The sequence below is a fragment of the Martelella limonii genome (genome assembly GCF_013344475.1).
GTDB lineage: Bacteria > Pseudomonadota > Alphaproteobacteria > Rhizobiales > Rhizobiaceae > Martelella > Martelella limonii.
Genome location: NZ_JABUOU010000012.1, coordinates 1 through 57,070 on the forward strand (window position 1 = coordinate 1; position 57,070 = coordinate 57,070).

Sequence of the window (57,070 nt, forward strand, 5' to 3'; positions counted from 1 at the left end):
CCATCGATGTCGCCTATCGCTTCTTTGCGACCGACAAGCGCAAGTTCATCGTTGCCGATACCCCCGGCCACGAGGAATATACCCGCAACATGGCAACCGGCGCCTCGACCGCCGATCTCGCCATCGTTCTGGTCGACAGCCGTCAGGGCATTCTCACCCAGACGCGCCGCCACAGCTTCATCGCCTCGCTGCTCGGCATCCGCCACATCGTGGTCGCGATCAACAAGATCGACCTGATGGACTATTCCGAAGCGGTCTATGATGAGATCGTTGCCGACTATATGGCGTTTGCGAAGGATCTCGGCTTCGAAACCATCGTGCCGATTCCGATTTCGGCGCGTTACGGCGACAATGTCACTGCGCCGTCTGCCAACATGCCCTGGTACAAGGGTCCCCATCTGCTCGAACATCTGGAAACGGTTCCGGTCGAGACCGATCTCGCCGAAAAGCCGTTCCGCATGCCGGTGCAGCTGGTCACGCGCCCCAATCTCGATTTCCGCGGCTTTGCCGGCGAGATCGCATCCGGCCGGATTGCCGTGGGCGACCGGGTGACGGTGGCAAAGTCCGGCCAGACGTCCGCCATCCGCCAGATTGCGACGATGGATGGCGATCTTGAACGCGCCGAGGCCGGACAGGCCGTGACGCTGGTGCTTGAAGACGAGATCGAGGTCTCGCGCGGCAATATCCTGGTAGCGCCCGATGCAAGGCCCGATGTCGCCGACCAGTTTCAGGCAAAGGTCATCTGGTTCGATGCTGACCCGATGCTGCCCGGCCGCTCCTATATCCTGCGCACCGAGGCAGACCAGACGCCCGCCACCATCACCGCGCTCAAATACCAGGTCGACGTCAACAGCTTCGCCCATGAGGCCGCCAAGTCGCTGGACATGAACGCCGTCGGGGTCTGCAATCTATCGACCCAGCAGCCGATCGTCTTCGACGCCTACACTGCCAACCGGATCACCGGCAATTTCGTGATCATCGACCGGATCTCGAACCGGACGGTCGGCGCCGGCATGATCGATTTCGCGCTCAGACGGGCGCAGAATGTCCACTGGCAGGCCATCGACATCAACAGGCAGGCCCGCGCGGATCTGAAGGCGCAAAAGCCTGCCGTGCTCTGGTTCACCGGCCTTTCAGGTTCCGGAAAATCGACGGTGGCGAATGCGCTGGAAAAGATGCTGCACGCCAGGGGCAAGCACACCTACATGCTCGACGGCGACAACATTCGCCACGGCCTCAACCGCGATCTCGGCTTTACCGCCGAGGACCGCGTGGAAAACATCCGCCGGGTTGCCGAAGTGGCGCGGCTGATGGCCGATGCCGGGCTGATCGTGCTGGTCTCGTTCATCTCGCCGTTCCGCTCCGAACGCCGGCTTGCCCGCGAGATGATGGAGGACGGCGAGTTCATCGAAGTCTTCGTCGATACGCCGATCGAGATCTGCGCCGAACGCGACCCGAAGGGGCTGTACAAGAAGGCGATGGCCGGCGAGATCGCGAATTTCACCGGCATCTCATCGCCCTATGAGCGCCCCGAAGACCCCGAAATCCACCTCGAAACCGTCGGCCAGGAGCCCTTCGAGCTGGCAGGCCGGATCGAGGAATTCCTGACGGCGCGCCAAGGGGAGTCCTGAAACCCCGTCCGCAGACCCTTCGCCGCCAGACGCGCTTTGCCCGGACCCGGCTTTTGTTCTATCAGGGTGCGAAGCAAAGCAGGACCGGCAAGAATGAAGGATGAAGCACGCGCGCTACCCGTAACCGCCGTTCTGGCGCCGCTTGCCGCGGCGCTGGATGAAAGCGGGGTGGCCGTTCTTTCGGCACCACCCGGCGCCGGCAAGACCACGCTGGTGCCGCTTCACCTGCTCGAGAACGGACCCGAGGGTCGGATCATCCTTCTCGAGCCGCGTCGCCTGGCAGCGCGCGCCAGCGCCTTCCGCATGGCAGCCCTTCTCGGCGAGGAACCGGGCGGCACCGTCGGCTACCGGATGCGGCTCGACACCAGGGTTTCGACACGGACCCGGATCGAGGTGGTGACGGAGGGCGTGTTCGCCCGCATGGCGCTGGAAGACCCGGAACTTTCCGGTATTTCGACCGTGATCTTCGATGAGTTTCACGAACGCTCGCTCGACGCCGATTTCGGGCTTGCGCTGGCGCTCGACATCCGCTCCGGCCTGCGCGAGGATCTCCGGATCCTGGTGATGTCGGCAACGCTCGATGTGGCGCGCATTTCCGCCCTTCTCGGCGATGCCCCGGTGATCGAAAGCACAGGCAGGGCCTATCCGGTCGATATCCGCTATCGCGCGCGGCCGCCGCAAACGCGCATCGAGGACAGCGTCGCCGATGCCGTGCTTGACATGCTCCATGCAGAGACAGGCTCGATCCTCGCCTTTCTGCCAGGCCAGGCCGAAATCCGCCGCACCGCCGAGCGGCTGCAGGCCCGCGTCGGCGAAGATACAGATGTGGCGCCGCTTTACGGCAATCTCACCCGCGCCGAACAGGATGCCGCGATCCGCCCTGCCCCCGCCGGACGCCGCAAGGTCGTGCTCGCCACCTCGATTGCCGAAACCTCGATCACGATCGACGGCGTCACCATCGTCATCGACAGCGGCCTGCAACGCCAGCCGGCCTTCGAACCTGCAACCGGTATCACACGGCTTGAAACGGTAAAGGTCTCGCGCGCGGCGGCCGATCAGCGGGCCGGCCGCGCCGGGCGCACGGCGCCGGGCATCGCGCTGAGGCTCTGGCATGAGGGCCAGACCGCAGCGCTCTCCCCCTTCAGCCCGCCGGAAATCCTGAAGACCGATCTCTCCGGCCTCGTGCTCGATCTGGCGCATTGGGGCGTTGGCGATCCGACAGCGCTTGCCTTCGCCGAACAGCCGCCGAAGCCCGCCTTCCAGGAAGCCAAAAGGCTTCTGACAACGCTCGGCGCGCTGGATGATGACGGCCGGCTGACCGCAACCGGCGAGCGGATCCGCACGCTCTCCCTGCCCCCACGCCTTGCCGCCATGGTGATTCATGCAGCAAGTGAGGGTCATGGGCGCGATGCGGCCCGGCTTGCCGTACTGATGAGCGAACAGGGCCTTGGCGGAAACGGCATCGATCTTTCGGAACGGCTGAGGCGGTTTGCGGCCGAGCGTTCCACGCGCGCCGAAGCGGCCCGCGGACTTGCCGATCGGATCGCGAAATCGGCAGGTCATGGAAATGCTGAACGCCCCTTCGATGCCGGCGAAGCGCTGATGCACGCCTTTGCGGACCGGATTGCCATGGCGCGAGGCGGACGCGGGCGTTACCTGATGGCAAACGGCCGTGGCGCGGAACTCGCCGAAGACGATCCGCTGGCAGGCCAGGCGTTTCTGGTGATCGCAGACCTCACCGGCTCGGCAGCCAGGGGACGCATCCTCGCAGCCGCGCCGCTTGCGCAAGGCGCCGTCGAAGCCCATCCCGATGTCGAGACCGCGGAGGAATGCGTGTTCGTGCGCGAGAGCCTTTCGGTGCGCACACGCCATGTGCGCCGTCTCGGCGCGCTGGTGCTGGAGGAACGGGCTGGCAAGCGCCCCTCCGGCGCCGCTGCCGCCGAAGCGCTCGCAGACGGTCTGCGCACGCACGGTCTTGCCCTGCTGGATTTCCCGAAAGAGGCGGCGCATCTGCGCGAACGGATCGGCTTCCTGCACCGCAAGCTCGGTGATCCCTGGCCGGATGTCAGCGATGCCGGGCTGATCGGGAGCCTCGATCTCTGGTTCACGCCATTTCAGGATGGCCAGACATCGCTTGCCTCGATCAGGCCCGCAAGCCTTGCCGACGGGCTGAAATCGCTGATCCCCTACCCGCTTGCCAATGAGCTGGAAAAGCTCGCGCCCACGCATTTTACAGCGCCCACCGGAGACCGGCTGCCGATCCGCTACGATGGCGACGAGCCGGTTCTTTCGATCCGGGTGCAGATGCTCTACGGGCAAAAGGCCCATCCTGTGATTGCCGGCGGCGTGCCGCTGCTGCTGGAGCTGACCTCGCCTGCCGGACGCCCGATCCAGACCACCCGCGATCTCGTGGGCTTCTGGGCAGGCTCCTGGAAGGATGTGCGCGCGGATATGCGCGGGCGCTATCCCAAGCATCTCTGGCCGGAAGACCCGGCCAGCGCCGAACCGACGCGCCGGGCAAAACCGCGCGGCACCTGAGAGGAGACCGGCCATGACCGCACCACCCGCAGAAATGGTGGCAAAGGACCGCCGCTCCAGCCTGCGCCTGCAGACCCTGGTGTGGCTCAGATGGCTGGCGGTTGCCGGCCAGACGACAACCGTCACCTTCGTCGCCTTCGGCATCGATTTCTCGCTGCCTGTCATACCGGTGTTCGCGCTGATCGCCGCACTTGCAATCGGCAATCTTCTGCTGGTGCTGCGCTTTCCGGCGACCCAGCGCGTGGAGCCGCGCTTTGCATTTGCGCTGCTCGGTTTCGACGTCATGCAGCTGACCGCCCTGCTCTTCCTCACCGGCGGCCTTGCCAATCCGTTCGTGCCGCTGATTACGGTGCCCGTGATCATCTCGTTCACCGCGCTGCCGCTGCGCTATGCCGTGGCGCTGCTGGTGCTTGCGATTGGCGGGGTCACGATCCTGGCGATCGCGCCCTTTCCGCTGCCATGGTATGCGGGGCTGACGCTTGAAATCGAGCCGGTGCTCAAATTCGGCATCTGGATCGCGATCGTCTCGATGCTGAGTTTCGCTGCAGCCTATGCCCGCCGCATCTCGCTCGAGGCCCAGCAGATTTCCGATGCGCTGGCGGCAACCGAACTGGTGCTGCAGCGCGAGCAGCATCTTTCCCAGCTCGATGGTCTCGCCGCTGCCGCCGCCCATGAGCTCGGCACCCCGCTCGGCACGATTGCGGTCGTCGCCAAGGAAATGGCGCGCGATCTCGGTGACGATCCGATCCATGGAGAGGACGTTCAGCTTCTCGTCAGCCAGAGCCAGCGCTGCCGCGACATTCTCTCGCGCATCGCATCACTGTCGAAGGAGGACGAAAGCCATATGCGGCGAATGCCACTGTCCTCGCTGGTGGAAGAGGCGGCAGCGCCCCACCGGCCATTCGTTGCGGACATGCAGATCGAGGTCGAGGGAGAGGGCCCGGAGCCCGTGGGCCAGCGCAATCCGGCAATCCTCTACGGGCTCGGCAATATCATCGAGAACGCGGCGGAGCATGCAGACCGCACCGTGACCGTGACGGCCCGCCACGACGCCACGCGCGTGACCATCACCGTCAGCGATGACGGCGGCGGCTATGCGCCCGACATCCTGTCGCGCATCGGCGATCCCTTCGTGTCAGACCGTCAGGGAGAGCGGCAGGGCGACAAGCGCGGCGGCGGGCTCGGCCTTGGCCTGTTCATTGCCAAGACGCTGCTGGAGCGTTCGGGCGCAACGCTTGCCTTCGAAAATGCCGAGGGCGCGCGGATCACCATCACCTGGCCGCGCTGGCGGATGGAAACCGAGTGATCAGAACCGGGCGGCAATCCAGGCGGCAAGCCGGGTTGCGACCTCGGTCTTGTCCATGGCGGGCCAGCTTTCCGCGCCCTCCTTCGTCACCAGCGTGACGCGGTTGCGCGCCCCGCCCATCACGCCCTCTTCCGAAACGTCATTGGCGACGATCAGATCGGCGCCCTTGCGGGCAAGCTTGTCGCTGGCATAGGCGGCAACATCATTGGTCTCGGCGGCAAAGCCGACCACCAGCGCCGGGCGCAGAGCGGCGTGATGGCCGACGGTCTTGAGAATGTCGGGGTTTTCGACGAGCTTCAGCGGCGGCGGCGGTTCGCCGGGCTTCTTCTTCATCTTTTGCGCAGCTTCATCTTCCGCCCGCCAGTCGGAAACGGCTGCGACCATCACCGCGATATCGGCGGGAAGGGCTTTCTCCACGGCGTCCAGCATCTGGCGCGCGCTTTCCACATGGACGGGCTTGACGCCCGCGGGATCGGGGATGCTGACCGGGCCCGTGACCAGCGTGACATCTGCGCCAAGCGCCGCGAGCGCTACCGCGATCGCATGCCCCTGGCGGCCGGAGGAGCGATTGGCGATATAGCGCACCGGATCGATCGCCTCGACGGTCGGGCCCGAGGTCACGATCGCGCGCTTTCCGGAAAGCGGCTTTGAAGCCGTTTCCAAAGGGGCGAGCGCTCTCTCGGCGGCAGCAACAATGTCGAGCGGTTCGGCCATCCGACCCTTGCCCGCCTCGCCGCGCTCTGCCATTTCCCCGGTGCCAGGGCCAACGGTCATCACGCCGTCAGCCTCAAGGGTCGCCAGATTTCGGACCGTCGGCGCCGCCGACCACATTTTCGGGTTCATTGCAGGCGCAATCAGAACCGGACAATCGCGGGCAAGCAGCACCGCGCCCGCCAGATCATCGGCGATGCCGGCCGCCATCTTCGCCATCAGGCTTGCCGTTGCAGGCGCAACCAGGATGAGATCATGCTCGCGGGCTAGCCGGATATGGCCGACATCCTGCTCGTCCTCGCGCGAAAACAGCTCGGTAAACACATGCCCGCCGGCAAGCGCGCCGACGGCGAGCGGGGTGATGAATTCGCACGCCGCAGTCGTCATCACCGGGGTGACCGCCGCGCCGCGCTCCTTCAGCCTCCGGATCAGGTCGAGGCTCTTATAGGCCGCGATGCCCCCGGAAATGATCAGAAGGATGCGTTTGTCCTGAAGCGACATGAGCGTGTTTTCCCTACCATTTTGCCGCTATCATTAGCATGGATGGCCCGCTGGAGAACCCTCTCATGGCGTGCAGGACACTGGCCGAAGAAAAATTCATTTCATCTGGCGGGGGACGATGCGGGGTCTGTTCACGAAGGGTTGCGCGCCGCTTGTGGAGGCGATCGCTCGCGCGCGCCATGTCTTCTCTGGCGAGAGCACGGAAATCTATCATGCGTGGAACGGCGCGAAGGCCGGTTATCACCGGATCGAGATCCAGTTCGGGCTTGCAATCTGAAGCCGGCGCGGCCTGTTTTGACAAGCCGCGCCGGATCTCAAGTCACTTTGAAAAATCGAGCGCGCGGTCGCCGTTCTCATCCTTGATCCGCGTCGGCAGGCCGATCTGGTTCAGGATGTGCAGGAACGGCTTCGGCGGCAGTTCCTCGACATTCGCCATGGTCTTCACGTCCCATTCGCCGGAAGCGACCAGAATGGCGGCTGCGACGGGGGGAACGCCCGCGGTGAAGGAAATGCCCTGCGAGCCGACCTCGTTATAGGCTTCCTTGTGGTCGGAGACGTTGTAGATGAACACTTCGGCCGGCTTGCCGTCCTTGGTGCCCTTCACGAAATCGCCGATGCAGGTCTTGCCGGTATAGCCGGGCGCAAGCGAGGAGGGGTCGGGCAGCACGGCCTTGACGACCTTCAGCGGCACGACTTCCTGACCGTCGGCGAGCTTTACCTTCTGTTCGGACAACAGGCCGAGGCTTTTGAGAACCGTGAACACGTTGATGTAGTGATCGCCAAAACCCATCCAGAAGCGGACATTGGGGGAGCCCATGTTCTTCGACAGCGAATGCAGTTCGTCATGGCCCGACATATAGGCCTTCTGCTTGCCGACGACCGGCAGATCGAACTCGTGGCCGATCTCGAACATCTTGTTCGTGGTCCACTCATTGTTCTGCCAGGCATAGACGACGCCGGTGAACTCGCGGAAATTGATTTCCGGATCGAAATTCGTGGCGAAGTACTTGCCGTGATTGCCGGCGTTGATGTCGACGATGTCGATGTCGGTGATGTCGTCGACATAATCATCCTTGGCAAGGCGGGCATAGGCGTTGACGACGCCCGGATCGAAACCGGCGCCGAGAATGGCGGTGACGCCCTTTTCGGCGCAGCGATCCTTGCGCTTCCACTCGTAGTTTGCATACCACGGCGGGGTTTCGCAGATTTTGTCGGGCTCTTCGTGGATTGCCGTGTCGATATAGGCGGCGCCCGTTTCAAGGCAGGCTTCCAGCACCGACATGTTGAGGAAGGCCGTGCCGACATTGATGACGATCTCGACGCCGGTCTTCTTGATCAGCGCAACCGTTGCCGGAATGTCGAGCGCGTCGAGCTGGTGGGCTTCGAGAACACCTTCCTGCTTCATCGCCTTCTTGTCGTGAACGCTTTCAATGATTGCGTCGCATTTCGACTTGGTGCGCGAGGCGATGTGGATATCGCCCAGCACGTCATTGTTCTGCGCGCATTTGTGCGCCACCACCTGGGCGACGCCGCCGGCGCCGATAATCAGGACATTCTTCTTCATCAGGACAACGTCTCCGGTTTCATCCGTTCTGGTCGATCAACCAGCACATACACTTCACATCACGACAGGCTCGCGACATAATCCTCATAACCGAACTGGCGCACGGGGCGGATGGTTCCGTCAAGTTCGCGATGCGCGATCGCGGGCATCTTCACGCCATTGAACCAGTTCTTCTTGACCATGGTATAACCGGCGGCGTTTTCGATCGACAGCCGGTCGCCGACCTTCACTGCCTGCTCGAAGGAAAACTCGCCGAAAATATCGCCTGCAAGGCAGGATTTGCCACAGATCATGACCTTATGCGGGCCGGTGTCGGGCAGGATCTTTGCGCGCTCGCGGTAGATCAGCAGGTCCAGCATATGGGCCTCGATCGATGAATCGACGATCGCCAGATCCTTGCCGTTATGGAGCGTGTCGAGCACCGTCACCTCAAGCGTCGCAGCGCCGGTAATAGCGGCCTCGCCGGGTTCCAGATAGACCTGGACGCCGTATTTTTCCGAGAACGCCTTCAGCCGGGCCGCAAGCGTTTCCAGCGGATAGTTCTCGCCGGTGAAATGGATGCCGCCGCCAAGGCTCACCCAGTCAAGCCGCGACAGGAGATGGCCGAACCGCTCCTCGATCACCGAAAGCATGGCATCGAAGCGATCGAAATCCTCGTTTTCGCAGTTGTTGTGGAACATGAAGCCGGAGACCTTGTCGAGGACCGGCTCGATCAGGTCTGGATCGTGTTCGCCAAGACGCGAGAACGGGCGGGCGGGATCGGCAAGGTCAAAGCCGGAGCTCGACACCTGCGGATTGACGCGCAGGCCCCGGATCTTGTCAGCGGACTGCTTTTCAAAACGGGACAGCTGGCCGATCGAATTGAAGATGATCTTGTCGCAATTGGCGAGGACCTCGTCGATCTCGTCTTCTGCGTAGGCCACGGAATAGGCATGGGTCTCGCCGGGAAACTTCTCGTAGCCAAGCTTGACCTCGTAAAGCGAGGACGAAGTGGTGCCGTCCATATACTGGCTCATCAGATCGAAAACCGACCATGTGGCGAAGCATTTGAGCGCCAGCAGCGCCCTGGCGCCGGAGGCCTCCCGCAGCCAGGCGATCTTTTCCATGTTCGCCGTGAGGCGTTTCTTGTCGATGAGGTAATAGGGCGTCTGCATCGGCGTGTCCTTTCGGGCGGCGTCAAGGAAGCGCCCGAGCGGCACGGGCTGTCGGGGCTCTACATATTCAAGCCTGCGGCAAAATCAACCTTGAGGCGGCTATTTCATGCGCTCCTGCCGCGCTTTGGGCAGCCCGTCAGTCCTTCAGGAGATAGCGCGCGGCATCCTCATCGGTGATCAGCGCATTGATCTTGCCGCCGCGCACAGCCGCGCGGATCGCCCTGTGCTTGCGCGCGCCACGGGCAAGGCCGAACACAGTGGCGCCGTCATTGACGGGCAGGGGAATGCTGGCGACCCGCTCCCTGATCGGATGGTTGAGCAGTTCGCCATTGTCATCGAAGATCCAGCCGCAGATTTCGCCAGCCGCGCCAGCCTGTTCCAGCTCAGCCATTTCCCCGGCGGTCAGGAACCCGTCGACCAGCAGCGGGCCGCGGCTTCCGAGTTCGCCGATGCCGACAAAGATCGCATCGGCCTTGGCGCCGAGTTCGAGCGTCGGGCGGACCATGGGCTGGGCGTGAAACAGCTGGCGTTCTTGCGGGGTGGAGACGAGCACGGGAAGCGGCATCGGAAAATGACGGGCATTGATGGCATCGGCCATCAGGAAGATGACGTTGTAATAGGCGGCAGACCCATCCGGACTGATATTGCCGGTCAGCGAGACGATGCGGTGCTGGGGACAATCCATCGGCGGAAGCTGTTCCACGACGGCTCTCAGCGTGCGCCCCGTGCCCATGGCGATCACTGCGGGCTCGCTGCGCTTAAGCCAGCGCTCAAGCTCGGCCGCTCCTTCTTCGGCAATGCCGGCGACCGTATTCTCGGAGCCCGGATCGCTTGGCACGACAGTCGCCTGTTTCAGGCCGAACCGATCCTGAAGGGCGGCCGACAACGCCAGACATTCGGCGATCGGATGATCGAGCCGGACCTTGATCAACCGCTCGGACATCGCAAGCGAGACCAGGCGCTGGGCGCTCTGGCGCGAAATGCCCATGGCGGCCGCGATCTCGTCCTGCGTGCGGCCGGCAACGTAATAGAGCCAGCCTGCGCGCGCTGCATCGTCAAGACGGGAAGATGTACCGGTTTTTCTCGCCATGCGGCCTTCCTGTTGCTGCCATGTCCTGTTGTTGAGCACGCGTCAACCGGGGCGAGCTTAGAGCCTCAGAGCCTTGAAGGGAACCGGCTGAAGCCGGCGGCACGCATCATTCCACGCAAAGCCTGCCATCGCTTGAGGCAGAAATCGCCGCCGGCGCTTGTCGGGGAGGGGAGAAAGGCGATAGAACCGGCCTTGGCGGAGACACCGCAGACCGGGGCCGACGAGGGCCGGCCCTTCCGAAATGACGGGAAGTGAGGATTTCATGAGCAAGCGTATCGTTTTCACCGGCGGCAGCGGCAAGGCCGGCCGCGACGTCATTCCCTATCTGCTGGACAAGGGCCATTCGATCCTCAATCTAGACCTGAAGCCTTTCGATCACCCGGGCGTCAACACGCTGCTGACAGACCTGACCGACAGCGGTTCGGTGTTCAACGCGCTGTCGATGCATTTCGGCTTCGACGGCTATGAAAGCGGGGACCTGCCCAAGGCGCCAGATGCCGTCGTCCATTTTGCCGCCGTGCCGCGCGTGCTGCTGGAGCCCGACAATGTGACGTTCCAGACCAATGTCGTCTCGACCTACAATGTCATCGAGGCGGCGATGAAGCTTGGCGTGAAGAAGGTGATCATCGCCTCCAGCGAGACCACCTATGGCGTCTGCTTTGCCGAAGGCGACAAGGATTTTCATTCGTTTCCGCTCGAAGAGGATTACGACGTCGATCCGATGGACAGCTACGGGCTTTCCAAGGTCTGCAACGAGAAGACCGCGCGTGCCTTCGCCATGCGCTTCGGCGCCGATATCTATGCGCTGCGGATCGGCAATGTGATCTCGCCGGAAGACTACAAGAATTTCCCCGCCTTCCTGGAAAACCCGCAATCGCGCAAGCGCAATGCCTGGAGCTATATCGATGCCCGCGACCTCGGCCAGATCGTCGATCTGTGCCTTGAAAAGGACGGGCTCGGTTTCGAGGTGTTCAACGCCACCAACGACACGATCACCGCCAATGAGCCGACCACATCGTTTCTGGCGAAGAACGCGCCCAATTCACCGATCACGCGCGAGATGGATGAATATGAGGCGCCGCTTTCCAACCGCAAGATCCGCGAGGTTCTGGGGTTCAAGGAACAGCACGACTGGCGCAAATATGTGAGCTGAGGCGGCCGACACAGGTTCCTCATGAGGTCGTGTCTTCGGCGTGCTCGCACGCCTCGGCAAGAGGTGTCATGCTCGGGCTCGACCCGAGCATCCACACTGGGCAAGCAATTGATTTATATTGGCATTTTCCCAGACAGTACAAAATTGCCTGGATTCTCGGGCCAAGCCCGAGGATGACGCCTGTGGGGTGGCGCGTTCAGCGAAGCGGCTGAGGCGACCAGTTTCACCGTGACAGATGCCGGGACTGCCCGTTCACGCAGCTTGATGCGCCTGCCTGCGGCCGTCCGCCCCAATCTGCTATTTCGGCCAGACCGAATGCCACAGGGCCTTTTCGCCGATACCGTCGAGCATTCTGGCATGGGCGTCCTGCTCATGGGCATGGATGCGCGGCGCAAGCGGCCGGGGCCGGACGAGGGGAGGGAGCTTACGGACATTGCCGTCGGCATCATATTCCTCCGCGCTGCCCGCATTGACGAGCCGGAAGGCCGCCTGCCGGCCACCCGACATCTCGATATAGACTTCCGCCAGCAGTTCCGCATCGAGCAACGCGCCATGCTTGGTCCGGTGGGCGTTGTCGATCGAGTAGCGCTTGCAGAGCGCGTCGAGGCTGTTGGGACCCATCGGATGCTTGCGGCGCGCGAGAGCCAGCGTATCGACGACAAGATTGTCCGAGATCGGCCCCTTGCCGAGCCTTCCGAGCTCGACATTGATAAAGCCCATATCGAAGGACGCGTTGTGGGCAATCCAGCGCGCGCCTTCGAAAAAGGCCAGCATCTCATCGGCAATGTCGGCGAATTTCGGCTTGTCCTTCAGGAATTCATCAGTGATTCCATGTACTTGCAAGGCTTCTGGATGAACCGTCTTGCCATCGGCATTGATGTAGACGTGGAACGTCCGGCCAGTTGGAAAATGGTCGAGCAGTTCGACGGCGCCGATCTCGATCACCCGGTCGTCATGCTTGTCCATGCCGGTGGTTTCGGTATCGAAGATGATATCGCGCTGAGCCTTCATCAGATGCTGTCCCTTGGTGGGCGGGCGCCCCGTTCTTTCAAATCGGCAATGATCGCGGTAACCGCCGCACGCGCCGCGTCGATGCCATGGCCGGTGTCGACAGTATAGTCGGCGCGGGCGCGTTTTTCGCCATCGGGAAGCTGCTGTTTCAGGATGGTTTCCAGTTTTTCCACTGTCATCTCGGGCCGTGCCAGGACACGGGCGCGCTGGATTTCAGGATCGCAGGTGACAACCACCACATAATCGACCTGACGCTCGCCGCCGGTTTCGAACAGCAGGGGAACATCGAGCAGGGCGATCGGAGCGCCGTCTTCGCGGGCGCTTTCGAGAAAGGCCGCGCGTTCCTCACCGACCATGGGATGAACGATGGCTTCGAGCGTCCTGAAATTCTCTCGGTTCCCGGCAAGCGCTGCGCTGAGCCTTTTCCGATCGATGACGCCTTCGCGCGCGACGCCCGGAAATGCGGCCTCGACCGCATCCACCGCTTTTCCCTGATAGAGCTGATGGACGGCTTCATCTGCATTGAAGACCGGAATGCCGGCCTCCTTGAAAAAGCCTGCCGTCGTCGATTTGCCCATGCCGATCGAGCCGGTGAGGCCGACGATGATCATTCGGTTTCACCCAGATCGGCGAGAAGTTCCGCCCTCAGGCCATCATCGACCTCCGGCTTTCTGCCGAACCATTTCTCAAAGCCCGGAACGGCCTGATGGAGCAGCATGCCAAGCCCGTCTGCCGTTCTGAAGCCCTGGCTCTTCGCCTGTTTCAGGATCGGCGTATGAAGCGGCACATAGACGATATCGGCGACGATCGCGTTTTCGTGGAGCGGCGAGAAGTCGAAATCGGGAACCGCGCCGCCCTTCATGCCGAGCGAGGTGGTGTTCACGAACAGACCCGCGCCTTCCATGACCGCTTCGAGATTGTCCATATCATGGGCATGAACCCGGTCGCCAAGCTGGAAGGCAAGTTCCGATGCCCGCGCCAGGGTGCGGTTGACGATGTGGACATGGGAAAAGCCGCGGTTTTTCAGGGCGAGCACCACGGCCCGCGCGCCGCCGCCGGCCCCAAGCACGACCGCGCGTTCTGAATAATCCCAGCCCGGATACTGATCATCGAGATTGCCGGCAAAGCCGAAGCCATCCGTATTGGTGGCGTGGATGCGGCCATCCTCGACCCAGAGCGTGTTGGCCACGCCGAGCGTGGTGGCAAGTTCATCGCGCTCGTCGGCGAGTTCGAAGGCTGCGGCCTTGTAGGGCATGGTGACATTGCAGCCGACATAACCCGCTTCACCGGAGCGCAGCCCCTCCATGAATGTCTCGATTTCGCCGGGAGCGACATCCTGGCGGACATAGTCGCCGGCGATGCCGTATTTCTTCAGCCAGTAACCGTGAACCAGGGGTGAGCGCGACTGATCCACAGGATGGCCGATAACGCAGGCTGTCGGTCTTGCCGTTTCACGTGAATCACTCATCAATCGCTCCCAGTTTGCGCAAGGCCTCAAGCAGTGACAGCATCGGCAGGCCCAGTATCGTGAAAAAATCGCCCTCAATCCGCGAGAACAGTTGCACGCCGGGTCCTTCAAGCTGGTAAACGCCGGAGGAGAAAAGCGTGTCATCGGGTATCAGCGCGAGATAGCGCTCGATCGCCTGATCGTCCAGCGGACGCATATGGAGCGTCGCCGTCTCTGCCGCCTCGTGAACCACGACGCCGTTGCAGGCGATCGCAAAGGCGCTGATCAGCGTGTGGCTGCGGCCCGACAGACGCTGAAGATGCGCACGCGCTTCCGTCCGGCTTTCCGGTTTCGAATAGGGTTTTCCGGCAAATTCCATGACCTGATCGCCCCCGATGACGAAGGCATCCGGTGCGCGCCGCGAGACATCGAGCGCCTTTTCGCGCGACAGCAGGGCAGCAAGAAAGGCCGGTGTTGCCCCGATCCTGAGATAGGGCGCTTCGGCTGCGCGCTCATCCACCGCGGGCTTGATCGCCTTGAAGGTGATACCTGCGTTCTTCAACAGCGCCTGCCGCGACGGGCTGGTGGAGGCAAGCACGATGGCGGGGCGTTTCCGGTCGTCATTCATTGTCTGTTTTCCGCATCGCGTTGATATTTGAGGGCAAGGATCGCCGCCGCCGTCTCTTCAATCGAGCGGCGGGTGACATCGATGATCGGCCAATCATTGCGGGCGGCGAGGCTGCGGGCATATTTCAGCTCCTCGGCAATCATCGCCCGGTCGGTATATTCGCTCTTGCCGTGATCGGCGCCAGCGCCGAACTCGCGATATTCGCGCACCTGGGAAATCCGCCCGGTCGACGCGATCAGGCAGACGATCAGCGGCTTTTTGGCGCGACAAAGGCTGTCGGGCAGGGCAACGCCCGGCACGATCGGGATGTTTGCGGCCTTCACCCCGCGATTGGCGAGGTAGACGGAGGTCGGCGTCTTCGAGGTGCGGCTGATGCCCAGGATGACGATATCGGCCTCGTCATAGGTTTCGGGCATCTGGCCGTCATCATGCTCCATCGCGAAATTGAGCGCCTCGATGCGGGCGAAATAATCCTCGTTGAGACTGTGCTGCGCGCCGACGCGCCGCTGCAGCGTGGTGCCGAGATAGGTCTGGAACACGGTCGACACCGGCTCCAGCACATTGACGCTCGGAACACCCATATCGCGGCACATCTCGTGGATGAAGGCCGAGAGCTCCTCATTGACGACGGTGTAGAGCACGATGCCGGGCGCTTCGTCGATCGCGCGCAGAACGGGCAGCAACTGCTTGCGGCTGCGGATCAGCGGATAAACATGCTCGATCGGTTCGTGACCGCCGAACTGGGCCGAAACGGCCCGACCTGCCGAGATCAGTGTTTCGCCCGTCGAATCAGAGATGAGATGCAGGTGAAAGAAGTTTTTGCGGTTTTCCACGATGTCCTTTGCCTGCTGTTCATAACACGGGACAAACCGTCAGGATTTCGCGGGCCCGGTTTTCGCCTGTGGGTAATCACAAGCTTTATCCACATGCGCTCAAATGTCGAAAGCGGAAAATCCCGACTGTTGAAAACGGGGACAAGTTCACCGCCCTTCCTGTTTGTCCGAGGGTTTTACACAGGCTTTCCCTCTCGCGCCAGTCGCCGCAGGCATTGAATCCATTGGTGAATGCGCGACTTTCCCCGATTCTTCAGAAAAAGATGAAAAAGGGGGAATAAGAAAATGCTGAAACCGGGGAAAAGACTCATGACCACGGCAAAAGCTTTAATCCTTGATCGTCACAGACTCTAAGAAATAAAAGAAACAAGAACATAAACAGATTCATTAATAGGCGAGGCTGGGGATATGGGTAAAAGAGCACTGGAACGGGTGCTGAACGGCGAAACCGTGAACCCGCCGCCGATCTGGCTGATGCGCCAGGCAGGACGCTATCTTCCCGAATATCGGGCAGTGCGCGAAACGGCAGGGGGGTTCCTCAATCTTTGCTACAATCCGGACTTCGCAACGGAAGTCACGTTGCAGCCGATCCGCCGTTATGGCTTTGATGCAGCCATCCTGTTTTCAGACATTCTCGTGATCCCCGATGCGCTGAAGCGGAATGTGCGCTTTGAGGCAGGTGAGGGACCAAGGCTCGACCCGATCGACGCAGACGGCGTTATGGCTCTGGAAAAGAGCTATGATGCCGGAAGGCTCGATCCGGTGATCGCGGCAGTGAAGCGGATCCGCCATGAGCTGCCGGCAGAAACGACGCTGCTCGGCTTCTGCGGCGCGCCGTTTACGGTCGCCACCTACATGATTGCCGGCCGCGGCACCTCCGACCAGGCGCCGGCGCGGCTTTTTGCCTACCGCCACCGGCGGGAATTCCTGGCACTGCTCGATTACCTCGCCGATCTTTCCGCCGATTACCTGATCCGCCAGCTCGAGGCCGGCGCCAATGCCGTGCAGATCTTCGACAGCTGGGCAGGCGTGCTGTCCGAGGAGGATTTCGCCGATTTCGCTGCAGCACCCGTGAAGCGGATCGTCGACAAGGTGCGCAGCGCACGGCCGGAAGCGAAGATCATTGCGTTTGCGAAAGGGGCCGGGAGCAACCTCTTCTCATACCGCCAGAAGACCGGCGCTGACGCTATCGGCCTCGACTGGACGGTTCCGCTTGCAATGGCAAGGGAACTGCAGAAGGATGGGCCGGTGCAGGGCAATCTCGATCCGCTTTCGGTGGTGGCCGGCGGCCATGCGATGAAAAGCCGCGCCCTCGCCATTCTGGAAGCCCTTGCGGACGGGCCCCTGATCTTCAATCTTGGGCACGGCATCACGCCGGAAGCCGATCCCGAGCATGTTGCAGCGCTGGTGCGGCTCGTGCGGGGCGAGGAATAGCACTGGCCTGCAAGAGCCTGCTCTGCATCAGCGATGCCTTGCCGAACAAGCCGGCCGGGCCGCCCTTTAACCCAGACCCCTGCCAGACCCCTGAAGGAAAGCCGTCATGACGACTGAAAATGCAACCGGCAAGAAGGCATCGAGCCGGGCGATGACGGCCCTTCTGGTGTTTCTGGCGCTCTGTCTCGGGCTTTTCATCTTCGACCGCGACAACTTTTATCTCTGGGCGAAGGCGATCCACATCATGGCGGTGATCGCCTGGATGGCGGGCATGTTCTACCTGCCGCGCCTGTTCGTCTACCATGCCGACACGGTGCCCGGTTCCGAGCAGTCGGAAACGTTCAAGATCATGGAGCATCGCCTGATGAAGGTGATCATGAATCCGGCGATGATCCTGACATGGGTGTTCGGGCTTTATCTTGCCTGGGAAGGCTTCCGCTTCTCCGGCGGCTGGCTGCATGTGAAGCTTCTCGCAGTCGTGCTTCTTTCCGGCGCGCATGGCTATTTCAGCAAGTCCGTAAAGGACTTCGGCGCCGACAAGCGGCTGAAGGGCGCAAAGCACTGGCGCATGGTTAACGAAATACCAACCGTGTTGATGATCATTATCGTGATTATGGTGGTTTTGAAGCCATTTTAATCATTTGATGAACGATTTAGCCGGTTTCTGGGGATAAAACTGCTGTTTTTGCCCTTGTAACGCCTCGAGCAAATCAGTATCTTCCGGCCTACTCATCCAAAAGGCCTACGCGAAAGTACCCCCTGCCGATGCAAATTGGCACTGCTCTACAAGCGCAATCGGCTTTTCTTTCATCATGACAACATCACGGTTTTCTTCATGTCTCAAATGAAGCTTCAGGAACTGAAGAGTAAGACGCCTACCGATCTTCTTGCCTTTGCCGAATCCCTCGAAGTCGAGGGTGCCAGCACAATGCGCAAGCAGGAGCTGATGTTCGCCATTCTCAAGGTGCTTGCAACGCAAGAGGTGGAGATCATCGGTGAAGGTGTGGTCGAGGTTCTGCAGGACGGTTTCGGCTTTCTGCGCTCGGCCAATGCCAATTATCTGCCCGGTCCCGACGACATCTATATTTCGCCCTCCCAGATCCGCCGCTTCGCGCTGAAGACCGGCGACACGGTTGAAGGGCCGATCCGCGGGCCGAAGGAAGGCGAACGCTATTTCGCGCTTCTCAAGGTCAACACAATCAATTCCGACGATCCGGAAAAGATCCGCCACAAGGTTCATTTCGACAATCTGACGCCGCTCTATCCTGACGAGCGCTTCAAGATGGAGCTCGACAATCCGACCTCCAAGGATCATTCCGCCCGCGTCATCGACCTGGTGGCGCCGCTCGGCAAGGGCCAGCGCGGCCTGATCGTGGCCCCGCCGCGCACCGGCAAGACGGTGCTGCTGCAAAACATTGCCCATTCGATCACCGCCAACCATCCGGAATGCTTCCTGATCGTTCTCCTGATTGACGAGCGCCCCGAGGAAGTGACCGACATGCAGCGCTCGGTAAAGGGCGAAGTGGTTTCCTCCACCTTCGATGAACCGGCGGTCCGTCATGTGCAGGTCGCCGAAATGGTGATCGAAAAGGCGAAGCGCCTAGTCGAGCACGGCCGTGACGTCGTCATCCTGCTCGATTCGATTACCCGTCTTGGCCGTGCCTACAACACCGTTGTGCCGTCTTCCGGCAAGGTGCTGACAGGCGGTGTCGACGCCAATGCGCTGCAGCGTCCGAAGCGGTTCTTCGGTGCTGCCCGTAACATCGAGGAGGGCGGCTCGCTGACGATCATCGCGACTGCGCTGATCGATACCGGCAGCCGCATGGACGAAGTGATCTTCGAAGAATTCAAGGGCACGGGCAACTCGGAAATCGTGCTGGATCGCAAGGTTGCCGACAAGCGCATCTTCCCGGCCATGGATATCCTCAAGTCGGGTACCCGCAAGGAAGACCTGCTGGTGCCGCGCCAGGATCTCCAGAAGATTTTCGTCCTGCGCCGCATCCTTGCCCCGATGGGCACCACGGATGGCATCGAGTTCCTGATCGACAAGCTGAAGCAGACGAAGAACAACGCCGAGTTCTTCGAGTCGATGAACACGTAAAGAGGAGGGCGCTGAGCGATCAGGGCCTTTCAAGCTCCGGAAATTCTCTCCCGCAAGCGTGCGGGAGAGGCAAAAGTTCGGCCTCGTCCGATCATGTTGCATGGAAAAGATGCGTCTTGCTTCCGCTGCGCTGCGCCTGAGGCCTGTGTTCAGCGCCGATCCTGTCCAGCCCCTGTCGCCTATCTGCTTGACGGGCCGGCTGAGACGATCCAAGCTCTACAAGCGCGAAACGGCTCCGCAACACGCAGAGCCTCTTTTCCTTAAGGCACTGTTATAATTTGGTTATCCCATGTCATCAGACACAATCTACGCGCTTTCAAGCGGTGCGCTCCCATCGGGTGTCGCCGTCATCCGGCTCTCCGGAGGACAGGCCTTTGCAGCCTGTGCCGCTATTGCGGGAAAGGTGCCGGAGCCGCGCAGGGCGCAACTGATGAGCCTTCGCGATGCCGACGGATTGACGATCGACAAGGCTCTCGTGCTTGCCTTCCAGGGCCCGGCGTCCTTTACCGGCGAAGATTGCATCGAACTTCATCTTCATGGCGGCAGGGCGGTTGTGCGCGCGATGCTCCATTGCCTCTCCGCGATGCCGGGTCTTCGCCATGCGGAAGCGGGTGAATTCACCCGCCGGGCATTCGAGAACGGCAAGCTCGATCTGGTCGAGGCGGAAGGTCTTTCCGATATGATATCGGCCGAAACGGAAATGCAGCGCCGCCTTGCGATGGAGCAGGCGAATGGTGGGCTTTCGAAGCTTTATGAGGGCTGGGCCGAAAGATTGACCCATGCGCGGGCGATGATCGAGGCCGAGCTCGATTTTTCCGATGAGGAAGACATACCCGGTTCCGTTTCGGCGACGATCTGGGCCGAAGTCACCCGCATATCGGACGCGATCCAGGCGCATCTTGAAGGCAGTCGGGCAGGGGAGATCATCCGCGATGGATATCGCGTCGTGATCGCCGGGCCGCCCAATGCCGGCAAGTCCAGCCTGCTTAATGCGCTGGCACGGCGCGAGGTCGCAATCGTGACCGAGATCGCCGGCACCACCCGCGACGTGCTGGAAGTGAACCTCGATATTGGCGGTTATGCCGTTCGGCTTTGCGATACGGCTGGCCTGCGTGACAGCGCTGATCTGGTCGAGGTTGAGGGTGTCCGGCGGGCGAGGGCATTGCTGGCGGAGGCGGATCTGGTTCTGTCGCTCGCAGATGTCCGGAGCGGAACGCCGCCTGAGGATTTTTCAGGCGATGTGCTGGCTATCGGTACAAGGATAGATGAGGGCGGTGAGTACGATCCTTTCCCTTATGACCTGGTGATCTCCTCCAGAACCGGTGAGGGCATGGATGCTCTGGTTGAAGCAATCGGGGAAAGGTTGGCAGTGCGTTTGGGAAGCGCTTCGTTCTCCCTTCCGGTTCGTGACCGGCAGATTGGCTATCTCCGGCAGACGCTCGGCCATATCGGTGAAGCTATCGAGAGGCGCGACGCGTCGCCGGAAATTCCTGCGGAATCGCTGCGGGCGGCCGCTTTGTCGCTCGGCCGGATCACGGGGCGGGTGGATGTCGAGAACCTTCTGGATGTCATCTTTTCCTCCTTCTGTGTCGGTAAATAGCCAAGGCGTGTTTCACGTGAAACACATCTCGGCTTTCCTCTGCTTGGCTTGAGGTGAGCCGGCTTGACTTGCGCCTGATCTCGCTGCACAACGGCGCGGTAAAGGGATGCACCCAACAGTTTCTGCTGATTGATGCAGAGCAATGCGGCTCCGGGAATTGACCCGTCGAGCCATGGAGTCTCGAATGTCCTATGATGTGATCATCATCGGCGGTGGCCATGCAGGCTCTGAAGCCGCAAGTGCTGCCGCGCGCGCCGGCGCAAAGACCGCGCTCATCACCCACCGCGCCGATACCATCGGCGTCATGTCCTGCAACCCGGCGATTGGCGGGTTGGGCAAGGGCCATCTTGTACGCGAGATCGATGCGCTTGACGGATTGATGGGCCGGGTGGCGGATGCGGCTGCGATCCAGTATCGCATGCTGAACCGGCGCAAGGGACCCGCGGTCCGCGGCCCACGGAGCCAGGCTGATCGCAAGCTTTACCGGGAGGCGATGCAGGCAGCGCTTGCCGAAACCGACAATCTCGACATCGTTGAAGGTGACGTCTTCGATCTCGAGACCGACCAGGGCCAGGTGACGGCTGTCATTCTCGCCGACGGCAGGCGCTTCGCCTGCAAGGCCGCGGTTCTGACGACGGGCACATTTCTGCGCGGTCTTATCCATATTGGCAATCGGAAGATTCCTGCGGGTCGGGTGGGGGAGGCGCCGTCTGTCGGCCTCTCCGCGACGCTTGCGCGTCTCGGCCTTTCGCTTGGAAGGTTGAAGACCGGCACGCCCGCACGCCTGGACGGCCGCACCATCGACTGGGCATCGCTCGATCTGCAGGGTGCCGATGATGATCCGACGCCCTTTTCATTTATGACCACAGAGATCCGCAATCGCCAGATCGATTGCGGGATTACCCGCACCACGCAGGCGGTTCATGATATCATCCGCGACAATATCGGCCTTTCGGCGATGTATTCAGGTCAGATCGAGGGCGTGGGTCCGCGCTACTGCCCGTCGGTGGAAGACAAGATCATGCGCTTCGGCGACCGCGACGGCCATCAGATCTTCCTGGAGCCCGAGGGTCTTGATGACCATACGGTCTATCCCAATGGTATCTCGACCTCGCTTCCGGAGGACGTTCAGGACGCCTTCATCCATGCCATACCCGGTCTGGAAAAGGTGACGATCCTTCAGCCTGGCTACGCGATCGAGTATGATCATGTCGATCCCCGCGAGCTGACGTCATCGCTTGAGCTGAAGAAGCTTGGCGGCTTGTTCCTTGCCGGGCAGATCAACGGCACGACGGGATATGAAGAGGCCGGCGCCCAGGGTCTGGTCGCTGGGCTGAACGCCGCGATGCGCGCGGGCGGCAATCAGCCCGTGCTGTTCTCGCGGACGGATTCCTATATCGGCGTGATGATTGATGACCTGACGAGCAGGGGTGTCGCCGAGCCCTATCGCATGTTCACGTCGCGGGCCGAGTATCGCCTGACGTTGCGTGCCGACAATGCAGACCAGCGGCTGACACCGATGGCGATTGCGCTCGGCATCGCATCCAGCGCGCGTCGCGAGAAATTCTCCACCTATATGGAAGCGATTGAGCAGGGCAGGGATGCGCTGCAAAGCCGTTCGGTGACACCGAATGAAGCGGCCCGCTTTGGCCTGAAGCTCAACCAGGATGGCCAGCGACGCACGGCCTATGAGCTTCTGGCCTACCCTGATCAGGACTTCTCCGGCATCAGCGCTATCTGGCCGGAGCTCGGGGATATCCCGGCGCCGGTGCGGAACGCGCTCGAGATCGAGGCGTCCTACGCGGTCTATCTCGACCGCCAGGCGGCGGATATCGCGGATGTGCAGCGAGATGAGGGAAGGGTGATCCCGGTCGATTTCGACTATGCGGGCCTGTCCGGCCTCTCCAATGAATTGAAGGGGAAGCTTTCGGCAGCGCGACCGGCAACCATCGCCCAGGCAAGTCGCATTGATGGCATGACGCCGGCGGCCCTGTCGCTTCTCCTGGTTCGTCTCAAACTGCAGGCAGCATGATTGTGAAGTTGAACGGCAAGACTGTTTCACGTGAAACACAGGAGCGGTTGGATCGCTTCGTGGCGCATTTCGAAAAATGGGCGCGCTCGATCAACCTTGTTGCGCCTTCGACCAGGCAGCAGATCTGGGATCGCCACATCGCAGACAGCGCCCAGCTCTTCAGCCTTGCGCCGGAGCCCCGAACCTGGATCGATCTCGGCAGCGGAGGAGGGTTTCCTGGCATCGTCACGGCGATCCTGCTCGCCGAAGCAGGGGAGGGCTGGGTCCATCTCGTGGAAAGCAACAACAAGAAGGCGTCGTTCCTGCGCACCGCGATCCGCGAGACGGGCGCTCGTGCCAGCGTGCACGCCATTCGCGCCGAGACCGCGCCCTCCGAAATTGCGCAGGCACAGCTGATGTCGGCGCGTGCGCTCGCCGCGCTTGACGATCTTTTCGTCTACGCCGTTCCCTGGTTTCAGGCAGATCCGGCGTTCCGTGCCTTTTTCCACAAGGGCCGGGATTATCAGCGCGAGATTGACAAAGCGCGTGACCGATGGACCTTCGATCTGATAAAACATGATAGCAAGGTCGAGTCCGGCTCGGTCATCCTCGAAATTTCGGGCCTTGCACCGGCTTTTTGAAAACAGGGGCGGGACGGCCATGAGTCACAAGACGCGCGTCATTACGGTTGCCAACCAGAAGGGTGGCGTCGGCAAGACGACGACGGCCATCAATCTGGCAACCGCGCTTGCGGCCATCGGGGAAAAGGTGCTGATCGTCGACCTGGATCCGCAGGGCAATGCCAGCACCGGTCTCGGGATCGAGCGCAATCAGCGGAGCGTCTCCGCCTATGATGTACTCGTCGGCGACAAGACGCTGGTCGAGGCCGCCGTGCGGACTGCGGTTCCCAATCTCGATATCGTGCCATCGACGCTCGATCTTCTCGGTTTCGAACTGGAGATTGCCACCGATCCGCGGCGCGTTTTCAAGCTGCGTGATGCATTGGCGCACAGCGATATCAGCAAGTATCGTTACGTGTTCTGCGATTGCCCGCCTTCCTTCAACCTGCTGACGATGAATGCCATGGGTGCCGCCAATGCGATATTGGTGCCGTTGCAGTGCGAGTTTTTTGCGCTTGAGGGTCTGAGCCAGTTGCTCGACACGGTCTCGGAAGTGCGCAGCACGATCAACCCCGGGCTCGAAATCCAGGGTGTGGTTCTGACCATGTATGACAGCCGCAACAACCTTGCCCAGCAGGTCGTCTCGGATGTGCGCGAATATATGGGCGAAAAGGTCTACAAGACGCTGATACCGCGCAATGTCCGCGTGTCGGAGGCGCCGTCCTTCGGCAAGCCTGTCATCCTCTATGATCTGAGGTGCCAGGGCAGCCAGGCCTATATTCAGCTTGCGTCGGAAATCATCCAGCGCGAACGCGCGCTGGCGGCGGCGTGATACTCCAAGGGTGGTGATGCGATGAGCGATGACAATTCCAAACGGCGTCTCGGCCGCGGCCTTGCCGCGCTGATCGGCGATATCGAAAGGCCGGCCGAGACAGGTGCGCCACCGGTTTCGGCCGATCGACGGATTCCGATCGAGTTCATCAGCCGCAACCCCCGCAACCCGCGGCGCCATTTCGAGGAGGCGGATCTGCGTGATCTTGCGGCCTCCGTGCGCCAGCACGGCATCGTGCAGCCGGTCGTGGTCCGTACCATCGGTGAGCAGCGCTATGAAATCATCGCCGGCGAGCGGCGCTGGCGCGCAGCACAGCTTGCGGGTCTCGCGGAAGTTCCGGCGCTGATCCGCGACGTTGATGATCGCACCGCGCTCGAGATCGCCATTGTTGAAAATGTCCAGCGTGCCGATCTCAACCCGCTCGAAGAGGCCAATGGCTACGAACTTCTGATGGCCGAGCATGGCTACACCCAGAATGATCTCGGTGACATTATTGGCAAGAGCCGCAGCCATGTCGCCAACAGTCTCCGCCTCTTAAAGCTGCCGGAAGGTGTCCAGACCATGCTGGCGGAGGGCGCGCTGTCCGCTGGCCATGCTCGTGCGTTGATCTCTACGCCTGATCCGGAAAGCCTTGCCCGTACGGTTGTCGAGCGTGGCATGTCCGTACGCGATACCGAGCGGCTGGCGCAGAAGGCAATCGAAGGCGGAAGCGGCGCGACACGGCAGGCGCGTCAGAAGGATGCCGATACGCTCGCCCTCGAAAAGACCCTCTCGGACCGTCTCGGCCTTGGCGTGGTGATCGATCACAAGGCGAATGGCGGTCAGATCAGGATTTCCTACAAGACTCTCGATCAGCTCGACGATCTTTGCCGTCGTCTTGATCGCACGCCAAATTGATATGATACAATATAATTGAGTTGTATCAGAGTCTTGCGGAGAGACTTCGGAGGATTCTCAACCGCGCGTCGCAGCGCGGTTCGACCGCAGCGATAGCGACAGAAGCGTCTGCATCGCGATGCTTTCCTCTAGTTCGGGATATTGCCGCGTCTTCAGGACGGTGTCGGCAAGAAGCCGCAGCGCCCTTGCGGTCGCCGCGCTGTTCCAGGCGCCGAGCGCGCGTTCGAAGATCGGTTTGCGCTTGAAAAAGATGTGCCGGCCATGGGTCTGCATCACCTGGCTCGCGGGCAGGCGCTTGCTTTCCATCTCGGCACGCATCTGGTCGAGCAGATGGAACTGGCGGATGCAGCCGTTCAGGATCAGGAAGATCGGTGTCTTGGATTGCGCCGTCTTCGCCATGGCGTGGCGAAGGGCGGCCATATCGCCGGAGAGCACGGCATCCACCGCATCATCGGCTGAAATCGCGCTGGCATCGCCGATGACGGCCGCGACGTGCTCCTCGTTGATCACATCCAGCCCGCGGCCATAGAGCACCAGCTTGTCGATTTCGTTGCGCGTCGCCAGCCGATCGCCGCCGATCAGCGACAGCAGCAATTGCCGGGCAGGGGGGGTGATCCTTAGTCCCGCCTCGGAAAGCGCCTGATCGATCAGCGTATTGAGCGCGCGGGCATCATCGGCATAGCAGGGAATGGCTGCAATGCTGCGCGCAGCCTCTGCAGCCTTCCGCATCGCCGTGCCTTTCCGCAACTCGCCTGCCTCGATAATCAGCGAGGCGTTCTGCGGTGGGGTCTCTGCAAGCATTTTCATCACGTCGGAAAGCGTCTTGTCATTGCCGCCGGCGCGCACCCACACCAGTCGCTCGCCGCCAAAAAGGCCGATGGCGTTCATCTCGTCCATGATACGGCCGGCATCGATATCGCCGCTGTCGAGCTTCATCACGGCGAAGGCGTCATCAAGCGGCACGCCCGTGCCTTTGGCGATCTGCGTCGCGCGCTCGCTCACCAGCCCGCGATCGGGCCCGTAGACCAGAAAAACCCGGTACTTGCGGGCATCCTGCTTCAGGAAGCCGTCAAACTGGTGGGACTTTATCTCGGTCATCGGCTGACCTTGCTATTTCGGAGCAGGGGCGGAGGGAATGACCTCCGGCGGCTCCTTGTTGAGCGCGATCGCGAGATCGGCATTGATGATCTGGGCCACTTCCTGCGAGGCGCGCTGCTCGGCGTCACGGATGGCGCGCAGACGCGCATATTCCTGCGACGGGAAATCCACCAGCGCGATCGACTGGCGCCGGCCGGAGGCCAGCAGCTTGCTGTCCGAACGCCGTCTGAGCGCGTAATCCGCCGTCACGATCGTGCGCCCGGCGCTTGCCGTATCGGAGGAATCGTCCACCAGCACCTCGGAGGTTACCGCAAAGGCGGTAATGTTGACGTCATATTTCGGATCGGCACTTTCGCCAAGTCCGCCGCCGGTGATGAAGATCAGGTCGTTCAGCACATATTGCGCAACCGGGGTCACCGGGGTGTTGAAGGCGAGCTGATGCATCTTCGCATTCAGCGCCGTGCCCTCCACGCCGCCATAAAGCGGGCGGACCTGGCAGGAGGAAAGCGCCAGCGCCGCGCCAAGCACGGCGGCCGGCAGAACGGCGCGGAAAAAGCGGTCAGACAACAATGTTCACGATCCTTTGCGGTACGACGATCACTTTCTTCGGCGTCTTGCCTTCGAGCGCCCTTGTAACGGCTTCGAGTTCCATCACCGCGGCCTTGATGCTGTCCTGATCGGCATCGCGGGCAACGGTCAGTTCGCCGCGCTTCTTGCCGTTCACCTGCACCGGCAGGGTGATTTCATTGTCGGCGGTCAGGCCGGCATCGAAAGCCGGCCAGGAAGCCATGGCGATCATACCCTCGCCGCCGAGCACCTTCCAGCATTCTTCCGCCAGATGCGGCATCATCGGCGCAAAGCAGTGCGTCACGAACAGGCCCGCCTCTTTCAGCGCGCCAAGCGTTTCCTGATCCGCCTTGCCTTCGGCAGCCTCCGTCAGCGGGGCTGCCAGCGCGTTCACCAGCTCGTAGATGCGGGCGATCGCCTTGTTGAAGGCGAGCGCCTCGATATCGCCGGCAACAGCCTTCAGCGTCTTGTGGGCGGCACGCGAGATCTCCAGCGCCTTGCCGTCCGTGCCGGGCTTTGCCTCGGCGCTGGCAAGCGCCGGCGCCGCCTCGGAAATCAGCCGCCAGATGCGCTGCACGAAGCGGAACGTGCCCTGCACGCCGGCCTCGGTCCAGACCACGTCGCGGTCCGGCGGGCTGTCCGACAGCACGAAGAAGCGGGCGGTATCGGCGCCATAGGTCGCCAGAATGTCGTCGGGATCGATGACGTTCTTCTTCGACTTCGACATTTTCTCGATCGAGCCGATCGCCACTTCCTCGCCGGTTTCCAGCATGTAGGCCTTGCGGGCGCCGTCGGTCTCCTCGATGCGGATATCGGTCGGCGAGACCCAGCTTCCCGAAGTGCCGCTGCCGCCGAGGCGATAGGTCTCGTGCACCACCATGCCCTGCGTGAACAGGCCCTTGAACGGCTCGTCATGGTTCACGTGGCCGGTCGCCTTCATCGCGCGGGTGAAGAAGCGCGAGTAGAGCAGATGCAGGATCGCGTGCTCGATGCCGCCGATATACTGGTCGACGGGGAGCCACCGGTCGGCGATCGCCGGATCGGTCGGGGCGTCCTCGTTGGGCGCGGTAAAGCGGGTGTAGTACCAACTCGAATCCACGAATGTGTCCATCGTGTCGGTTTCGCGCCGGGCAGGCTTGCCGCAATGCGGGCAGGCGACATTGCGCCAGCTCGGATGACGGTCGAGCGGGTTGCCGGGCTTTTCGAAGTCGATGTCGTCCGGCAGCTTCACCGGCAGGTCGGCCTTCGGCACGGGGATCACGCCGCAGTCGTCGCAATGGATCACCGGGATCGGGCAGCCCCAGTAGCGCTGGCGCGAAATGCCCCAGTCGCGCAGGCGGAAATTGACCTTGCGTTCGCCGCGCGGCGCGCCGCGGACAATCTCGGTCTCCAGCTTTTTCGCAATGGTTTCAAAGGCTTCGTCCGTCGTCATGCCATCGAGGAAGCGCGAATTGATCATCACGCCGTCATCGGTATAGGCGACGTCGCCGATTTCGAACGTTGCCGCATCGCCATCCTTCGGCATCACGATCGGGGTTACCGGCAGGTCGTATTTGCGGGCGAAGTCCAGGTCGCGCTGGTCGCCGGCCGGGCAGCCGAAGATCGCGCCCGTGCCGTAATCCATCAGCACGAAGTTGGCGACATAGACCGGCAGCTCCCAGTTCTCGTCGAAGGGATGGCGCACGGTGATGCCGGTGTCGATGCCCTTCTTTTCCGAGGTTTCGAGCGCTTTCAGCGACGTTCCGGCGCGGCGCGTCTCCTCGCAGAAGGCGGCGACCTTGTCATTGTGCTTCGCGGCTTCCTTCGCCAGCGGGTGGTCGGCGGAGATCGCCAGGAACGAGGCGCCGAAGATCGTGTCGGGGCGCGTGGTGTAGACGGTGACGTCGTCCATCTCGCTGCCGCGGGCGATATCCCAGCGGATCATCAGGCCTTCGGAACGGCCGATCCAGTTCTTCTGCATCAGCCTGACCTTTTCCGGCCAGCCATCCAGCGTGTCGAGCGCGTCCAGAAGATCCTGGGCGTAATCGGTGATCTTGAAGAACCACTGCGTCAGCTCGCGCTGTTCCACCAGCGCGCCGGAGCGCCAGCCGCGCCCCTCGATCACCTGCTCGTTGGCAAGCACGGTCATGTCGACCGGGTCCCAGTTGACCTTGGACTGCTTGCGGTAGACCAGGCCCTTTTCCAGCATGTCCAGGAACAGATGCTGCTGGCGCTGGTAGTATTCGACGTCGCAGGTCGCGAATTCCCGGGTCCAGTCCAGCGACAGGCCCATGGATTTCAGCTGGCCGCGCATCGTCGCGATGTTCTCGTAGGTCCAGTCCTTGGGGTGAACCTTGTTCTGCATCGCGGCATTTTCGGCCGGCATGCCGAAGGCGTCCCAGCCCATAGGATGCAGCACGTTGAAGCCGCGGGCGCGCTTGTAGCGGGCGACGACATCGCCCATCGCATAGTTGCGGACATGGCCGATATGAATGCGTCCCGAAGGATAGGGAAACATTTCGAGCACGTAATAGGTCTCGCGCGGGTCGGCATTGTCGGTGACGAAGACGTTCTCGTCATTCCAGCGTGCCTGCCACTCGTGTTCAACTTTGCGCGGGTTGTAACGTTCGGATGCCATATCGGATGTGCTCGGTTCTTTTTCTTTGGGATTTTGGCGGTGAGCTTCACCATGAAAGCGCTTCAGCGTCAAGCAAAACGGCCCGGAATCAGGCCCTGCGACGTTGCCTCGCCGGATGCCTTTGCAATATGGTGACGCGGCAATCGAAATGTGAGGTGTGACGATATGGGTGTGCGCGAGAATCTGGAAGAGGTACTGGCCAAGGTGCGGGCCGCCGAACACGAGGCAGAGCGCTCCGGCGTCACCCTTGTGGCCGTCTCCAAGACCCATGATGCCGATGCGATCCGCCCGACGATCGAGGCCGGACAGCGCGTCTTCGGCGAAAACCGGGTGCAGGAGGCGCAGAAGAAATGGCCGGCGCTGAAGGAAGAGACGCCGGATATCGAACTCCATCTCATCGGCCCGCTGCAATCCAACAAGGCCGAGGACGCGGTCAAGCTCTTCGACGTGATCGAGACCGTCGACCGCGAAAAGATCGCCCGCGCGCTTTCGAAAGAAATCAAGAAGCAGGGCAGGGCGCCGCGCCTCTATGTGCAGGTCAACACCGGCAACGAGCCGCAGAAGGCCGGCATCGATCCGCGCGAGGCGGAGGCCTTCATCACGCTCTGCCGCGACGAGCTCGGCCTTGAGATCGAGGGCTTGATGTGCATTCCGCCGGCTGGCGAAAACCCGGGCCCCCATTTCGCGCTGCTGCACGATCTTGCGATCGAAAACAGCGTGCCAAAGCTCTCCATGGGCATGTCCGGCGATTACGAGATCGCCATCGCCTTCGGCGCCACCAGCGTGCGCGTCGGCTCCGCGATCTTCGGCGAGCGGGACTATTCCGCCTGAGGCTTGCGCCTCAGTTCTCGTAAAACACGAAAGCGCCCGCCACCGACGGTTCGACGCCATCGAGCCGGCCGGCCCAGATGTCGCGCTTGGTGGCGAGGAATGCATCCGCGTAGGTCTTATTGTCTTCGACCAGATAGGTGTAGAACCGGTCCATGATCGTGGCGGTCTGCTTGTCGGGGATCACGTCGAGCGTGATCAGCGCGCGGCTGGCGCCGGCGCGCGCCAGCGCCATCGGAAGGCCGCGTACGGCATCGATCGGCGTATCCGCGCCAAGCCCGGTCTCGCAAGCGGACAGCACCACCAGCTTGGTATCGAGAAGGTCCCAGTCGAGGATTTCCTGGGCATAGGCAATGTTGTCGTCGGGATTGGCCACGTCCCCCGCATAAACCGGTTCCGAGAGCTCGATACCGGCGTTGAACAGGCTGTAGGGCCGCTCGTCATTGGCGACGAAGAAGCCATGGGTGGCGAGGTGCAGCACGTCGCTTTTCGCGGCGACCGATGCGATCGCGTCTTCGGTCCCGTCGTTGCCGGTAAACGTGGTCACGGTGGCGCCGTGCCGTTCGACGAGACTGCCGATCAGCTCGACCTCGGTGAGGCTGCCGGCAAGATAGCTGTCGCCCTCTTCGGCGTCCTCATCATAGAACAGACCGCCAGCAAGCGTCACCCGGTTGCCGGCTTCAAGGCCCGCATGGCGGTCGCGCTCAAGATAGGCATTGCGCTTGGAGAGCAGATAGACGTCCGCCACCTCGCCGAGCCGAGGACCATCCGCCTTCGCCCGGAGCCCGGTCATGTCCGACTGGTAGAGGAAGCCGTCGGAGACGACGAACAGCCGCTTTGCCTCAAGCGTCGAAAGCCATCCGGCAAGCTCTTCCAGAACCACGGCGTTCTCGGGCGTTCCGGCAAGCGCCGAGCCTGCGGTGTAGGCGCCGACGAGATGGGCCTTGATCGGCGCGCCATTCTGATAAACCACGCCATAGATCGATTTCAGGATCGGATCGCCGGTCAGGTCGCGGGTTTCCCAGCGGTCGATGACGATCAGTTCGACGACGACATCGCCTTCCTTCACGTCGAAACCCGCCGGTTCGGGAATGTCGTACCGGTCCCGGATGAACGCCGTTTCGGGCAGACCCGCTGCCGTAAGCCGCGCATTCAGCCCCTCCTGCTCGGCGCGCAACTGTCCGTCCATCGCGACAATGGTGTCGGTGACCGGGGCCGAGCGTACATATTCCATGAACCGCCCGGTATCGCGGCGATAGCGGCGCAGCGCTTCCTCAAGGTCGGTATTGCCGTTCGCAGCGACCTCTTTGACAAGAGCCACATCCGCCGGCCGTTCGAAGGTCTTCCAGAGATTGACGGCGTCGGCGAAGTTCGGCGCGAAACTTTGATCGGCGACGGCCTGTTCCGCCTGCAGATAGAGCAGGATGTCGGCGAGATGCCGGCTGGCGACGGCGGTCGAATAGCTGCCGCTCATGCTCTGTTCGCGCACCCAGTTGAACATGTCGGCATTGAGCGCGGTAAGGCTTTCGGCGGCGGGGCGGCCGGTCATCATCTCGGCGGCCGCGAGCTCCAGTCGGGCGTTCAGCCGCGCCGGCGTTTCCGCCAGCAGCGCGTCCTCGGTCCAGCGGTCGAAGGCCTCGATCAGCTTATAGGCGCGCTCGAAATCATTCTTCCGCATCGCGCTGCCGGCGAGAAGGTTCTCGACGCCATAGATCAGTTCGTAGGGCGCGTCGGCGGCGATGACCGTTTCAAGCGCGGGTGCCTCGAACGGTTTTCCGGCGGCATCGTTGATCCGTGCCTCGAGATATTGCCGGAAGAAGTCGAGCTTTTCGGGCGAATAGGGCAGGGCGGAGGGATCGGAGGCGGCCGCGATCATCGCATTCAGCGATCCCAAGGCGTCTTCCCAGTTCAATTCGCCCATCAGGTCGAGCGTATGATTGTACCAGGACGTCATTGTCGCCCGGCTTTCGTTGCCGAGATTGCCCTTCCGCCATTCCAGTGCCGCGCGGTCGAGCGCCTCGGCCTCGCCATAACGCAGCAGCGCCCGCTTCACTGCGGCGGCATTGTTGAGGAGCCGGTAATAGTCATCGCCGTCATCCGTGCCGCCGGAGCGTGCGGTGTCGATCGCCATCTCGGCAAGCGAATCCGCCGAGCCGGTCATGCCTGAGGCAAGCGCCGTCTGGGCCATGCCGTCATAAGCATCGCGAACCTCGGGCGCATAGTCGCCGAACTGGCTGGCAAATTCCTGCAGCGCCCGGTAGTGCCGCGACATCGCCTTGTCGAACTGGCCCTGGTCGCGCAGCACCAGCGCGTAATTGTGCCAGAAGAAACTGCGCGCCGGCGTCGGCGTCTGGTTCATCAGCTCCTGATCGTCGCATTCATCGTAGAACTGATAGGAGAGATCCTGGAACCCGGCCCGGATGAAGGTGTCGGACGCGATCGCGCAGAGGCGCGCGAGATCGTCGCCGGCATCCATCGCCACGGCCTCGTCGCGGGCGGCGGTCATGCGCGCGAAGGCTTCCGTGCCGCGTTCGGCGCCGAGATAGCCGTAGCCAAGGTTGATCGCCATCGACAGCCTGTCATGGGCATCCGTCAGGCGCTCGTCGATAAACCTGTCGCCGATCGCCGCGATCCGGTCCTGGCGCGCGGGATTGCCGGTGCGGCCGGCGGATTCGGCAAGATCGACGATCAGCTCGGCGCCACCGGCGGGGTCGAGGATCGGCAGAAGATGATCGAGCGCATCGTCATCGATGTCGGCGATGTCGTCGAACCGGCCTTCTCCCAGAAGCACGACCGTGCGCGCCACCACGGCGCTTGCGGCGTCCGGGTCATCGCTTGCGACCGCTTTTGAAAGCGCCTGTCGGAGGGCGCTGTCGGCTGACGAGGCAATGCCCGGCGCAAGCGTCAGGGCGATGATGGACACGGAAAGAAGGCGGAAAAGGCGGCATCGCGTATCGGGCATGGACATGTCCACTTGCGCCCACCGGGGAGGGCGAACAGGATAATGGCATGGCGCCGTTGTGGTCCATGCCAGCTCGTCCATTAGATGTAGCGCCGGCTTACGGTTTCAAGACGGCACCAGGCGCAGGTTTCAACCATTCCAGCGCGTTTTCGATGCTGCCACGCCGGTGGAGAGACGGCCAGGGAAGGCGGCCGGGCCGGCCGCCTTCATCATGCATGCTCAGGCCAGTGTGCCCAGTGTTTCACGTGAAAATGTGGTGAGTTCGTCGGTCTTTCCGGCCTCGATCTTCCTGACCCACTGCGGATCGGCGATCAGGGCGCGGCCGACGGCGATGAGATCGAACTCGTCCTTTTCCATGCGCTCGGTCAGGTTGGCGAGGTCTGGCGCCTTGGCATCAGCCTCCGCACCGCCGAACCAGCTCAGGAAATCGCCGCCATTGAGGCCTACGGAGCCGACCGAGATTGTCGGAACGCCGGTGATTTTTTTCGCCCAGCCGGCGAAGTTCAGACCCTTTTCTCCATCGATCTCGGGGAATTCCGGTTCCCAGAAGCGGCGCTGCGAGCAGTGCAGGATATCGACGCCGGCGCCGACCAGCGGTTCGATCCATTCAGCCATCTCGTCCGGCGTGGTGGCGATGCGGACGCTGTAATCCTGCTGCTTCCACTGGCTGAGACGCATCAGCACCGGCATGTCGGGGGAGACTGCGGCGCGCACGGCTTTCACCACCTCGACGCCGAAACGGACGCGGTCGGAAATCGAGGGTCCGCCCCACTTGTCATCGCGCAGGTTGAGCCCCTGCCAGAAGAACTGGTCGATCAGATAGCCATGGGCGCCGTGGATCTCGACCACGTCGAAACCAAGCCGCTCGGCATCGGCTGCTGCCTTTGCGAAGGCGGCGATGGTGTCGGCGATGTCCTCGTCGCTCATGGCGCGGCCGCGCTTTTCGCCGGGCGAAACGAAGCCGGACGGGCTTTCGGTCTCATCCGGGTTCGGCGGATAATCGGCGGCGGCAATGGTGTTCGCCACATGCCAGATCTGCGGGCCCATCCGGCCGCCTGCGGCATGGACAGTGTCGATGACATTCTTCCAGCCGGCGAGCGCCTTCTCGCCGTGAAAATCCGGGATTGCCGCCAGGTTCTTGGAGGTCGGGCGGTCGATGACCGTGCCCTCGGAGAGAATCAGGCCGACATCGCTTTCCGCGCGGCGGCGGTAGTAATCGGCGACGTTCTGGCCCGGAACGCCTTCAGGCGAGTAGCCGCGCGTCATCGGGGCCATCACGATGCGGTTTTTCAGCGTGAGGTTCTTGAAGGTGAACGGACGAAACAGCGCCGTGTTTGCAACGTTTGACATTGTTGTTTCCTTGTGCGGAGACCAGGGCAGGTTAAGTTGGCGGTATAGGTATAAATTGTGGACTTAGTGTCAATAAGGCACTATATTTTTCCTAGGTATAGAAAAGGAAACCGCTTATGGCCGAAACGGCGACATTGACCCTTCAGGGCGCTTGCTCGAGCCGGGAGATCCTGAATGATATTTCCGGCAAGTGGTCGGTGATGGCGCTGACCACGCTTGCCTATGGTCCGTGCCGTTTCAACGCGCTGAAACGTGCGCTGGAAGGCATCAGCCAGAAGGCGCTGACCGACACGCTCCGCCGCCTCGAGCGCAATGGCCTGGTGGAACGCCATGTCCTGGCAACCTCGCCGGTGGGCGTCCAGTATGAGCTGACGGAACTCGGGGTGTCGCTGAAATCGCTCTATTGCGCCCTGCATCAGTGGACGGCGGAAAACCGCACCATCATCCACGCGGCGCGCGAACGTTTCGATGAGCGGGTGGCCTGAGCACAAGGTCTGGCTCCAATGAGCTTTGCCCAAACAAAAAGGGGGCGTGAGCCCCCTTCAGACATTCTCAAACGGATGAACCGCGCTTAACGATCGTCTTCGTCATCATCGTCCTTCACCGAATTGCCGAGCGAGGCAAAGCGGGAGAACACTTCGTCGGCCGACATTTCGCGGTCCGAGTGGCCGGAACCGAGGTTTTCGGTTTCGTTTGCCGAAGCGAGCGTCGCATTGTCCAGCTCCTCGGCGGAGGGAAGCGGGCGGTCCTTGGCGGACTTGCTGACTTCCAGATCGAGGTCGATCTGGCTGCAAAGGCCAAGCGTGACAGGGTCCATCGGCGTCAGATTGGCGGCGTTCCAGTGGGTCCGTTCGCGGATCTGCTCGATGGTCGACTTGGTGGTGCCGACAAGGCGCGAGATCTGCGCATCCTTGAGTTCGGGATGGTTGCGCACCAGCCACAGGATCGCGTTCGGGCGGTCCTGACGCTTGGAAACGGGTGTATAACGCGGGCCCTTGCGCTTGGATTCCGGCACACGCACCTTCGGCTCGGAAAGCTTCAGCTTGTGGTTCGGATTCTTCTCCGCCCGTTCGATCTCGTCGCGGGAAAGCTGGCCGGTGGAAATCGGGTCGAGACCCTTGATGCCCTGCGCGGATTCACCGTCCGCAATGGCCTTCACTTCCAGCGGGTGGAGCGCGCACAGTTCAGCGATCTGGTCGAAAGACAGAGCCGTGTTGTCAACGAGCCATACGGCAGTCGCCTTGGGCATAAGCAGCTTTTGCGCCATTGGATATAGTCCTTCTATCGTCCGCGCCGGTGTCGCGGTCCGTGGGTGTTTGCCACTATTTCCGGGAAATCATGGCCGGTGATATAAAGGGAAATTGCTTTAATTGCAATTGATCAGACGAGAATTGACCAATGTCTTATTGAAGAAGCCTTCGCACGTAGTATGAAGGAATTCATGGAGGAAAGACGGTTCTAAGGAGGAATGCATGTCTGCCAAAACCTATCCGGTCCCGAAGTCGGCCAGCACACGCGCCAAGATCGACGCGGCGAAGTATGAAAAATGGTACCAGGAGAGCGTTGAGGAGCCGGAAATCTTCTGGGATCGTCACGGACGCCGCATCGACTGGTTCAAGCCCTATACCAAGGTAAAGAACACCTCGTTCAAGGGCCGCGTATCGATCAAGTGGTTCGAGGACGGCCAGACCAACGTTTCCTACAATTGCATCGACCGCCATCTGAAGACCCGCGGCGAGGAAACCGCGATCATCTGGGAAGGCGACAATCCCTATATCGACAAGAAGATCACCTATAACCAGCTCTACGATCAGGTCTGCCGCATGGCGAACGTGCTGAAGAAGCACGGCGTCAAGAAAGGCGATAGGGTGACGATCTACATGCCGATGGTGCCGGAAGCGGCCTATGCGATGCTGGCCTGCGCGCGCATCGGCGCGATCCATTCGATCGTCTTTGCCGGGTTTTCGCCCGAGGCGCTCGCCGGCCGTATCGTCGATTGCGAGTCGACCTTCGTGATCACCTGCGATCAGGGCGTGCGCGGCGGCAAGCCGATCCAGCTCAAGGAAAATGTCGATCTCGCCATCGATATTGCCGCCAAGCAGTATGTTCTGGTGAACCATGTTCTGGTGGTGCGCCGCACCGGCGGCAAGGTCGGCTGGGCACGCGGGCGCGACCTCTGGCATCACGAGGAAATCAAGACGGTGAAGGGCGATTGCCCGCCGGCCAAGATGAAGGCGGAGGATCCGCTGTTCATCCTCTACACCTCAGGGTCGACCGGCAAGCCCAAGGGCGTGCTGCACACCACGGGCGGCTATCTCGTCTGGGCCTCGATGACCCATGAATATGTGTTCGACTATAAGGATGGCGATATCTACTGGTGCGCGGCCGATGTCGGCTGGGTTACAGGCCACTCCTATATCGTCTACGGCCCGCTCGCCAATGGCGCGACCACGCTGATGTTCGAGGGCGTGCCGACCTTCCCGGATGCCGGACGGTTCTGGGAAGTGGTCGACAAGCACCAGGTCAACATTCTCTATACCGCGCCCACCGCGATCCGCGCGCTGATGGGGGCGGGCGATGATCTGGTGAAGAAGTCCTCGCGCCAGAGCCTGCGTCTGCTCGGCTCGGTCGGCGAGCCGATCAATCCGGAAGCCTGGGAATGGTACTATCGCGTCGTCGGCGACGAGCGCTGCCCGATCGTTGATACCTGGTGGCAGACCGAAACCGGCGGCATGATGATCACGCCGCTTCCGGGCGCGACCGATCTGAAGCCCGGTTCGGCCACCAAGCCCTTCTTCGGCGTGAAGCCGCAGCTTGTCGACAATGAAGGCAATGTGCTGGAAGGCCCGGCCGACGGCAATCTTTGCATCACCGACAGCTGGCCGGGTCAGGCGCGATCCGTATACGGCGACCACAACCGCTTCATCCAGACCTATTTCTCCACCTATAAGGGGAAGTATTTCACCGGCGATGGCTGCCGGCGGGATGAGGACGGCTATTATTGGATCACGGGCCGCGTCGATGACGTGTTGAACGTCTCCGGCCACCGCCTCGGCACGGCGGAAATCGAAAGCGCGCTGGTCTCGCACCATTATGTGTCCGAGGCCGCCGTCGTCGGTTATCCGCACCCGGTCAAGGGGCAGGGGATCTATTGCTACGTCTCGCTGATGAGCGATCATGAAGGCGATGAGGCGCTGCGCCAGGAGCTGATCAAATGGGTTCGCTCCGAAATCGGGCCGATCGCGACGCCCGACAAGATCCAGTTCGCCCCCGGCCTGCCGAAGACTCGCTCCGGCAAGATCATGCGCCGTATCCTGCGCAAGATCGCCGAGGATGATTTCGGCTCGCTCGGCGACACGTCCACGCTTGCCGATCCGCAGGTCGTCGACGATCTGATCGAGAACCGTCAGAACAAGGCCAAGGCCGCCTGATCGCTTTTGTGCCGGTCGTCATTCCAGACGGCCGGCACGGGCCCTCCGTTGATGTTCGCGCTCTGCCCCGGCTTTCCCGGCTTGGGGGATGTTTGCGCGTGGGTGACGGCATCAATAATTTAGATTTAAAATAAATTCGCTGTGTTCTTGTAATTTCTCCCGCCGAAAGTTATCGTTTTCATACAGTGTCCTTCGCACTTGCGTAAAAGTCGCGCAGTTCTCGCGAGGGGCGCCGCCCGATCAAGAAACTTTAGGTTTGGAGGAAAATCATGAGCGCTTCCGTCGTTCCGGTCGTCACCCGCAGCAGCGAGCTCGGCGAACAGACCCTGCAGTCGGGCGAATGCGTCCGCAAATCCGGCGTCAGCCCGCAGCACACGCCGGCCACCAAGATCTGGTTCGGCCGCGTCAGCAACGAGCCGGGCCATCGCTCCCCGCCGCATCATCATGACGAAGCAGAAACCGGCGGTTACGTTCTGTCCGGTCACGGCCGCATCTATTTCGGCGAGGACTACAAGGACTATATCGACATGTATGCCGGCGATTTCGTGTTCGTGCCGCCGTTCATGCCCCATGTCGAAGTCAACATGAGCACCACAGAAGAGCTGGTCTGGCTCACCTGCCGCACACCGGACAATCTGGTCACCAACCTGCCGGATGTTCCCGACGAGCAGCTGGAAGGCTATCGTCGCGCGTGATCGCTTCATGATCGGGGCTTCGGCCCCGATCGTTGAGTTGATGCAAGGGTCGGCGCGGCGATATTGCCTGTAAGGTGCCCGTTTCGACCCATCCTACCGCTGGAGCAGCTTATGAAACTGGTACGTTACGGTGAAAAGGGCGCCGAAAAGCCCGGAATTCTTGACGGTGCAGGCGCCATTCGCGATCTGTCCGGCGTCATCGGCGATCTCGGTCCCGATGCGCTTTCAAAGGAATCGCTTGCGAAGATCGCCGGGCTCGACGTCGAAACCCTGCCGCGCGTGGATGGCAGCCCGCGTTACGGCGCGCCGGTCGCCAATATCGGCAAATTCATCTGCGTCGGCCTCAATTACGCCGACCATGCCGCCGAAACCGGCAAGGAGCCGCCGCCCGAACCCGTGCTGTTCGCCAAGGCGACCACCGCCGTTTGCGGGCCCAATGACGACGTCGAAATCCCGCGCGGTTCGGAAAAGACCGACTGGGAGGTCGAACTCGGCATCGTCATCGGCACCCGTGCAAAATATGTCGAGGAAGCTGACGCGCTTTCCCATATCGCGGGCTATGTCCTCGTCAACGATGTCTCCGAACGCGCGTTCCAGTCGGAGCGGGCCGGCCAGTGGATCAAGGGCAAGAGCCATGACACGTTCGGCCCCACAGGTCCGTGGCTGGTGACGCCGGATGAGTTTGAAGACATCCAGAACATCGATCTCTGGCTCGATGTCGATGGCGAGCGCCGCCAGCGCGGCAATACCCGCACGATGATCTTCGGGGTCGCCCATCTCGTCAGCTACATCTCTCAGTTCATGACGCTGGAGCCTGGCGATATCATCTCCACCGGCACGCCGCCCGGCGTCGGGCTCGGCATGAAGCCGCCGACCTACCTCAAGGAAGGTCAGATCGTCACGCTCGGTGCGGAAGGTCTGGGCGAGCAGCGCCAGAAGATGGTGCAGGCATGAGCCTTTCGAAAGCAAAAGCGGCCCTCAACGATCTTTCCGGCAAGACCGCGATCGTCACCGGCGCCGGCCGCGGGCAGGGGGCAGTCGAAGCCGCTCTCCTCGCCGAAGCCGGCGCGAAGGTGATGCTCTGCGATGTGCTCGTGGAGGAAGGCGAAGCAAAGGCCGAAGCGCTGAATGCGGCTGGCCATGAGGCCCGCTTCATGAAGCTCGACGTGACCGCCGAGGCCGATTGGCAGGCAGTGGTCGAGGCGGTCAAGGCATGGACCGGCAGCCTCGATATCCTCGTCAACAATGCCGGCATCATCAACCGCAAGACCATCACCGACATGTCGGTTGCCGAATGGCGGAAGGTTCTGGACGTCAACGCCACCGGCGCCTTTGCCGGCCTGAAGGCGGCGGTGCCGCTGATGATCGAAACCGGCGGCGGCTCGATCATCAACATCTCGTCCAACAGCGGTTTTTCCGGCCACTACGACCCGGCATATACCGCCAGCAAATGGGCGCTGCGCGGGCTGACCCGCACGGCGGCGATGGAATATGCGGAAAAGGGCATTCGCGTGAACGCGATCTGCCCCGGCCTGATCGTCACCGATCTCAACCGCAATTCCCCGCATCTGAAGCCGATGATCGAGATGACGCCGATGCAGCGATCGGGCGAAGCGGAAGAGGTGGCGCAGCTCGTGCTGTTCCTCGCCTCCGAAGGTTCGGCCTTCATCACCGGCGAGGACTTCGTCATCGATGGCGGCTTCACCGGGGGCGCTGCCTATCGCCGCGTCGCCCGGGAAACCGGCATCTACTAGAGCATTCCCGGTGAAGCGGAAACCGCTTCACCGGATACACCAGCCACAAGGCAGAGCGAGAAAACGGCGACGGGTCTCCCCGTTACCATGACAGCTCCACATGCGGCCGCCCGTCCGACGTCTTCGCCGGAGAGCGGCCGTTTTCATCGATGATGCAGTTGATCCGATGACGGAAGGCGGAGAAGCTTTCGAAGGTCACGACATCGACCGGCGCATCGAATTTCAGCGTCAGCCGGAAATGTCCCGGCCTGTTCTGGAGCGCCTCGACCGACAGCACCTCGGCCGAAAACGGCTGGCCCAGATAGCTGCCGCTGACCCTTGCGCCCAGCATCCACGGATTGAGCGGCGGGCGGTTGCCGATCCGGGCATGAAGCGTATTCCAGTCACGGAAGCCATATAGCGCGGCGATCAGTTCGAGCGCGCGGGAATGGGTGATGCTCTCGCCTTCCTGGGAAAGGCGGGTGCGCAGGCGTTTTGCCTGTTCCTTGAGTGTCTCAAGGGCGGGGAGGGGCGTATGGGGCATTGCGAAGTTTTCCCTTCGCATTCGCTTGTCTGGTGTTCCGGGGCCCGCATTGCCAGAAACGCGAATGCGCAAAGTCTGAAAAACTTCGTTCATCGGTTTGAAGGGAGCTTCACCTTGGCAATGTGCCTGCGGGCGGCCGGCGTCCCTCGCCGTTGCCCATTCCTAGTCCTCGCCCTGCCGCAGGTCAAGGATACAGGGCTTGATGGGGCGGGGCCTGACATGAGATAACCACCCTCATGGCATCAAGCGACCTCTTCATCAATGACCGGATCACGATCTTCGGCTGGGAGCTCACCGAGCAGTTCGTGCTCGCGGGCGGACCCGGCGGGCAGAATGTCAACAAGGTCGCGACTGCGGTTCAGCTGTTCTTTCCGCTCACCGCATCGCCCTCGCTTCCGGAGAACGTCAAGCGCAATGCCGTGCGCCTTGCCGGCCGCAAGGTATCCAAGGACGGCGTGCTGATGATCGAGGCGAACCGGTTTCGCAGCCAGGAGCGCAACCGCGAGGATGCCCGCGAACGGCTGAAGGAGTTGATCCTCGCCGCCGCCGCCCCGCCGCCGCCACGACGGCGCAAGACCCGGCCTACAAAGGGCTCGATCGAACGGCGGCTGAAGGAAAAATCAGGCCGCGCCACCATCAAGAAAATGCGCGGCAAACCCGCATCGGACGATTAGCGCGATGACCCGGACCATGGCCGATCTGCCTGACGGTTTCCGCTTTCTGCCGGATTTTCTCGATCGCGCCGCCCAGGAAGCGCTCGTTGAGGACATCCGCGCGGTGGTCGCAGCCGCACCGCTTTACGTGCCCGCCATGCCGCGGACCGGCAAGGAAATGTCGGTGCGGATGACCAATTGCGGCACGCTCGGCTGGGTCACGGACAAGGAACGCGGCTACCGCTATCAGGAAACCCATCCCAAGACCGGAAAGCACTGGCCCGAAATGCCCGCACGCCTGCGCGCGCTCTGGGAGGTGCTTGCAGACTATCCGCTGCCGCCCGAGGCCTGCCTCGTCAATTTCTACGACGATACCGCGAAAATGGGCATGCATCAGGATAGTGACGAGGCCGACATGAAGGCACCGGTTCTCTCGATATCCCTCGGTGACACCTGCCTGTTCCGCGTCGGCGGCACGGAGCGCGGCGGCAAGGCGGCCTCGCTGAAACTCAAGAGCGGCGATATCGTCCTGCTTGCCGGCAAGAGCAGGCTTGCCTTTCACGGCGTCACCCGCACCTATCCCGGCACATCAACGCTGTTGAAGAATGGCGGGCGTATCAATCTGACGCTGAGGCGGGTCACTGCGGCGCCATGATGCGCCAGCCTTAGAAGCTTGGCGGAAGGACCTTCGCCAGCTCTGCAGACCGCCCGCCGGAAAGCGCCACCCTGCGGCCATCGCCCTCTTCCTCGAAGGCAATGCTGATCGCATCGTCGGGCAGAAGATCCCCGCCGCGACCGGGCCACTCGATCAGGCTGATACCGTCGGCAAGCGCCTCGTCAATGCCGAGCTCGATCAGTTCGTCTGCGTCGGAAAGCCGGTAGAGGTCGAAATGCCAGAGTGGCGGATCGCCGTCATAGACCTGCACCAGCGTGAATGTGGGGCTTGGCACGTCCAGAGCGGGGTCCCCAAGCCGCGCCCTGATGAGGGCGCGGGCAAAGGTCGATTTCCCCATGCCGAGATCGCCGTCGAGCAGCAGGCAGTCGCCCGCTTGAAGATGCGGCGCAAGGCTTTCGGCAAAGGCGATCGTCGCCCTCTCGTCGGCGAGAAAGACCGTGTTCATTCGGCCGCGATGATGTCGGCCGATTGTTCGACCGCATCGGGTATCCGGCAGGATACGGTGGTGCCGGCGCCTGCCTCGGAATCGATGAAGATCTTGCCGTGATGCAGGCCGACGAAGCTTTCCACGATCGCAAGGCCTAGGCCCGCGCCAGCATACTGCGCCTGCCGTCCGCCCGATTCAAATCGCGAAAACACATTCTCCAGCGCATCCTCGCTGATGCCGGGCCCGTTGTCGGTAACGGTGAACACGAAATCGCTGTTCTCGCGCCAGCATGACAGCGCGATGATCGAGCTGCGGGGCGCGTAGCGGATTGCGTTGCCGAGGATCTTCAGCAGCACCTGCTTCAGCCGCTGGAAATCGGCGGTGATGAAGCCGAGCTTCGGCGGCGCGGTGATTTCCAGCGTCACACCGGTTTCCTGCAATCGGCTCGAAATATCGTCGGCAACGGAATCGATCAGATCGTCGAGCGACATCCGGTCGCATTCGAGCTGCAGGATGCCGGCATCGGCCGATTTCAGATCGATCATGTCGTTGACGATCGTCATCAGCACGGAGGACGAATTGGCGATGTGATCGACATAATTGCTCTGGCGCGCCGTCAGCGGACCGATTTCGGCCGATTTCAGCAGTTCGGCAAAGCCCATGATCGAGGTCAGCGGCGTGCGCAACTCGTGGCTGACATGTTCCAAGAAGGCGTTCTTCAGTTCCTCGGCCTTGCGCAGCGCGTCGTTCTTTTCCGTCAGCGCCCGCTCGACATTGACCGAATCCGTCTTGTTGACGAAGGTCAGCATGGTCTGGGCGTTCGGCAGCGGGGTGACCGCATAGTCGAGCACGACGCCGGAGGACAGTTCCAGACGGCCCTGGCGCGACACGCGCTCGTCGTCGAAGGATGTGATCATCCGGGCAAACAGACGCCAGCCCTTGGCGGCGCCCTCGTCCTTTTCTGCGATCTGCATCAGCGCGCGGATATGGGTTCCGGGCTCGGCTTCCTTCTCGCCGATCCGCCACAAGCCCATGAAGGCCGGGTTGGAGAGCTTCAGCCGGCCATCGGGCCCGAACACGGCAACGCCTTCGGAAAGGTGGTCGATGGTTTCGCCCTGAACCTTGACCAGCGTGTTGTAGCGGGTCTTCAGCGCCACCTGCTCGGTATGGTTTTCAAAAACCCAGGTGGTGCCGCCGCGCGGGTGGGCGGACGCGAATACGCTCAGCGTCTCGCCGCTCGGCAGATACCAGAGGTCGTTATAGGGCGCGACCGAATGATAGACGGAGAGCGCCTTGTCCTTCCATTCGCGCCACAGATGCGGCTCCGGCAGCTTGCCGTCGGCACGCAGCCGCTCGAACAGCTCGCCATTGTCGGGATGGCCTTCGAGGAAGATCATGTCGAGCTTCCAGAGCTTTTCGAAAGCCTGGTTGTAGAATTTCAGCCGCCGGTCGGCATCGAAGATCGCAACCGCGGTGTTGAGATGGTTGAGTGTGTCGGCATGGCTTTCAAGCGTCTGCTCCAGCGCCGTCTCGGCTGCCTGCAGCGCGGATACGTCAAAGGCAAGTCCTGCCGAGCCTTCGCCGGTCGCCACTTCCGTCAGATCGTAGAAAATGCGTTCGCCTGCCGTCACCACCGGCTGGCGGCCGGTAAAGGTTTGACCGGCCCCGATCTTGCCATCGAGCTTTTCCTGGGTCGCCGCAGAAAGGAGCATTCGGTTTTCGGCAAGCGTTGCCGCCGCGTCGGGGGCTTCCACCGCCTTCACATAGGCGCGGTTCACCCAGATCAGCCTTCCTTCGCCATCGCGCTGCCAGGCCGGCGTCTCAAGCCCGTCCATGAGCGTTTCGAAACGCGACAGCATGGCCTTGGTGCGTTTGTGCTCGAGCTTGAGCTCGGCAAGCTCGGCGCGCAGCGATTCCAGCGCCCCGAAGCGCACATGGGCGCGTCCGCCGGTGGTGCCGCCGATCACTTCCAGAACATAGCCACTGCTTGTCTCGGCCAGCATCTCGAAGGCCTTGGCGCGGGTGCGCAGGGCGGCAACGGCTGCATCCAGCTGCTTGGTGCTGCCGGGGGAAAGCCAGTCGGAAAAGGCGAGGAAGGCGTGGTCGTCTTCCGGCGCGCCGGCTTCTTCCGGCAGCGCGCCGAGAAATTCAGGGGCGGCATCGGGGCCTTCCCAGAAGACGATGCGGCGGTTCTTTTCGGCGTTCAGGGCCTTCAGATTGGAAATGCGTTCGCGCTCGGCCTCGAGCTCTGCTGCGAGCTGGATGTTTTCCGCCTCGGTGCGGCCGCGCAGGCGCATGAACCAGAGCGTGGAAAGCACGGTCGCGGCCAGCACGCCGCCAAAGGTGGCAAGCGCCATGACCTCGCGCGAGGACAGCGTCGGCGGTGCGGCTTCGGCGGCGAACGCCCCCCCGACGATCACCGAAAGCGCGGTTCCGGCCAGCAAAAGCCGTGCGCAATGCCGCCCGAAATGGCGATAGCGCTTGTTCGTGTGAGTGCCGCCGCGGCCCATCAATCCATCCGTTTTTTCGGCGGGCCACGCTCGATTTGCCGCTGAGCGCGGGGGCCGCCGGTGTTGAAGCGCCGTTGAAGGACGCTTCGGGCAAGTCATGTCGATGAAGATCCGGCCGATTGCCGAATCGCGCCCTTTCAAAACATAGACGCTTGGCGAATCCCCGAAAAGAGTCCGGCGGAAATAAAGCGAGCGCCTCCGTTTTAGCCGGAGCCTTGCCAGATTATCGGATCATGCTTTCCGAAATCTTAATAGGTCGGTCAGGCATAGGCGGGCGCCGGGCGTTCCCTGACGGTGAGGTGCACCAGCGCGGAGACGAGGCCGAGCACGATCGCGGCGTACCAGATCATGTCGTAATTGCCGTAGCGGTCGAACCAGGCGCCGCCGAGCCAGACGCCGATGAAGCCGCCGAGCTGATGGCTCAGGAACACGAAACCGAAGAGGGTTCCCATGGCGCGCGGCCCGAACATCACCACGATCAGACCGCTGGTCAGCGGCACGGTGGAAAGCCAAAGCGCGCCCATGCTCATGCCGAAGATCAGCACCGATAGCGGCGTCAGCGGCAGCCAGATGAAGACGAGGATCACCACGGCGCGCAGCGCATAGATGGCGGCGAGTACATGCGGCTTGGCGAAGATATTGCCGAGCCGCGCGGCAAGCAGCGTGCCGAAAATATTGCCGAAGCCTGCAAGCGCCAGCGCCTGCAGCCCGAGCCCGCGCAATTGCGACGGCGTCATGCCGGTGCCGGCGCAGAAATTCTGCACATAGGTCGGCAGATGGGCGGTGATGAAGGCAAGGTGGAAGCCGCAGACGAAGAAGCCGAGCCCCAGCATCAGGAAGCTTGGATGGGCAAAGGCGTGGCGCAGGGTCTCGCCAAGGTCGATCGGCGGCGGGGTCGCGGCCCCTTCTTCCGGTCGCACGTTCAGGAACGGGATCGCGAAGGCCATCGGCACCAGAAGTGCCGTCAGGATCGCCATCGTCACGCGCCAGTCGAAATGGGCAATCAGAAAGGCGACCAGCAGCGGCAGCAGCGCCTGACCGGCAGAGCCGGTGGCAGAGGCGACGCCGAGATAGAAACCGCGCTTTTCGGCGGGGGCAGCCCGGCCGATGACGGCGAGAACCGTGCCGAAGGCGGTGCCGGAAATGCCCATGCCCACCAGCACGCCGGCGCCCATATGCTGGGCGAAGGGCGTGGTGCCGACAATCGAAACGCCCATGCCGAGAACATAAAACAGGAAGCCGAGCCAGAGCGCGCGGCGGTCGCCGAACTTGTCGGCCAGCATGCCGAAGAAGGGCTGCGCCAGACCCCAGACCAGGTTCTGGATCGCGAGCGATATCGAGAAGATCTCGAGCCTGCCGCCGAACAGATCGTTGGAAAGCGGCTCGATTACCCCGCCCAGCACCGAGCGCACCCCGAAGGAGAGCGCCAGCACGATGCCGCCGGCGATCATGATCGGTGCCATGTTGCGGGTGTCTGTCGTGCGCATCTTTCCGTCCTGCCTCGAGCAAAACACCGGTTTAGCAGCGTTTCAATCATTTCAACAATCAATAGAATTGAAGGACCCCCGGGGTCGGCGTGATGCGTGTGTCTTGGAAATCCGACCTTGCTGCGCCTTCCGGACATGGCGACCACGTCTTCAGCGCGGCACGAGCGTTACCGGTCGCCAACGAAAACAATTCGAAAGCCGCGCTTGATTTTCCGCGCCGCTCCGCCTTCAATGCCGCACATTCTTGCCGGCGGTTCTTGAAGGCTTCACGGTCCTGTGCCAGTCAAGATCACACCGCCCCACCCCATGTTTCAGGGAGCAGACTGACATGAACGCCCTTATCGCCAAGCTCAAGGAAACGGCCGCGCGCGAAAACGCCACCGATCTGCGCGAAGCCTTTGCCGCCGATCCCGAGCGGTTTTCCAAATTCAGCGTCTCGTTTGAAGATCTGCTGATGGATTTCTCCAAGACAGCCGTCAATGACGAGGTCCTCGATCTTCTGGTGGCGCTTGCTGACCAGGCCGGCGTTGCCGAAAAGCGGGCAGCCATGTTTGCTGGCGACAAGATCAACATCACCGAGGACCGTGCCGTTCTGCACACCGCGCTCAGGAACCGTGCCAACACGCCGGTGATGGTGGATGGCAAGGATGTGATGCCGGATGTCAACGAGGTGCTGGCCGCCATGGGCGATTTCGCCGAAGGCATCCGCACCGGCGCCATTCACGGCGCCACCGGCAAGCCGTTCACGGATGTCATCAATATCGGCATTGGCGGGTCCGATCTTGGTCCGGCGATGACGACGCTGGCGCTCGCGCCGTTCCATGACGGTCCGAAGCTGCATTACGTCTCGAATGTGGATGGCGCCCATATCGCCGACACGCTGAAGACGCTCGATCCGGCGACCACGCTCGTGATCGTCGCTTCCAAGACCTTCACCACGATCGAAACGATGACCAATGCCAGGACGGCGCGCAAGTTCATTGCGTCCGCGCTCGGCGAAGACGCGGTCGCGCATCATTTCTGCGCCGTTTCGACCGCGCTCGACAAGGTTGCCGAATTCGGCATCGACCAGTCGCGCGTGTTCGGTTTCTGGGATTGGGTCGGCGGGCGCTATTCGATCTGGTCGGCGATCGGCCTGCCGCTGATGATCGCGATCGGCGAGAAGAATTTCGGCCGGTTCCTCGATGGCGCCCACGCGATCGACACCCATTTCCGCGAGGCGCCGGTCAAGGAGAACCTGCCCTTCTTGCTCGGTCTCGTCGGCTTTTATCAGCGCGTCATCCTGGATTACCCCTCGCGCGCGGTCATTCCCTATGATCAGCGGATGTCGCGTTTTGCCGCCTATCTCCAGCAGCTCGACATGGAAAGCAACGGCAAGTCGGTGACGATCGAATCCGAAGCGGTGACGACGCCGACCGGCCCGATCGTCTGGGGCGAACCCGGCACCAACGGCCAGCATGCCTTCTTCCAGCTGCTGCATCAGGGCACCAACATCATCCCGATCGAGTTCATGATCGCGGCCAATGGTTTCGAGCATGATCTGCGCCACCAGCACCAGCTTTTGATGGCGAACTGCCTTGCGCAGTCCGAAGCGCTGATGAAGGGCCGCTCGCTTGAAGAGGCGCGCGCGCAGCTGACCGACAAGGGCGTGGATGCGGACACCGCAGACCGGATCGCGCCGCACCGCGTCTTCTCCGGTAACCGCCCCTCGATCACCTTCGTCTACAATCAGCTGACGCCTTATGCGCTCGGCCGTCTGATCGCGCTTTACGAGCACCGGGTGTTCGTCGAAGGCGTTCTGTTCGGCATCAACTCGTTTGACCAGTGGGGCGTGGAACTCGGCAAGGAACTCGCCACCGGCCTGCTGCCGGTCGTTTCCGGCAAGGAAAGTGCCGAAGGGCACGATTCCTCGACGCAGGGCCTTGTTGCGGCGTTGCTTGGCGCCGCGAAGTAGCTGCCGGCTTCGTGCCGGATTGAGGGGCGTTCCCTCATCCGGCCTTCGGCCACCTTCTCCCCAAGGGGAGAAGGGGAGTACGGCGCGGTTCTGCCTTGCCGCTTGCTCTGAGAACGCAGCATGTTTACCCCTCTCCCCGCAAGGGAGAGGGTCAAGCGTATGCGCCGGGTGAGGGCAAGCGCGCTACGGTCTCAGAGCGGCAAATTTTCTGCAAACAAAAAGCCCCGGCATCACACCGGGGCTTTTTTATTCTCCTCCGTCCAGCGCCGATCAGGCGTGGGTGGGGGTCGGCTTGTGCGGCGCGCTCTTGTGCGCGACCAGCATGAAGTAGATGAACACGAAGGGGATCGCCGACCAGTAGGCGACCGCCTTGTCGTGGCCCATGTTGCGGGCGCGGAAGGCGGTGAAGCGGCCGAAGGCCAGGCCCGGCACCACGGCATAGATCGAAAGACCCAGGAAGTAGGCGGTCGACAGCGCAATGCCCGAGCTGGTCACGGTTTCCATCGGGAAGGCGAATTCCAGGAGAAACGAGATCACGATGTTGATGATGAAGATGAAGCAGGCGCGCATGATGTAATCGATGCGATTGTACTCGCGCGTGGAATTCGTCCAGTAAACGCCGAGCAGAACGCCTACGGCACTGGTAACATAGGGAAAGAAAAACAGACCCGTCATATTCGTTTCCTCCTCGAAACGGTCATGCGCAATTTGTCACATGCGTCCGATTGTCGCATGAAATGCATATGCACCGCAACTGCGAAAAGTATCGTTCCATTCTGCAACGGATCAGCGCGCCGGAAGGTTCCAGATGCGTGCTTTCATCGAGGTTTGGTACGTCGAGTTGCGCTGCAAGCGCGGATGGACGAGGATGTCCGGACGCAGGCTGGAAGATCGCGCCCTCGTGGCATTTTTCACGCAATGCACGCGAAAACAGTGATGACACAGGTGACGGACATTCGCCCTTGTGCCAAAATGCCACAGCACGATAGCGGTTTATTTTTGACGAAATTGCGCTACTAGCTGCCGCATGTGCGCCCGTACCCGGTGGGGCGGGCGGGATGATCTCAATGGGAATGTCTGCGCCGCAGCGGATGTCGCGGGGACCAGAGCCGCAAGGCAGCAGGCAAGTCATCGACAACAAAGCTCGTGTTTTTCCGCGAAAACCGGGCGTTTGGCAGAGAATGAAGACGATTGTGAACCTTTCCAAGCTAATAAGACCGGCATTGCTGTTGCCGCTGGTGCTGGCCCTTTCGGGCTGTCAGCTCATTCTGCTCGATCCCGCCGGATGGGTTGCCAATGAGGAACGCGATCTCCTGGTCGCCTCAACCGTATTGATGATGGTGATCATCGTTCCGGTGTTGGTGATGGCGATCTACATTCCATGGCGCTACCGCGATTCACGCAAGGCGACGGATGACTACGATCCGGAATTCGAGCACTCCAATCTGTTCGAAGCCTTTATCTGGGGCGTTCCGGTGATGATCGTGGTCGCGCTCGGCGCTTTGACCTGGGTCTATACCCACCGCCTCGACCCCTACAAGCCACTCGACCATATCGCGGGCGAGCCGCTGGAGGTCGAAGCCGTATCCCTCGACTGGAAGTGGCTGTTCATCTATCCCGAACAGAACATCGCGGTCGTCAACCAGTTCGTGGTGCCGACGGACCGTCCGGTCAATCTGCGCCTGACGTCTTCTTCGGTGATGAACACGTTCTCGGTTCCGGCTCTGGCGGGCATGATCTACACCATGGCCGGCATGGAAACGAAGCTTCACCTCGTCGCGGAGGACGCCGGCAAATATTACGGCCGTTCGGCAAATTATTCCGGTCCCGGCTTTGCCCATATGGATTTCGAGACCTTTGCGGTTTCGGAGGACGAGTTCAACAAGTGGGTAAACACGGTCAAGACCTCGACCTCCGAGCTGTCGGTCGATGCTTACCAGACGCTGCAGAAGCCGACGGTTGCCGATGGCGTTTCCTATTACAACGGCGTTGCCGACAATCTGTTCGAGAAGATCGTCGGTCTCTGCGTCGAGCCCGGCAAGGTCTGCATCGGCGACATGATGATGCAGGACATGATGGGCGGCGGCGGCAAGAAGGGAATCGAGACCAAGGATTCCTACGTGTATGACGAGTTCGCGCCAGGCGATGGTTTCGACCAGCACGCCTTCGAGGAAACGCTCCACGCCAATCCCGACGAGCCGACCAAGGGCCCGGTCAACGTCAAGAACCCCGACCAGACCGTCACGAACTTCGCCACCGGCGAAGGCGCGTCGAACGCTTCTGAATCCGTGAGGCAGTAATGAGATCTGAATTCTGGAATTTCATCTTCGGCAAGCTCACCTGGGCTGACATTCCCTACAATGTCATGATCCTGGATGTGACCTTTGCCGCAGTGGTAATTGCGGGTCTGACCGTCTTCGGGCTCATTACCTATCATCGCAAATGGGGCTATCTCTGGAGCGAGTGGTTTACCTCGGTCGACCACAAGAAGATCGGCGTGATGTATATCGTGCTGGCGCTGGTGATGCTGTTCCGCGGCTTTACCGATGCCTTCATGATGCGCACCCAGCAGGCGATCGCCGCCGGCGGCGCGCAGGGCTATCTGCCGCCGCACCACTTCGACCAGATCTTCACCGCCCACGGCACGGTCATGATCTTCTTCTTCGCCATGGCCTTCCTGGTCGGCGTGATGAATATCGCGATGCCGCTGCAGATCGGCGCGCGCGACGTTGCCTTTCCGTGGCTCAACAACTTCTCGTTCTGGATGACGGTGTCGGGCGCGATCCTGCTCAACGTCTCGCTGTTCATCGGTCTGCTCGGCCGCACCGGCTGGCTTGCCATGCCGCCGCTTTCGGGAATCGCATACTCGCCCGATGTGGGGGTCGACTATTACATATGGTCACTACAGATCGCGGGGATAGGCACGACGCTATCAGGCGTCAACATGATTGCGACGATCCTGAAGATGCGCGCGCCCGGCATGACGATGATGCGCATGCCTGTCTTCACCTGGACCACGCTCTGCGCGAACGTGCTGATCGTTGCAGCCTTCCCGGTCTTGACGGCGACGCTCGCCATGCTCGCGCTTGACCGCTATCTCGGCATGCACTTCTTCACCAACGACATGGGCGGCAACCCCATGATGTATGTGAACCTGATCTGGATCTGGGGCCACCCGGAAGTCTACATCCTGATCCTGCCCTGCTTCGGCATTTTCTCGGAAGTGGTCGCGACCTTCTCCGGCAAGCCGCTGTTCGGCTACCGCACGATGATCTACGCCACCGCCTGCATCATGGTGCTGTCCTTCGTTGTCTGGCTGCACCACTTCTTCACCATGGGATCCGGCGCCAGCGTCAATACCTTCTTCGGCATCTCCACCATGGTGATCTCCGTGCCGACGGGTGCCAAGATCTTCAACTGGCTGTTCACGATGTATCGCGGGCGGATCCGGTTCGAGACCCCGATGTACTGGACGGTGGGCTTCCTGATCACCTTCACCATCGGCGGCATGACCGGCGTCATGCTGGCGGTTCCGCCGGCAGACTTCCAGCTTCACAACACGCTGTTCCTGATTGCCCACTTCCACAATGTCATCATCGGCGGCGTGGTGTTCGGCCTGATGGCCGGTTACCAGTACTGGTGGCCGAAAGTGTTCGGCTTCAAGCTCGACGACAAGTGGGGCCGCCGTTCGTTCTGGTTCTGGTGCATCGGTTTCTACATTGCCTTCATGCCGCTCTACGTTCTCGGCCTGATGGGCGTGACCCGCCGTCTGCAGAGCTACACCGATACCGGATGGCAGATCTATTTCATCATCGCCTGCATCGGCATGCTGACGATCGGCTGCGGCATCGCCTGCACCGTGATCCAGCTCGTCGTCTCGATCCGGAACCGCGACAAGCTGAAATGCGGTCCCGATCCGTGGAATGCACGCACGCTGGAATGGGCCACCACCTCGCCGGTGGCGCCCTACAACTTCCCGACCGATTTCGAAGTCACCGGCCGTGATGCCTGGTGGCGGATGAAGAAGGAAGGCTTCCAGTGGCCGACCGACTACAAGCCGATCCACATGCCCAAGAATACCTGGGCCGGTATCGTGCCTGCCTTCTTCTGCCTCGCGCTCGGCTTCGGCCTGGTGTGGCACATGTGGTGGCTGGTGGTGCTGGGCTTCGTCGCCGCCATCGGCTCGATCATCTTCCACACCTTCAACTTCGAGCGTGATTACTACATTCCGGCCGAACAGGTCGCTCGCGACCAGGAAAAGGCCAAGGAGGCACTTGCATGACGATCGCTGATACGGGCGCAGATACGAGCGCGCATCACGACGACCACGCCCATCACGAGAGCCCGACGCAGCTTGGGTTCTGGATCTACCTGATGAGCGACTGCCTGATCTTCGGCACGCTGTTTGCGACCTATGCCGTGCTCGGCCGCTCCTATGCGGGCGGCCCGGCGCCGAACGATCTGTTCCACCTCTGGTTCGCGCTGGTGGAAACGGCGCTCCTGCTCCTGTCGTCGGTCACCTTCGGCATGGGCATGCTCCGGATGGATAAGGGCGACAAGTCCGGCCTGATGAAATGGCTGATGATCGCCGGCCTGTTCGCCATCGGCTTTCTGGTCATGGAAGTCTACGAATTCCACGACCTGATCTCCGAGGGTGCAACGCCGGACCGTTCGGCCTTCCTGTCGGCCTATTTCACGCTGGTCGGCACCCACGGCCTGCACGTGACCTTCGGCACGATCTGGCTGATCGTCCTGCTGTTCCAGCTTCGCAAGCGCGGCCTGAGCGAGCCGATGCGCCGCCGCACCGCAACGCTTTCGATGTTCTGGCACTTCCTCGACCTGATCTGGATCGGCGTGTTCTCGCTGGTCTATCTTACCGGAGCGATCCTATGAGCAGCGCTGAACACACTTCCCACGGCCATGGCAGCTTCAAGGGGCTGATGACCGGTTTCGTGCTGGCCGCGGTCCTGACCATCATTCCCTTCGGTCTGGTGATGGCCGGCGCCATCTCCTCGAAAGGCTTCCTGCTCTCGGTCGTGATGATCTGTGCCGCAGCCCAGATCCTGGTGCATCTGCGCTACTTCCTGCTTCTGAGCCCGCATCAGGAGCATGGATGGACCATGGCGTCTTCGCTTCTGGCGCTGATCCTGCTTCTGATCGTGCTCGCCGGTTCGCTCTGGGTCATGCACAACATGAACGCCTACATGATGCCGCTGCCCGATAGCGGGTTCACCTATCTCGATGATGGCACCATCGTCTGCGCCACGCCGGAGATTGCCCAGCAGCTGCGCGATGCCGGCGTCACCGGCAACATCATCGTGCAGGGCCAGCAGTAAGGCTTTCGCCGCCCGCGCTCAGGCGCGGGCGGTTCTCGCCGGAGCCTCAGTTCCGGCAATTCCCCGGCAGGGCTTGCGAGGTCCGGCCGATGGTCCGGCAGGTGATCCGCGAGGCAGGCTGTGAGACCTCCGCGCGCCTCCTTTCCGCTCCTTTACAATGTTTTGTAAGAATGTCGTTTTCCAGGAACGACCGGTCCGAAAGGCCCGCGATGATGACCGCCAGCAAGAAATTCCTCTCCCTCACGATCGCAACGGCGATCCTGTTTTCCGTGTTTGCGGGTCTCGGCACCTGGCAGGTGTTCCGGCTGCAGTGGAAGCGGGCGCTGATCGAAGCCGTCGACCAGCGGGTGGAGGCGCCGGTGGTCGCAGCGCCGACCTTCGACACGCAGGTGACGCAGGCGGATGATGCCTATCGCCATGTGGCGGTGACGGGCACCTATTTCGAGGCGGCGCAGACGCTGATCTATTATTCCACCCAGCTCGGACCGGGCTATTTCGTGATGACCCCGCTGATGCGCGACGATGGCAGCTATGTGCTGATCAATCGCGGCTTCGTGCCGGAGGGCCGCGAAGGCGATCCATCGCTCTATCCGGCGCCGAAGGGCGCGGTCACCGTCGAGGGCCTTCTGCGCATGCCGGAAGGAAAGGGCTGGCTGTTTTCGCGCGCCAATGATCCGGCAGCGGGCAAGTGGTACCGGCGCGACGTGGCCTCGATCATGCGCACCAAGGGTCTGGTGCCCTATGCGCCCTATTTCATCGATGCATCGGCGGGCAGCAATCCGAGCGCGCTCCCGATCGGCGGTCTGACGGTGGTGAAGTTCCGCAATGCGCATCTGAGCTATGCCATCACCTGGTTTGTCATGGCCTTCGGCACGCTTGCGCTCTATGTCTTCGTGCTGCGACAGGAGGGTCGTCCGCCATCGGACGATGATGACTAGCGCATCGGCCTGTAAATCAGGTTCTTTTTGCGGAAAGCACGATGCGTGGATCTGACAGCCCGGAGCATCCCTCTGCCTCCGGACAGGCGGGCAGTCCTTCAGGCAGGGCTTGCTGACGACTGTCAATTCGGCCGCCGCGGTTTTCTTATCCCCAGAAAATCGTTCCGAAGCGTGTGCTTGTGGATAGCGGGCAGAACTGGCTCTTGAGTTCCGGTTCAACTGCAGATTGGTAGTGCGCAACCGCCCTCAGCAGGCATGATTCGGGCTCAGTCACAATCGTGCCGACCGATTCGTTTTGTCCCAACCTCCTGTTTGCGTGTACCGGCGTTCAGCGTTTCGGCAATCTTTTTTTCACCATAATTGTGGAAATTAGCGAAGCTGAATTCTATATATTGACGGTTGGGTCGTTTCAGGTAGCATATATAGTGTTGATGAAGGGTCTGACGATTCGCATGGATGCGCGACAGAGCGTTTCCAAATCTGGTTTCACAAGTGGTTTCAAGCGTTTGGAGCGCATTTTTGCGCATGAATGTTGCCGCCTTGTGAAGGCTAAAAACATTGCGGTTTCAGACGCTTCGGAGGCATTGCTGAGAAGGGGTGATGTGAGCCTGGTACAACCGGCCGTCATCTCCGGCCGTGTCGCTTGCATCAGGCGACGTGCGGCCGATCGGAAAGAGGCAGGCACTTCCAGTTTCTGAGGTGCGCGCGTCTTTCCAGGATGCGCAAGACGATGGTGTCGGCGGAAACCGGCGACGCTTCGACAGACATGAATATACGAGGATAGAAATGAAGATCACCGTCTACTCCAAACCGGCTTGCGTACAGTGCAATGCGACCACCCGTGCGCTGGAGCGCAAGGGCCTCGATTATGAAGTCGTCGACGTTTCCGCCGACAACGAAGCCTATGACCACGTCGTCGGCATGGGCTATCGCCAGGTTCCCGTCGTGGTCGCCGGCGAGCAGCACTGGTCGGGCTTCCGTCCGGACATGATCGGCGCGCTCGCCTGAGAGCGGGCCTGCGGCATCGCGCCGCAACGAATAGTGTGGAAGCGGCGATGAGCGGCGCTTCCCGATGCTGAAGATGGCGCGCCATTTGGCGCGCATTTCATGTGAGGAGCGCAGATCGCGCTTTCGTTGAGGGGATGGCGGGCATGCTCGTCTATTATTCCAGCGCCACGGGCAACACCCATCGTTTCGTGTCCAAGACCGGGCTTCCAGCCAAGCGTCTCGGCCCACAGGGCGACACGAAGAAGGTGGACGAACCCTATGTGCTGGTGGTGCCAACCTATGCCGGCGGCGACGGCAAGGGTGCCGTGCCGAAGCCGGTGATCCAGTTTCTCAACGATCCGGAAAACAGGGCGCTGATTCGCGGCGTCATTGCTGCCGGAAATACCAATTTTGGAAATACATACGGCATTGCCGGCGACATCATCGCGGCCAAATGCAAGGTACCGTACCTCTATCGTTTCGAACTGCTCGGCACGGAAGAGGATGTCACCAACGTCAGACAGGGACTGGAAGAGTTTTGGAAACGGCAGAATTGACAATGGCCACACGCGCCGAAGAAGAAACCGTGCTCGACAAGGCCGCAGCCAAGACCAAGGCGGCATCGGTCGATTATCACGCGCTCAACGCCATGCTCAATCTCTATGACGAGAAGGGGCATATCCAGTTCGACAAAGATCGGCTTGCGGCCAAGCAGTACTTCCTGCAGCACGTCAACCAGAACACCGTGTTTTTCCATAACCTACGGGAAAAGCTCGATTATCTGGTTGATGAGGGCTATTACGAGCAGGAGGTTCTGGACCAGTATGCGTTCAATTTCGTGCGCGATCTCTGGGATCATGCCTTCTCCAAGAAGTTCCGGTTCCAGACCTTCCTCGGTGCCTTCAAATATTACACCGCCTATACGCTGAAGACCTTCGACGGCAAACGCTATCTGGAGCGCTACGAAGATCGCGTCTGCATGGTCGCGCTCGCGCTTGCCAAGGGCGATGAGGCGCTTGCGACCGCGCTGGTGGATGAAATCATCGCCGGCCGTTTCCAGCCCGCAACCCCGACCTTCCTGAACGCCGGCAAGAAGAGCCGCGGCGAGCTCGTCTCCTGCTTCCTGCTGCGCGTCGAAGACAATATGGAAAGTATCGGCCGGTCGATCAATTCGGCGCTGCAGCTTTCGAAGCGCGGCGGCGGCGTGGCGCTTTC

General features: G+C 61.6%; 50 protein-coding genes (1 of these 50 cut by a window edge). 30 read left to right on the forward strand and 20 right to left on the reverse strand.

From position 1 onward, the window contains the following. The 3 genes from nodQ to HPQ62_RS18985 all read left to right on the forward strand — a co-directional run. Nucleotides 1-1,631: bifunctional sulfate adenylyltransferase/adenylyl-sulfate kinase NodQ (nodQ, locus tag HPQ62_RS18975; protein ID WP_174804170.1), on the forward strand; the 1,631-nt coding region annotated here is incomplete at its 5' end. Nucleotides 1,632-1,724: 93 nt separating this feature from the next. Further along, a complete protein-coding gene (gene hrpB / locus HPQ62_RS18980) occupies nt 1,725-4,169 on the forward strand; it encodes an ATP-dependent helicase HrpB (protein WP_174804171.1) in 2,445 nt (814 codons plus the stop codon). Nucleotides 4,170-4,182: 13 nt separating this feature from the next. Beyond that, nucleotides 4,183-5,475 (forward strand): ActS/PrrB/RegB family redox-sensitive histidine kinase, encoded by a 1,293-nt coding sequence (locus HPQ62_RS18985; RefSeq protein ID WP_174804172.1) that lies wholly within the window; start codon nt 4,183-4,185, stop codon nt 5,473-5,475. Here the strand turns inward: HPQ62_RS18985 and coaBC are convergent, their stop codons facing one another. Then, on the reverse strand, nt 5,476-6,687 hold the full coding sequence (gene coaBC / locus HPQ62_RS18990; protein ID WP_174804173.1) for a bifunctional phosphopantothenoylcysteine decarboxylase/phosphopantothenate--cysteine ligase CoaBC: 1,212 nt from the start codon (nt 6,685-6,687) through the stop codon (nt 5,476-5,478). It abuts the gene before it with no gap. A 118-nt stretch (nt 6,688-6,805) separates the two neighbouring features. On the opposite strand from coaBC, the gene HPQ62_RS18995 reads away from it, so the two are divergent. Continuing rightward, nucleotides 6,806-6,964, forward strand: a complete 159-nt coding sequence (locus HPQ62_RS18995; protein WP_174804174.1) for a hypothetical protein — start codon at nt 6,806-6,808, stop codon at nt 6,962-6,964. Nucleotides 6,965-7,006: 42 nt separating this feature from the next. Here HPQ62_RS18995 and HPQ62_RS19000 read toward each other — a convergent pair whose 3' ends face one another. The 3 genes from HPQ62_RS19000 to HPQ62_RS19010 form a co-directional block, all read right to left on the reverse strand. After that, nucleotides 7,007-8,251 carry a saccharopine dehydrogenase family protein gene (locus tag HPQ62_RS19000; protein ID WP_174804175.1) on the reverse strand — a complete coding sequence of 415 codons (1,245 nt, stop codon included), beginning with the start codon at nt 8,249-8,251 and terminating at the stop codon, nt 7,007-7,009. A gap of 59 nt (nt 8,252-8,310) precedes the next feature. After that, nucleotides 8,311-9,405 (reverse strand): carboxynorspermidine decarboxylase, encoded by a 1,095-nt coding sequence (gene nspC, locus HPQ62_RS19005; protein WP_174804176.1) that lies wholly within the window; start codon nt 9,403-9,405, stop codon nt 8,311-8,313. Between the two features lie 136 nt (nt 9,406-9,541). After that, a complete protein-coding gene (locus tag HPQ62_RS19010; RefSeq protein WP_174804177.1) occupies nt 9,542-10,495 on the reverse strand; it encodes a sugar-binding transcriptional regulator in 954 nt (317 codons plus the stop codon). A gap of 262 nt (nt 10,496-10,757) precedes the next feature. On the opposite strand from HPQ62_RS19010, the gene HPQ62_RS19015 reads away from it, so the two are divergent. Next, nucleotides 10,758-11,648 carry an NAD-dependent epimerase/dehydratase family protein gene (locus HPQ62_RS19015; protein WP_174804178.1) on the forward strand — a complete coding sequence of 297 codons (891 nt, stop codon included), beginning with the start codon at nt 10,758-10,760 and terminating at the stop codon, nt 11,646-11,648. Nucleotides 11,649-11,945: 297 nt separating this feature from the next. Here the strand turns inward: HPQ62_RS19015 and dnaQ are convergent, their stop codons facing one another. The 5 genes from dnaQ to HPQ62_RS19040 are packed head-to-tail and all read right to left on the reverse strand — an operon-like array spanning nt 11,946 to nt 15,567. Beyond that, nucleotides 11,946-12,659 (reverse strand): DNA polymerase III subunit epsilon, encoded by a 714-nt coding sequence (dnaQ, locus tag HPQ62_RS19020; protein ID WP_174804179.1) that lies wholly within the window; start codon nt 12,657-12,659, stop codon nt 11,946-11,948. Beyond that, nucleotides 12,659-13,270, reverse strand: a complete 612-nt coding sequence (coaE, locus tag HPQ62_RS19025; RefSeq protein WP_174804180.1) for a dephospho-CoA kinase — start codon at nt 13,268-13,270, stop codon at nt 12,659-12,661. Before coaE ends, dnaQ begins: the two co-directional genes overlap by 1 nt. Next, on the reverse strand, nt 13,267-14,127 hold the full coding sequence (locus tag HPQ62_RS19030) for a shikimate dehydrogenase (RefSeq protein ID WP_174804181.1): 861 nt from the start codon (nt 14,125-14,127) through the stop codon (nt 13,267-13,269). Before HPQ62_RS19030 ends, coaE begins: the two co-directional genes overlap by 4 nt. After that, complete coding sequence (locus tag HPQ62_RS19035; protein ID WP_174804182.1) at nt 14,120-14,734, reverse strand: Maf family nucleotide pyrophosphatase; 615 nt, start codon at nt 14,732-14,734, stop codon at nt 14,120-14,122. Before HPQ62_RS19035 ends, HPQ62_RS19030 begins: the two co-directional genes overlap by 8 nt. Then, entirely contained in the window at nt 14,731-15,567 is an 837-nt protein-coding gene (locus HPQ62_RS19040) for a pyruvate, phosphate dikinase/phosphoenolpyruvate synthase regulator (RefSeq protein ID WP_174804183.1), read from the reverse strand. Before HPQ62_RS19040 ends, HPQ62_RS19035 begins: the two co-directional genes overlap by 4 nt. Before the next feature lie 408 nt (nt 15,568-15,975). Here HPQ62_RS19040 and hemE point away from each other — a divergent pair, with 408 nt between their 5' ends. The 8 genes from hemE to HPQ62_RS19080 all read left to right on the forward strand — a co-directional run bounded on the left by hemE (nt 15,976) and on the right by HPQ62_RS19080 (nt 25,062). After that, entirely contained in the window at nt 15,976-17,001 is a 1,026-nt protein-coding gene (gene hemE / locus HPQ62_RS19045; protein WP_174804184.1) for a uroporphyrinogen decarboxylase, read from the forward strand. 106 nt (nt 17,002-17,107) lie between these two features. Further along, a complete protein-coding gene (gene hemJ / locus HPQ62_RS19050; protein ID WP_174804185.1) occupies nt 17,108-17,638 on the forward strand; it encodes a protoporphyrinogen oxidase HemJ in 531 nt (176 codons plus the stop codon). 198 nt (nt 17,639-17,836) lie between these two features. Then, nucleotides 17,837-19,102, forward strand: a complete 1,266-nt coding sequence (rho, locus tag HPQ62_RS19055) for a transcription termination factor Rho (RefSeq protein ID WP_174804186.1) — start codon at nt 17,837-17,839, stop codon at nt 19,100-19,102. A gap of 289 nt (nt 19,103-19,391) precedes the next feature. Next, on the forward strand, nt 19,392-20,702 hold the full coding sequence (gene mnmE, locus HPQ62_RS19060; protein WP_174804187.1) for a tRNA uridine-5-carboxymethylaminomethyl(34) synthesis GTPase MnmE: 1,311 nt from the start codon (nt 19,392-19,394) through the stop codon (nt 20,700-20,702). Between the two features lie 184 nt (nt 20,703-20,886). After that, nucleotides 20,887-22,734, forward strand: coding sequence for a tRNA uridine-5-carboxymethylaminomethyl(34) synthesis enzyme MnmG (gene mnmG, locus HPQ62_RS19065; RefSeq protein ID WP_174804188.1), 1,848 nt, complete (start codon nt 20,887-20,889; stop codon nt 22,732-22,734). 2 nt (nt 22,735-22,736) lie between these two features. Next, nucleotides 22,737-23,354, forward strand: coding sequence for a 16S rRNA (guanine(527)-N(7))-methyltransferase RsmG (rsmG, locus tag HPQ62_RS19070; RefSeq protein ID WP_174804280.1), 618 nt, complete (start codon nt 22,737-22,739; stop codon nt 23,352-23,354). A 19-nt stretch (nt 23,355-23,373) separates the two neighbouring features. Further along, nucleotides 23,374-24,165, forward strand: a complete 792-nt coding sequence (locus HPQ62_RS19075; protein ID WP_174804189.1) for a ParA family protein — start codon at nt 23,374-23,376, stop codon at nt 24,163-24,165. A 21-nt stretch (nt 24,166-24,186) separates the two neighbouring features. Beyond that, nucleotides 24,187-25,062: a ParB/RepB/Spo0J family partition protein gene (locus HPQ62_RS19080; RefSeq protein ID WP_174804190.1), complete on the forward strand. Its 876-nt coding sequence runs from the start codon at nt 24,187-24,189 to the stop codon at nt 25,060-25,062. 57 nt (nt 25,063-25,119) lie between these two features. On the opposite strand, the gene holA is transcribed toward HPQ62_RS19080, so the two are convergent. The 3 genes from holA to leuS are packed head-to-tail and all read right to left on the reverse strand — an operon-like array spanning nt 25,120 to nt 29,344. Next, nucleotides 25,120-26,160 carry a DNA polymerase III subunit delta gene (gene holA / locus HPQ62_RS19085; protein ID WP_174804191.1) on the reverse strand — a complete coding sequence of 347 codons (1,041 nt, stop codon included), beginning with the start codon at nt 26,158-26,160 and terminating at the stop codon, nt 25,120-25,122. A 12-nt stretch (nt 26,161-26,172) separates the two neighbouring features. Then, complete coding sequence (locus HPQ62_RS19090) at nt 26,173-26,727, reverse strand: hypothetical protein (protein ID WP_244629776.1); 555 nt, start codon at nt 26,725-26,727, stop codon at nt 26,173-26,175. Beyond that, nucleotides 26,720-29,344, reverse strand: coding sequence for a leucine--tRNA ligase (gene leuS, locus HPQ62_RS19095; protein WP_174804193.1), 2,625 nt, complete (start codon nt 29,342-29,344; stop codon nt 26,720-26,722). Before leuS ends, HPQ62_RS19090 begins: the two co-directional genes overlap by 8 nt. Nucleotides 29,345-29,509: 165 nt before the next feature. On the opposite strand from leuS, the gene HPQ62_RS19100 reads away from it, so the two are divergent. Further along, the gene (locus tag HPQ62_RS19100) at nt 29,510-30,175 is read left to right on the forward strand and encodes a YggS family pyridoxal phosphate-dependent enzyme (protein WP_174804194.1); all 666 of its coding nucleotides are present in this window, start codon (nt 29,510-29,512) and stop codon (nt 30,173-30,175) included. Between the two features lie 10 nt (nt 30,176-30,185). Here the strand turns inward: HPQ62_RS19100 and HPQ62_RS19105 are convergent, their stop codons facing one another. Continuing rightward, nucleotides 30,186-33,134 (reverse strand): CHAT domain-containing tetratricopeptide repeat protein, encoded by a 2,949-nt coding sequence (locus HPQ62_RS19105; protein WP_174804195.1) that lies wholly within the window; start codon nt 33,132-33,134, stop codon nt 30,186-30,188. Nucleotides 33,135-33,353: 219 nt separating this feature from the next. Beyond that, nucleotides 33,354-34,484: an NADH:flavin oxidoreductase gene (locus HPQ62_RS19110; protein ID WP_174804196.1), complete on the reverse strand. Its 1,131-nt coding sequence runs from the start codon at nt 34,482-34,484 to the stop codon at nt 33,354-33,356. 116 nt (nt 34,485-34,600) lie between these two features. Between HPQ62_RS19110 and HPQ62_RS19115 the strand changes: the two genes are divergently transcribed. Next, nucleotides 34,601-34,969, forward strand: coding sequence for a winged helix-turn-helix transcriptional regulator (locus HPQ62_RS19115; protein ID WP_174804197.1), 369 nt, complete (start codon nt 34,601-34,603; stop codon nt 34,967-34,969). 86 nt (nt 34,970-35,055) lie between these two features. On the opposite strand, the gene HPQ62_RS19120 is transcribed toward HPQ62_RS19115, so the two are convergent. Then, nucleotides 35,056-35,751 (reverse strand): DUF1013 domain-containing protein, encoded by a 696-nt coding sequence (locus HPQ62_RS19120; RefSeq protein ID WP_174804198.1) that lies wholly within the window; start codon nt 35,749-35,751, stop codon nt 35,056-35,058. Nucleotides 35,752-35,956: 205 nt separating this feature from the next. On the opposite strand from HPQ62_RS19120, the gene acs reads away from it, so the two are divergent. The 4 genes from acs to HPQ62_RS19140 all read left to right on the forward strand — a co-directional run bounded on the left by acs (nt 35,957) and on the right by HPQ62_RS19140 (nt 40,364). Further along, nucleotides 35,957-37,915 (forward strand): acetate--CoA ligase, encoded by a 1,959-nt coding sequence (acs, locus tag HPQ62_RS19125; RefSeq protein WP_174804199.1) that lies wholly within the window; start codon nt 35,957-35,959, stop codon nt 37,913-37,915. 269 nt (nt 37,916-38,184) lie between these two features. Then, complete coding sequence (locus HPQ62_RS19130; protein WP_174804200.1) at nt 38,185-38,610, forward strand: cupin domain-containing protein; 426 nt, start codon at nt 38,185-38,187, stop codon at nt 38,608-38,610. A gap of 111 nt (nt 38,611-38,721) precedes the next feature. After that, nucleotides 38,722-39,564: a fumarylacetoacetate hydrolase family protein gene (locus HPQ62_RS19135; protein WP_174804201.1), complete on the forward strand. Its 843-nt coding sequence runs from the start codon at nt 38,722-38,724 to the stop codon at nt 39,562-39,564. Then, on the forward strand, nt 39,561-40,364 hold the full coding sequence (locus HPQ62_RS19140) for an SDR family NAD(P)-dependent oxidoreductase (RefSeq protein ID WP_174804202.1): 804 nt from the start codon (nt 39,561-39,563) through the stop codon (nt 40,362-40,364). The genes HPQ62_RS19135 and HPQ62_RS19140 overlap by 4 nt, the downstream gene beginning before the upstream one ends. 82 nt (nt 40,365-40,446) lie before the next feature. On the opposite strand, the gene HPQ62_RS19145 is transcribed toward HPQ62_RS19140, so the two are convergent. Further along, entirely contained in the window at nt 40,447-40,887 is a 441-nt protein-coding gene (locus HPQ62_RS19145; protein WP_174804203.1) for a glyoxalase superfamily protein, read from the reverse strand. 236 nt (nt 40,888-41,123) lie between these two features. Between HPQ62_RS19145 and arfB the strand changes: the two genes are divergently transcribed. Together arfB and HPQ62_RS19155 are read left to right on the forward strand one after the other, a co-directional pair. Beyond that, nucleotides 41,124-41,561, forward strand: a complete 438-nt coding sequence (arfB, locus tag HPQ62_RS19150; protein ID WP_174804204.1) for an alternative ribosome rescue aminoacyl-tRNA hydrolase ArfB — start codon at nt 41,124-41,126, stop codon at nt 41,559-41,561. 16 nt (nt 41,562-41,577) lie between these two features. Continuing rightward, nucleotides 41,578-42,195: an alpha-ketoglutarate-dependent dioxygenase AlkB family protein gene (locus tag HPQ62_RS19155; RefSeq protein ID WP_174804281.1), complete on the forward strand. Its 618-nt coding sequence runs from the start codon at nt 41,578-41,580 to the stop codon at nt 42,193-42,195. A 10-nt stretch (nt 42,196-42,205) separates the two neighbouring features. Here HPQ62_RS19155 and tsaE read toward each other — a convergent pair whose 3' ends face one another. From tsaE to HPQ62_RS19170, 3 genes are all read right to left on the reverse strand, one after another. Next, nucleotides 42,206-42,661 carry a tRNA (adenosine(37)-N6)-threonylcarbamoyltransferase complex ATPase subunit type 1 TsaE gene (gene tsaE / locus HPQ62_RS19160; protein ID WP_174804205.1) on the reverse strand — a complete coding sequence of 152 codons (456 nt, stop codon included), beginning with the start codon at nt 42,659-42,661 and terminating at the stop codon, nt 42,206-42,208. Further along, nucleotides 42,658-45,153, reverse strand: a complete 2,496-nt coding sequence (locus tag HPQ62_RS19165; protein WP_174804206.1) for a PAS domain-containing sensor histidine kinase — start codon at nt 45,151-45,153, stop codon at nt 42,658-42,660. Before HPQ62_RS19165 ends, tsaE begins: the two co-directional genes overlap by 4 nt. 260 nt (nt 45,154-45,413) lie before the next feature. Further along, entirely contained in the window at nt 45,414-46,640 is a 1,227-nt protein-coding gene (locus HPQ62_RS19170; RefSeq protein WP_174804207.1) for an MFS transporter, read from the reverse strand. A 328-nt stretch (nt 46,641-46,968) separates the two neighbouring features. Between HPQ62_RS19170 and pgi the strand changes: the two genes are divergently transcribed. Then, entirely contained in the window at nt 46,969-48,594 is a 1,626-nt protein-coding gene (gene pgi / locus HPQ62_RS19175) for a glucose-6-phosphate isomerase (protein ID WP_174804208.1), read from the forward strand. 270 nt (nt 48,595-48,864) lie between these two features. Here pgi and HPQ62_RS19180 read toward each other — a convergent pair whose 3' ends face one another. Beyond that, complete coding sequence (locus HPQ62_RS19180; RefSeq protein WP_174804209.1) at nt 48,865-49,269, reverse strand: hypothetical protein; 405 nt, start codon at nt 49,267-49,269, stop codon at nt 48,865-48,867. Nucleotides 49,270-49,775: 506 nt separating this feature from the next. Between HPQ62_RS19180 and cyoA the strand changes: the two genes are divergently transcribed. The 8 genes from cyoA to nrdE all read left to right on the forward strand — a co-directional run. After that, a complete protein-coding gene (gene cyoA, locus HPQ62_RS19185; protein WP_244629777.1) occupies nt 49,776-50,894 on the forward strand; it encodes a ubiquinol oxidase subunit II in 1,119 nt (372 codons plus the stop codon). Further along, nucleotides 50,894-52,876, forward strand: coding sequence for a cytochrome o ubiquinol oxidase subunit I (gene cyoB / locus HPQ62_RS19190; protein ID WP_174804210.1), 1,983 nt, complete (start codon nt 50,894-50,896; stop codon nt 52,874-52,876). Before cyoA ends, cyoB begins: the two co-directional genes overlap by 1 nt. Continuing rightward, nucleotides 52,873-53,487 (forward strand): cytochrome o ubiquinol oxidase subunit III, encoded by a 615-nt coding sequence (cyoC, locus tag HPQ62_RS19195; RefSeq protein WP_174804211.1) that lies wholly within the window; start codon nt 52,873-52,875, stop codon nt 53,485-53,487. Before cyoB ends, cyoC begins: the two co-directional genes overlap by 4 nt. Beyond that, complete coding sequence (cyoD, locus tag HPQ62_RS19200; protein WP_174804212.1) at nt 53,484-53,930, forward strand: cytochrome o ubiquinol oxidase subunit IV; 447 nt, start codon at nt 53,484-53,486, stop codon at nt 53,928-53,930. Before cyoC ends, cyoD begins: the two co-directional genes overlap by 4 nt. A gap of 212 nt (nt 53,931-54,142) precedes the next feature. Next, nucleotides 54,143-54,868: an SURF1 family protein gene (locus HPQ62_RS19205; RefSeq protein ID WP_244629778.1), complete on the forward strand. Its 726-nt coding sequence runs from the start codon at nt 54,143-54,145 to the stop codon at nt 54,866-54,868. Nucleotides 54,869-55,654: 786 nt separating this feature from the next. Continuing rightward, nucleotides 55,655-55,876 carry a glutaredoxin-like protein NrdH gene (gene nrdH, locus HPQ62_RS19210; protein ID WP_174804214.1) on the forward strand — a complete coding sequence of 74 codons (222 nt, stop codon included), beginning with the start codon at nt 55,655-55,657 and terminating at the stop codon, nt 55,874-55,876. Between the two features lie 134 nt (nt 55,877-56,010). Further along, nucleotides 56,011-56,412, forward strand: coding sequence for a class Ib ribonucleoside-diphosphate reductase assembly flavoprotein NrdI (gene nrdI / locus HPQ62_RS19215; protein ID WP_174804215.1), 402 nt, complete (start codon nt 56,011-56,013; stop codon nt 56,410-56,412). 2 nt (nt 56,413-56,414) lie between these two features. Then, a protein-coding gene (nrdE, locus tag HPQ62_RS19220) for a class 1b ribonucleoside-diphosphate reductase subunit alpha (RefSeq protein ID WP_174804216.1) crosses the window boundary here: on the forward strand, nt 56,415-57,070 show its start. It continues 1,516 nt past the right edge of the window; 656 of the gene's 2,172 nt are visible here — the first part of the coding sequence; the start codon lies at nt 56,415-56,417; its stop codon lies beyond the right edge, outside the window.

Coding starts and splice junctions, on each gene's coding strand:
- nrdI (WP_174804215.1), top strand. CDS start 56,011: ATGGCGGGCATGCTCGTCTATTATTCCAGCGCCACGGGCAACACCCAT.
- cyoB (WP_174804210.1), top strand. CDS start 50,894: ATGAGATCTGAATTCTGGAATTTCATCTTCGGCAAGCTCACCTGGGCT.
- HPQ62_RS19105 (WP_174804195.1), bottom strand. CDS start 33,134: ATGCCCGATACGCGATGCCGCCTTTTCCGCCTTCTTTCCGTGTCCATC.
- dnaQ (WP_174804179.1), bottom strand. CDS start 12,659: ATGAAGGCTCAGCGCGATATCATCTTCGATACCGAAACCACCGGCATG.
- HPQ62_RS19015 (WP_174804178.1), top strand. CDS start 10,758: ATGAGCAAGCGTATCGTTTTCACCGGCGGCAGCGGCAAGGCCGGCCGC.
- tsaE (WP_174804205.1), bottom strand. CDS start 42,661: ATGAACACGGTCTTTCTCGCCGACGAGAGGGCGACGATCGCCTTTGCC.
- HPQ62_RS19030 (WP_174804181.1), bottom strand. CDS start 14,127: ATGAGTGATTCACGTGAAACGGCAAGACCGACAGCCTGCGTTATCGGC.
- acs (WP_174804199.1), top strand. CDS start 35,957: ATGTCTGCCAAAACCTATCCGGTCCCGAAGTCGGCCAGCACACGCGCC.
- HPQ62_RS19110 (WP_174804196.1), bottom strand. CDS start 34,484: ATGTCAAACGTTGCAAACACGGCGCTGTTTCGTCCGTTCACCTTCAAG.
- HPQ62_RS19155 (WP_174804281.1), top strand. CDS start 41,578: ATGGCCGATCTGCCTGACGGTTTCCGCTTTCTGCCGGATTTTCTCGAT.
- HPQ62_RS19115 (WP_174804197.1), top strand. CDS start 34,601: ATGGCCGAAACGGCGACATTGACCCTTCAGGGCGCTTGCTCGAGCCGG.
- arfB (WP_174804204.1), top strand. CDS start 41,124: ATGGCATCAAGCGACCTCTTCATCAATGACCGGATCACGATCTTCGGC.
- HPQ62_RS19170 (WP_174804207.1), bottom strand. CDS start 46,640: ATGCGCACGACAGACACCCGCAACATGGCACCGATCATGATCGCCGGC.
- hemJ (WP_174804185.1), top strand. CDS start 17,108: ATGACGACTGAAAATGCAACCGGCAAGAAGGCATCGAGCCGGGCGATG.
- mnmG (WP_174804188.1), top strand. CDS start 20,887: ATGTCCTATGATGTGATCATCATCGGCGGTGGCCATGCAGGCTCTGAA.
- HPQ62_RS18985 (WP_174804172.1), top strand. CDS start 4,183: ATGACCGCACCACCCGCAGAAATGGTGGCAAAGGACCGCCGCTCCAGC.
- HPQ62_RS19165 (WP_174804206.1), bottom strand. CDS start 45,153: ATGGGCCGCGGCGGCACTCACACGAACAAGCGCTATCGCCATTTCGGG.
- coaBC (WP_174804173.1), bottom strand. CDS start 6,687: ATGTCGCTTCAGGACAAACGCATCCTTCTGATCATTTCCGGGGGCATC.
- HPQ62_RS19120 (WP_174804198.1), bottom strand. CDS start 35,751: ATGGCGCAAAAGCTGCTTATGCCCAAGGCGACTGCCGTATGGCTCGTT.
- nspC (WP_174804176.1), bottom strand. CDS start 9,405: ATGCAGACGCCCTATTACCTCATCGACAAGAAACGCCTCACGGCGAAC.
- holA (WP_174804191.1), bottom strand. CDS start 26,160: ATGACCGAGATAAAGTCCCACCAGTTTGACGGCTTCCTGAAGCAGGAT.
- hemE (WP_174804184.1), top strand. CDS start 15,976: ATGGGTAAAAGAGCACTGGAACGGGTGCTGAACGGCGAAACCGTGAAC.
- cyoD (WP_174804212.1), top strand. CDS start 53,484: ATGAGCAGCGCTGAACACACTTCCCACGGCCATGGCAGCTTCAAGGGG.
- cyoA (WP_244629777.1), top strand. CDS start 49,776: ATGAAGACGATTGTGAACCTTTCCAAGCTAATAAGACCGGCATTGCTG.
- coaE (WP_174804180.1), bottom strand. CDS start 13,270: ATGATCATCGTCGGCCTCACCGGCTCGATCGGCATGGGCAAATCGACG.
- HPQ62_RS19075 (WP_174804189.1), top strand. CDS start 23,374: ATGAGTCACAAGACGCGCGTCATTACGGTTGCCAACCAGAAGGGTGGC.
- HPQ62_RS19100 (WP_174804194.1), top strand. CDS start 29,510: ATGGGTGTGCGCGAGAATCTGGAAGAGGTACTGGCCAAGGTGCGGGCC.
- cyoC (WP_174804211.1), top strand. CDS start 52,873: ATGACGATCGCTGATACGGGCGCAGATACGAGCGCGCATCACGACGAC.
- pgi (WP_174804208.1), top strand. CDS start 46,969: ATGAACGCCCTTATCGCCAAGCTCAAGGAAACGGCCGCGCGCGAAAAC.
- HPQ62_RS19145 (WP_174804203.1), bottom strand. CDS start 40,887: ATGCCCCATACGCCCCTCCCCGCCCTTGAGACACTCAAGGAACAGGCA.
- leuS (WP_174804193.1), bottom strand. CDS start 29,344: ATGGCATCCGAACGTTACAACCCGCGCAAAGTTGAACACGAGTGGCAG.
- nrdH (WP_174804214.1), top strand. CDS start 55,655: ATGAAGATCACCGTCTACTCCAAACCGGCTTGCGTACAGTGCAATGCG.
- HPQ62_RS19205 (WP_244629778.1), top strand. CDS start 54,143: ATGACCGCCAGCAAGAAATTCCTCTCCCTCACGATCGCAACGGCGATC.
- HPQ62_RS19135 (WP_174804201.1), top strand. CDS start 38,722: ATGAAACTGGTACGTTACGGTGAAAAGGGCGCCGAAAAGCCCGGAATT.
- HPQ62_RS19180 (WP_174804209.1), bottom strand. CDS start 49,269: ATGACGGGTCTGTTTTTCTTTCCCTATGTTACCAGTGCCGTAGGCGTT.
- HPQ62_RS19000 (WP_174804175.1), bottom strand. CDS start 8,251: ATGAAGAAGAATGTCCTGATTATCGGCGCCGGCGGCGTCGCCCAGGTG.
- HPQ62_RS19130 (WP_174804200.1), top strand. CDS start 38,185: ATGAGCGCTTCCGTCGTTCCGGTCGTCACCCGCAGCAGCGAGCTCGGC.
- mnmE (WP_174804187.1), top strand. CDS start 19,392: ATGTCATCAGACACAATCTACGCGCTTTCAAGCGGTGCGCTCCCATCG.
- rho (WP_174804186.1), top strand. CDS start 17,837: ATGTCTCAAATGAAGCTTCAGGAACTGAAGAGTAAGACGCCTACCGAT.
- HPQ62_RS19080 (WP_174804190.1), top strand. CDS start 24,187: ATGAGCGATGACAATTCCAAACGGCGTCTCGGCCGCGGCCTTGCCGCG.
- HPQ62_RS19035 (WP_174804182.1), bottom strand. CDS start 14,734: ATGAATGACGACCGGAAACGCCCCGCCATCGTGCTTGCCTCCACCAGC.
- hrpB (WP_174804171.1), top strand. CDS start 1,725: ATGAAGGATGAAGCACGCGCGCTACCCGTAACCGCCGTTCTGGCGCCG.
- HPQ62_RS19140 (WP_174804202.1), top strand. CDS start 39,561: ATGAGCCTTTCGAAAGCAAAAGCGGCCCTCAACGATCTTTCCGGCAAG.
- HPQ62_RS18995 (WP_174804174.1), top strand. CDS start 6,806: ATGCGGGGTCTGTTCACGAAGGGTTGCGCGCCGCTTGTGGAGGCGATC.
- HPQ62_RS19010 (WP_174804177.1), bottom strand. CDS start 10,495: ATGGCGAGAAAAACCGGTACATCTTCCCGTCTTGACGATGCAGCGCGC.